Source organism: Aeromonas popoffii (genome assembly GCF_000820025.1).
GTDB lineage: Bacteria > Pseudomonadota > Gammaproteobacteria > Enterobacterales > Aeromonadaceae > Aeromonas > Aeromonas popoffii.
In genome coordinates this window covers 17,464-74,925 of record NZ_CDBI01000059.1, presented here as the reverse complement: position 1 = coordinate 74,925, position 57,462 = coordinate 17,464, and the positions used below count along the sequence as shown (strand labels likewise).

Sequence of the window (57,462 nt, the reverse complement as noted above, 5' to 3'; positions counted from 1 at the left end):
GATCTGCCCAATATGGCGCTGGTGGACACGACGCTGCCGGTGAGTGAGGACTTCACCGTGCCGGTCGACGGGCTGGAGGCGCCCTGGGGCATAGGCCAGCTCAACCTCATGGTCAATCGGGACGAGGTGGCCACCCCGCCCACCTCGGCAACCGCCCTGCTCACCTGGGTCAAGGAACATCCCGGTCGCTTCACCTATCCCAAGCCACCCCAGTTTCATGGCGCAAGCTTTCTCAAGCAGATCCTGCTGGAGTTGACAGCGGATCCCGCCCCCCTCTATCGGGAGGCGACCGACGCCGACTTTGACCGGCTCACTGCCCCGCTCTGGGCCTGGCTCGATGCACTGCATCCGGCGCTCTGGCGCAAGGGCAAGTTGTTCCCCGCCAGCGCCGCCGAGACCCGCCAGTTGCTCGATGATGGTGAGCTCGCCATGGCCATCAGCTTCAACCCCCAAGAGGCCCAGAGCGCGGTGCAAAACGGCACCCTGCCCCCCAATGTGGTGGCCGTCGCCATGGAGAAAGGGGCGCTGACCAACAGCCACTTCCTCGCCATCCCCTTCAACGCCAGCGCCCGGGCCGGCGCCAAGGTGGTGGCCAACTTCCTGCTGAGCCCGGTGGCCCAGGTACGCAAGGCCGAGCCCGCTTTCTGGGGCGATCCCAGCGTGCTGCAAGCCAGCGCCCTGCCGGTCTCGGCCAAACAGGCGTCTGCGCTGCGCTTCAAGGCAGTGGGCGAGCCCCATCCCAGCTGGCAGCTGCGACTCGAAGCGACCTGGGCCGAGCGCTACGCTCACTGATGATCCTGGCCGGTCCCATCCTATCCAACTGGCGCCCGTTTTTTGGCGCTGGCTGCGCCGCCCTGCTGGCCGTCCCTGTGCTGGGGGGAATCGGGCTGTTGCTGGCCGAAGGGATGGCCCCCCCGCACCTTCAGCTGCTGCTGGCCCAGCCCGGCCTCTGGCACTCGGCTGCCCTGAGCCTCTGGATTGGCGCCGCCTCGACCCTGGGCAGCCTGCTGCTGACGGCACTGCTGCTGGCACACAGCGGCCAGCAGGGCGCACAGAGCCGGGCCTTTTCGCTGCTGCAGCGCTTGCTCTCTCCCCTGCTGGCACTGCCCCACGTCGCCTTTGCCATCGGTTTGGCCTTTCTGCTCGCTCCCTCCGGCTGGCTGCTGCGCCTCATCTCGCCAGCACTCACTGGCGTTGAGTTTCCCCCCGACTGGCAGACCATTAAAGATCCGCTGGGCCTTGGGCTGATCCTCGCCCTGATCCTGAAAGAAACGCCCTTTCTGCTGCTGATGGCGCTGGCCGCACTGGATCCCGCCAAGCTGGCTCGCCAGCAGTGGCTCGGTGCCAGCATGGGGTTCAGCGCGCCGCAGATCTGGTGGCGCTTGCGGCTGCCAGCGCTCTGGCCCGCCCTGCGCCTGCCCCTCTATGCGGTGGCCGCCTACGGGGTGGCCGTGGTGGATCTGGCCCAGCTGCTGGGGCCCGATGCCCCCGCCCCGCTGGCGGTCAGATTGTGGCTCTGGTATCAGGATCCGGATCTCGTCTGGCGTGGCGCCACCGCCAGCGGAGCCCTCTTGCTGCTCGCCCTCAGCCTGCTGCTGCTCGCCGGTGTGCGGCTGCTGGAGTGGTGCCACACGACTATCGGCAAGCACATCTGGCTCGATGGCCGCCGGACCGAGCCTGGCCTGCTGGCCGCCAACCTGGCCAGCGGCAGCGTATTTGTCCTGATCGCGGTCAATCTGGCGGTGCTGGGGGCGCTGCTGCTCTGGTCGCTGGCGCGCCGTTGGTCCTTCCCCGACCTGTTGCCAAGCCAGTGGAGCGGCCAGCATTGGCAAGATCTGCTGCCGGGCCTGATACCGCTGCTCACCCACAGTGCCCTGCTGGCACTGGCAAGCGGGCTGCTGGCACTGGTGATGGCAGTGCTGAGCCTGGAGGCGCAACAGGGTCGCCGCCCCTGGCCGCTCTGGCTCATCTGTCTGCCACTCTTGCTGCCCCAGGCCAGCCTGCTGTTTGGCGTCCGCCTGGGGCTCGACTGGCTAAGCCTTCACTGGACAGCCCATGGCATCGGCTGGGGCTGGGTGCTCTGGAGCCAGCTGCTGTTTGTCTTCCCCTACGTCTACCTTTGCCTGCACGGTCCCTACCGCCAGTTCGACCCGCGCCTTGTGCAAGCCGCGCTGACGCTGGGTGCCCGCCCCTGGCGTGTCTGGTGGCAGGTGAAGGGGCCCCTGCTGGCCCGCCCGCTGCTGTTTGCCCTGGCGGTGGGGGCGGCGGTGAGTCTGGCCCAGTATCTGCCGACCCTGCTGTTTGGCGCGGGCCGGGTGGTCACCATCACGACTGAGGCGGTGGCCATCGGCAGCGGCCTCAATCGGCGGCTGGCGGGCCTCTACGGCCTGCTGCAACTGCTGCTGCCGCTCGTTATCTATCTGCTGGCGCTCTGGCTGCCGGCCCGGCTCAATCCGGCGCTCAAGGGCGCCCGCTGAACACGAGAACTTGCCGATGCTAAACACCACGCCTCTTCGCCTCTATCTCGATGAAAACCTGCTGCTGTCGCTGCCTGCACTGCAGGTGGCGCCGGGCGAGGTGCTGACTCTGATGGGACCAAGCGGTTGCGGTAAAAGCTCGCTGCTGGCGGCGCTGGCGGGGGTCTTGCCCCCCAGGGGACCCATCCGGCTGGAGGGGGAAATATGGCTCGACGAGCGACTGCTTACCCCCTTGCCCCCCCAGGCGCGGCACATTGGCATGCTGTTTCAGGATGACCTGCTGTTTGACCATCTGACAGTGGCAGAGAACCTGATGTTTGGCATGCCTGCCGCCATCAAGGGAAGAAGTGCACGACGGGAAAAGGCGGTAACGACATTGGCACAGGTCGCGCTGGCGGATCAGGCTGACAAGCTGCCGCAGCAGCTCTCCGGCGGTCAGCGGGCGCGGGTCAGCTTGCTGCGGGCGCTGCTGGCCGAACCGCAAGCCCTGCTGCTGGACGAGCCCTTCTCCCGCCTCGACAAACCGCTGCGCGCCGCGTTCAGAACCCTGGTGTTCGAGCGGCTCAAGGCCAAAGGCATCCCAGCCATCCTGGTGACCCATGACGAGGAGGATGCCCCCGGCACCATACTCGATCTCACACCGTCTCTTTGTTTGCTAACCGAGGACCCCGACCTTGTTTGATCGCCACCTTATTCCCATGATCCGCCGCCCCCTCACCCAGCTGGCCAAGCCGCTGTGCCGGGCCGGCATAAGCGCCAACCAGATAAGCCTCACCGGCTTTGCCGTCGGCATGCTGGCGCTGCCGCTGCTGGCCTTTGGTTGCTATCAGTGGGCGCTCGCGGCCATCCTGTGCAACCGGCTGCTGGACGGGCTCGACGGCGCTGTGGCACGGGAAACCAGCATCACCGACTGCGGCGGCTTTCTCGACATCACCCTCGATTTCATCTTCTACGCCGCCGTGGTGCTGGGTTTTGCCCTGAGCGCCCCCGCCAACGCCCTGCCCGCCGCCACCTTGCTGTTCACCTTCATGGGGACGGGCTCGAGCTTTCTGGCCTTCGCCATCATGGCGGGCAGGCGGGGGATAGAAAACCCCGTCTACCACCACAAGTCCCTCTACTATCTCGGTGGGCTCACCGAGGGGAGCGAGACCATCGCGCTGTTCGTGCTGATGTGCCTCTGGCCCGCGGCTTTTGCAACCCTCGCCTATGGCTTTGCCCTGCTCTGCCTCATCACCACCCTGACCCGGCTCTGGAGCGGTTATCACACCCTGCGCTGAGTCGCCCCGGCCCCCAAGGGGTAATCCATCGCACGATGCTTTGGCGACGTGTCAGGCGCACGGAACACTTGCGCGCGGATGACAATGTTTTACCATGTCGGCACTCTTTGTCAGGCTCATGAGAACCTTATGCGTCGCCTTGTCTCCGTACTCACACTTTCCCTGTTTCCCCTGCTCTATGGCTGCAGCAGCACACCGGCTGCCAAGCCCGTGGTCACACCCCAGCCCAAGAGCGCTTTCATCAATCAGACGCCGCCGAGCCGCCCCGTCTACGGACAGGGGGATGTTGCCAATCGCAGCAGCGTAGATCAGTTCGTGCAACACATGGTGCAAAAGCACGGTTTCGACAGTGCCGAGCTGCACAGGGTACTGGCACAGGCGGAGCGTTCTGACTGGATCATCCGGCTGATGGATGCCCAGGCCCCGACGACCGCCAAGCCAACAGGCCCGACAGGCGCCTGGAATCGCTACCGCGCCAAGTTCATCACCCCCGACAACGTGCAAAACGGCGTCAATTTCTGGCGCGAATACGAAAGCGAACTAAACCGAGCCTACCAGCTCTATGGCGTACCACCCGAGATCATCGTCGGCATTATCGGGGTAGAGACCCGCTGGGGCCGGGTGATGGGCAAGACCCGCATTCTGGATGCGCTGGTGACCCTGGCATTTGACTACCCGCGCCGGGCCGAGTTCTTCACCAGCGAGCTGGAGTCCTTCCTGGTGATGACCCGGGATGAGGGGATGGATCCCACCGAACCCAAGGGTTCCTACGCCGGTGCCATGGGCTATGGCCAGTTCATGCCGTCGAGCTTCCAACGCTATGCGGTGGACTTCAACGGCAACGGCCACACCAACCTGTGGGATCCTGTGGATGCCATCGGCAGCGTGGCCAACTACTTCAAAGCCCATGGCTGGGAGAAGGGACAGCCGGTGGCGGTACGTGGTCAGGGCCAACTGCCCGGCTATGAGCACGGCTTCCAGACCCGCTACCCGGTCGCCACCCTGCGCCGCTCAGGGCTTACCCCCACCAGCAGCCTGGGCAACCACAGCGAATCGAGCCTGCTGCGCCTCGACGTAGGCAGTGGTTATCAATACTGGTACGGCCTGCCCAACTTCTACACCATCACCCGCTACAACCACAGCACCCACTACGCCATGGCGGTGTGGCAGCTGGGGCTGGCGGTGAAGGATGCCAGAGGCGGTGACTGAATCGGGCACCAGATTGCCAACCAAAACGGGCCCGCGGGCCCGTTTCATCATTCGTTTTCCAACAGCCAGCGCTTGAGCAGGGCCGCCAGCTGCACCTGCTCGGCCTCGGTCAGTGGCGCCAGCAGACGGCGCTCGTTGGCCACGTGCAACTCGACCGCCCGGTCGATAAGCACCCTGCCCGCCTCGGTCAGGCAGACCAGCAGGCTGCGCCTGTCGCTGGGTGCCGCCTGCCGCTCTATCAGCCCCCGCTCGGCCAACTTGTCGAGCCGGGCCGTCATGGCCCCCGAGCTCAACATGGCCGATTGATAGAGCACGGTCGGCGTCAGCGGCTCGCCGGCCCGGCGCAGGGTTGCCAGAATATCGAAGTCACTGCCGAGCAGGCCGCACTCCTTGAGCTCTTCGCTCACCTCGCGGCCGGCGATCGCCGCCATACGCGCCACCCGACCCAGCACCCCCATGGGCGAGCAGTCGAGATCCGGTCTCTGCCGTGCCCACTGGGCCAGCAGCAGGTCTACATGATCACTGTCCATCTCAGGTCACTTATCTTTTCATCGAGATACTTGATACTAAACCAATTTGGGACTAAATTATCTTCATTTAAAGATACTTCACAAAGAGATAAATGATGCCTCTGCTGATCGCCCTGCTGGCTCCCCTGCTGTGGGGCAGCACCTATGCCGTCGTCAGCCTCTATCTGACCGACTACTCCCCCTACTGGGTGGCGGTGTGGCGCGCCTTGCCCGCCGGGCTGCTACTGCTGTTGCTGCACCCGCGCCTACCCCCCCTGCCCTGGGGCAAGCAGTTTCTGCTGGCGTTTTGCAACATCACCGCCTTCTTCGCTTTGTTGTTCGTGGCCGCCTTCCGGCTGCCGGGGGCCGTAGCGGGCACGCTCGGCGCCACACTGCCGCTGGTGCTCATGCTGCTGGCCTGGCTGCAGGATGGCACACGACCCAGCCTGAAGTGGCTGCTGCTGGGGTTGATGGGACTTGTCGGGGTCTTGCTGCTGCTCAACCCCTCCGCCAATCTGGATCCTGTCGGCGTGACGTGCGCCCTGTTGGCCACCCTGCTCATCGGCCAATCCAGCCGCTGGATGCGACGCTGGCCGGTAAACGATCTGCTGGCGCTGACTGCCTGGCAACTGCTGCTGGGGGGCTTAATGCTGATCCCGCTTGCCTGGTGGCTGGCTGGCCCAATGCCGCTACCCCGTCCGGCGAGTGCGCCGGGGTTGCTCTGGCTTATCCTGCTTAACACCGCACTGGGCTACTGGGCCTGGCTGTGGGGGTTAAAGCACCACGGCCCCGAGGTAATGGGCATGCTGGCCCTCACCAATCCCATGATGGCGGTGTCACTTGGGGTACTGATGGTGGGAGAGACCCTGGATGGCCGCCAGTGGCTCGGCATAGGGGTGATCCTGCTCTCCCTCTTCCTGATGAAGCTGCCGGCGCGGCCCTTCTTCAAACGCTGGCAGGCCCGCAGGGCGAGCACAGTCCAGTTAGACAAGGCATGAGCGCAGACAACCTCGGCCAAGAGGAATAAAAAAGAGGAGTCATTGCGGCTCCTCTTTTGGTTTTAAATCAGTTTTTATTTAGCTTTCAGTGGCTGGACGCAGGCTTAGACGCCAGCCTTGGCCAAGGCCGCAGAGACGATCTGCTGAGCCTCTTGCTGGATCAGATCCAGATGTGCTTCGCCCTTGAAGCTCTCCATGTAGATCTTGTAGATGGACTCGGTGCCGGAGGGGCGCGCCGCGAACCAGCCGTTCTCGGTCACCACCTTGAGGCCGCCGATGGCGGCATCGTTGCCCGGTGCTCGGGTCAGCTTGGCGATGATGGGCTCACCGGCGAGCGTTGAGGCTTCCACCAGTGCCGGATCCAGCTTGGAGAGCACCGCTTTCTGGGCACTGTTGGCCGGGGCGTCGATGCGGCGGTAGCAGGAGCAGCCAAACTTGGCTTCCAGCGCGTCGTAATGGGCTTGGGGATCCTTGCCGGTCACCGCCAGAATTTCAGCCGCCAGCAGCGCCAGAATGAAACCATCCTTGTCGGTGGTCCAGACGGTGCCATCTTTGCGCAGGAAGGAGGCGCCAGCGCTCTCCTCGCCACCAAAGCCGAACTCGCCGCTGTAGAGGCCATCCACGAACCACTTGAAGCCAACCGGCACCTCTTTCAGGGTGCGGCCAATCTCGCCGGCAACCCGGTCAATCATCGAAGAAGAGACCAGCGTCTTGCCGACGGCAGCATCGGCAGACCAGCCGGTGCGATGGGTAAACAGATACTGGATCGCCACCGCCAGATAGTGGTTCGGGTTCATCAAGCCGGATTTGGTGACGATGCCGTGACGGTCGTAGTCCGGGTCGTTGCCAAGGGCGATGTCGAACTTGTCTTTCAGGGCAATCAGGCTCGCCATGGCGAACGGGCTGGAGCAGTCCATCCGGATCTTGCCGTCTTTATCCAGGGTCATGAAGGAGAAGGTGGGGTCTACCTTGTAGTTCACCACCTCGATATTCAGACCATAGGTCTTGGCGATGACGTCCCAGTAGGCGACGCCGGAGCCACCCAGCGGATCGACACCGATCTTGATGCCCGCGTTCTTGATGGCATCCATATCCAGCACGTTCTTCAGATCATCCACATAAGGGGTGACATAGTCGTGCTCCACCACGAACGGGCTTTTGAGGGCTTCGGCGAACGGCATCCGTTTCACGCCGGCCAGACCCGCTTCCAGAATGGCGTTGGCACGGTCTTCCACCCACTTGGTGATCTCCCCTTCCGCGGGGCCACCGTGGGGCGGGTTGTACTTGAAGCCACCATCTTCCGGCGGGTTGTGAGACGGGGTGATCACCACACCGTCAGCACGGGCAGCAGACTTGCTGGCCCCTTCTTTGCCAGAGTTGTAGCGCAAGATGGCGTGAGAGATGACCGGGGTCGGGGTAAAGCCGAGGCCAGCCTGAATGCGGGTTTCGACGCCGTTGGCCGCCAGCACTTCGACTGCGCTGGCAAAGGCGGATTCTGACAGGGCATGGGTATCCATGCCGACAAACAGCGGGCCAGTGATACCGGCCTGCTGGCGATACTCCACCAGCGCCTGAGTCACCGCCAGAATGTGGGATTCGGTAAAGGCGTTGTGCAGGGCGCTGCCACGGTGGCCGGAAGTGCCGAAGGCCACCCGCTGCTCGGGGCGGCTCATGTCCGGCTTGTTGAGGTAGTAGGCGCTGACCAGACGGGGGATGTTGGTCAGGTCACTTAAACGGGCCGGCTGACCGGCGTGGGAATGCTGTGCCATGGCGTTGTCCTTGCTTGATGGCGGCCTTGGCGGGCAAGGCCTGAGTCTTGATAAACCGTTAAATTGCGCTGCACACCTGCGCGATCACCTCTTCGCCATAGCCCATGCTGGCCATCAGCTGGGCCACCATATTCTGCTTGCGGCTGGTATTGGTGTTAGTGATCACCCAGAACGGGGTTTCCGGTACCGGCTTGGGCTTGGTGGTGCTGCCACTGGCGCGCAGAGCCTCAGGATCCCGCGAAAAATAGACTCGCTTGCGACCCTTGATTTCGGTGCCCTGGGTAAACCCGACCGGATCATCCCGATAGAGGGTACTGAGCACCAGCATGAAGCGGTTGATGGACCTCTCTTCTTTTTGCAGCTCGCCGGAATCGAGCAGGGCCTGCAACCCCATGGCATCGGCGACAACACGCGGCTGGGCAACGGCGGCTGGCTCGGCCAGCGGCACTTCGATGTGCGTGGGGTGTTCCAGCAGACGGCGCAGGATATCGGAGGCACTCTCACCAATGTGCCGGGTCTGGCTGGCGATATAGAAGTAGAGATCGTCATCAAGCTCGATGGTTTTCATAGGGATGCGCTGGACTCGTCGAAATTCGGATGCGGCGATTATACATAGGCAAACCCGGCAGCCCAAGCCAAGGGCTGGCAGATGTGCATGAATCTCATCGAGAATACGGCATAATGGCGGGCCAAGTGTGTGATCCTCCGCACTGATAGCGCGTACGGGGCCATTTTTTTGAAAAAAAACCACAAAAAATGCCTCACAAGGAATGAAATCCTTTTCTTTCAGTGTGTTAAAAAACAGGCGAAAAAGCCCACGACCGACAAGGTGTCATTTTGCAACAAAACCCATTATTGAACTTCAAGGAGCAGGGCCAGGGCCCGGCCGTCGTGCTGATCCACGGTCTGTTCGGCAGTCTGGACAACCTGGGGCTGCTGGCGCGCGCCCTCGGCGAACAGTGCCGGGTCATCAGCGTGGATCTGCGCAACCATGGCACCTCGTTCCACAGCGATGAGATGAGCTATCCCCAGCAGGCTGCCGATGTGCTCGCCCTGCTCGACGCCCTAGCGCTGGATCAGGTATCCCTGGTTGGTCACTCCATGGGCGGCAAGGTCGCCATGCAGCTGGCCAAGCAAGCGCCCACCCGGATCGGCAAGCTGGTGGTGGCCGACATAGCGCCGGTCGCCTATCCCCATGCCCGCCATCAGAATGTGTTTGCCGGTCTCAACGCCACCCTGCGCCAGCCGATGCAGAGCCGCAGCGAGGCGGAAGCCCTGCTGGCCCAATATGTCGAGATACCCGGCGTGCGCCAGTTCCTGCTCAAGTCTTTCGCCAAAGGGGAGTCGGGTTGGGGCTGGCGTTTCAACGTGCCAGCGCTGGAGCGCAACTACGCCAACATCATGGGTTGGCCCGACGACCAGACCCGCTTCGAGGGACCTGCGCTCTTCATCAAGGGGGGGGATTCTGACTACATGCAGCCTCCGCACACCGAGACAGTGATGGCGCAATTCCCGGCGGCAAAGGCGCGCGTTATCGCAGGAACCGGCCACTGGCTGCACGCAGAAAAGCCGGTTTTGTTCAACAAATTGGTTGTGGATTTCCTGTCGACAGGCGGTTAACAGTTTCAAATCCTTTGTGATATAGTGCGCCCGTCATAAGGAGTGTGCGCAATCCATGCTAAGTGAACATATCGATCTTATTGAGAGTCTGGGCCTGAAGTTGTTCTTTCTGGCCATTTTCATATTGATTGGCTTGGCCATTCACGACGTGCTCAAACGCGGTAATGTGCCCCGTTTCGGCCGACTCATCGTCTGGTTGGTTCTCTTTCTCGGTTGCGCGGGTTTTGTCGCCAAGGGGCTGATCGAATTGGGCTGGGAAGGCTCAGGGATCGGCTAACTTATTTTCATCTGTGATGTATGGCCAAACAGCAAACTGATCGAACAACACTGGATCTGTTCGCAAATGAGAAGCGCCCCGGCAGGCCAAAGACCAATCCACTCCCCCGTGAGACCCAACTCAAGATCAACAAGCGCAACCAGCTTAAGCGCGATCGAGAGAATGGCCTGAAACGGGTTGAGTTAAAGGTGGAGGCCGAGTTGCTGGAGCGCCTGAACCAACTTGCGTTACAACAGAACGTCAGCCGAGCCGAGCTGATCCAATCTATCCTGAAGCAACAGATTGAGTCTGCGAATCCAGCAGGCATTGCAATCTGACCGTTAAGTATTAACACCAGATACGGGTAACTAAACACTATGGCTAGTGTAGGTCTGTTTTTCGGCAGCGATACCGGTAATACCGAAGCTGTCGCCAAGATGATCCAGAAAGAACTGGGCAAACAACTGATTGAAGTCCGTGACATTGCCAAGAGCAGCAAAGCCGACATCGACAGCTTCGATCTGCTGATGTTCGGTATCCCGACTTGGTACTACGGCGAAGCCCAAGCCGATTGGGATGACTTCTTCCCCGAGCTGGAAGAGATCGACTTCACCAACAAGCTGGTCGCCATCTTCGGATGTGGCGATCAGGAAGACTATGCCGAGTACTTCCTCGACGCCATGGGCACCCTGCGTGACATAGTCGAAGCCAAAGGCGCCATCATCATCGGCAACTGGCCAACCGCCGGTTACGAGTTTGAAGCCTCCAAGGCTGTGGTGGATGACAAGCACTTCGTCGGTCTGGGTATCGACGAAGATCGCCAGCCAGAGCTGACCGCCGAGCGCGTCAAGGGCTGGTGCAAGCAGCTGCATGAAGAGATGTGCCTGGCCGAACTGGAGTGATCCGGCAAGCCAGTCACCTCTGACAACAAGGGCCCCGCCGGGGCCCTTGTTGTTTCTGCGATATGCCCTTGCTAGCCGCCCCTGTGCTCAGGTTTGGCGCGCACATAGAGGGTACGCTTGACCTGGGCCACCAGCTCGCCGCCCTTGTCCTGTACCGTCACCTCAAACTCGGGGAAGTGCTTGTTACCCCCCTCGGTGGCCGCCGCTATCTCGGCCAGCTTGCCGTCGGTCAGGTTGAATTCGGCCACCAGCTTGCCTTTGCCCGGCTTGATGTAGTTGATGCAGCCCGCCTTGTCCCAGACGTAATAGCGATTCTTGAAATAGCCCATCAGCATCAGCGGATAGATGGGATCCGTCATAGCAAACATGCTGCCGCCAAACTGGGTACGGTTGGCGTTCTTGTTCCACCAACGAGACTTGAGCGTCACACGGCAGTAGCGAAAATCATCGCTCAGGGTCTCTATCTTGATACCGGCGCCCCAGAAGGGGGGCCAGGCGTTGAGGGCGCGGCGCACCCAGGCCGCATTGTCAAAAAGCCAATCCATGGTTCTCATCCGACCAGACAATGAAGAAGGTTACATCTTATCAACATTCGATGGGCGAGCAAGCTGAGGCCGCGATTGAACCAGTTCGGCAAAATGGCGGACTTTGCGCTAAAGCCCTTGAATTACTGGGTTTATTTTTAGGTGAGCTACGACCTATAATGACAGGCCAAGCGAGTTCGTGGTTGCCATTCCAGCGGCAGTCAATCAGAATGACCACACCTTCGAGAATGCGAATAAGTAGAATATGGCAGACAACAACCAAGCGTTAAAAAAGGCCGGGCTCAAGATCACCTTGCCCCGCGTCAAAATTCTGGAAATCCTGCAACAGCCGGATTGCCAGCACACCAGTGCGGAAGATCTGTACAAACGACTGATCGACCAGGGTGAAGAGATTGGTCTCGCTACCGTATATCGCGTTCTCAACCAGTTCGATGATGCCGGTATTGTTACCCGTCACCACTTTGAAGGGGGCAAGTCGGTGTTCGAGCTGGCTACCCAGGAACACCACGATCACCTGGTCTGCCTCGATTGTGGCAAGGTTATCGAGTTCTCCGACGAAGTGATCGAGCAGCGCCAGCGCGACATCGCCAAGCTGCACAACATTCGCCTGACCAATCACAGCCTCTATCTGTATGGCCACTGCGCCAACGGCGATTGCAAGCACGACGATTGATAGCGGCTTGCACCGGCCAATAAAAAAGCCAGCATAGCGCTGGCTTTTTTTGTGTCCGTAATCCGGACAAGAAGAGGCAGGGTCTCCCCTGCCCTCTGCTTGTCAGGCTGTGGCCATCAGGCCTCGGCCTTGCCCCATACGTCGCGCAGGGCCACGGTGCGGTTGAACACCAGGTGATCGGCGCTGGAGAGCTTGTTGTCGGCGCAGAAGTAGCCTTCACGCTCGAACTGGTAGGCAAACTCCGGCTTGGCGTTCTGCAGGGAAGCTTCCACACGGGCGCCTTTGATGATCACCAGGGAATCCGGGTTGAGCGCCGCCTCGAAGTCAGCCTCGGCACCCGGGTTCGGCATCTTGAACAGACGATCGTAGAGGCGGATCTCGGCCGGCAGGGAGTGAGTGGCGCTGACCCAGTGGATCACGCCCTTCACCTTGCGGCCATCGGCCGGATCCTTGCCCAGGGTCTCGGGATCGTAGGTGCAGTAGATGCAAGTCACCTTGCCATCCGCATCCTTCTCGACTCGCTCGGCCTTGATCACATAGGCGTTGCGCAGGCGCACTTCCTTGCCCAGCACCAGCCGCTTGAACTGCTTGTTCGCCTCTTCTTTGAAGTCCGCTTCGTCGATGAAGATTTCGCGGGTGAAGGGAAGCGTGCGGGTGCCCATCTCGGCGTTGTTCGGGTGCGCCGGTGCGGTCAGCACCTCGTCGGCCGCCAGGTTCTCGATGACCACCTTCACCGGATGCAGCACGGCCATGGCACGCGGTGCGTTCTCGTTGAGATCGTCACGGATGCAGGCTTCCAGCATGCTCATCTCGACGATGTTGTCCTGCTTGGTGACGCCGATGCGCTTGCAGAACTCGCGGATGGAGGCAGAGGTGTAGCCACGACGACGCAGACCGGAGACGGTCAACATGCGCGGATCGTCCCAGCCATCCACGTGCTTCTCGGTCACCAACAGGTTCAGCTTGCGCTTGGACATGACGGTGTATTCGAGGTTCAGGCGAGAGAACTCGTACTGACGGGGGTGGCAGTCGATGGTGATGTTGTCCAGCACCCAGTCATACAGACGGCGGTTGTCCTGGAACTCCAGGGTACAGATGGAGTGGGTGATCCCTTCCAGCGCGTCCGAAATGCAGTGGGTGAAGTCATACATGGGGTAGATGCACCACTTGTCACCGGTCTGGTGGTGGTGGGCAAACTTGATGCGATAGATAACCGGATCGCGCATCACCATGAAGGGGGACCCCATGTCGATCTTGGCGCGCAGGCAGGCACTGCCTTCGGCGAACTCGCCGTTCTTCATCTTGGCAAACAGCGTCAGGTTCTCTTCCACGCTGCGATCGCGGAACGGGCTGTTCTTGCCAGCTTCGGTTAGGGTGCCGCGGTATTCGCGCATCTGCTCGGCAGACAACTCGTCCACATAGGCCAGACCCTTTTCAATCAGCTCGATGGCGTAGCCGTGCAGCTTGTCGAAATAGTCGGAGGAGTAGCAGATCTCGCCATTCCACTGGAAGCCGAGCCACTGCACGTCCTGCTTGATGGACTCCACGTATTCGATGTCTTCTTTCACCGGGTTGGTATCATCGAAACGCAGGTTGCACTGGCCCTGATAGTCACGGGCAATGCCGAAGTTCAGGCAGATGGACTTGGCGTGGCCGATATGGAGATAACCGTTCGGCTCGGGCGGAAAACGGGTATGCACGCTGTTGTGCTTACCGCTGGCCAGATCTTCATCAATGATCTGACGAATAAAGTTAGTTGGGCTGTTCGCCTGACTCATGGCTCACCTCAAAAATGCGTCACTGGCGGAAGTTGTGCCGGCTGGCACCCTCAACCCCCCGCCATCAAGCCGGTTATGATCCCTCATTACGCGCCCTGTCTCAACCTGAATTTACCCGATTCGGGGCGCGGGCAGGTCAAAACGACACGCGCCCACTCGCTGAATGTCATGGCGGATAAAAAAGACCCCGCACAGGGCGGGGTTCAAGGTGATGAAAAAACACAAATAGACAATACACACACACAACAAAGGCTCACACGCACAGTCAACCTTTCCCAAGGCCGATACACCATCGTCCTGGGGAAAGGCGGGTCTTGCGACCCACCTTGAGTTAACGGTTGACAGCTATCCGTTCAGTTCGGTAACGCGGCTGGTGCGCTTGCCATCGAAGCTGGTGGTACGCAGGTAGACCTTGCCACTCACGCTTGGCTTGGCCGCGGCGTCATAGGCACTCCAGGTGGTGCCGTCCAGGCTGTACTGGATGGGCAGACCCGGCAGATCCACGTTCGCTTCCAGCACACCGTTCACCACTTTGGCACCCGGTACGGAGAGGCGGTATTCAACACCGGCCTGATCCAGTTTCGGCAACACGCGCTGACCCAATACGTTGGCAAACTGGTTCCACTCTTGGTCGAGGGCGGCCTTGTTGACATGCGTGGTCTCGCCGGAGAACTCGCGACCCTTCACATAGTTCAGCTCGAAGCCACCTTTGTGCCAGGCACGCTCGGCCACAGAGAAGATACGCGGGTAGACCATGTACTCGTACTGAGCATCGGTCCGCACGGTTTCACTCCACTGCTGACCGGAGATCCCCTTGAACTTGACCGGATCCTGGTCACCCTTGGCCACGAAGGCGTTACCGTCGCGGTCAACCGAGGTCTCGGCGTTCTGCGGCAGGTTTTCCGGGGCGAAGGCGAACACCTTGCGGGTGTCGTTGAAACGGGTTGCCCAGTAGTAGCCACGCTCAGCCGGGTGTACTTCGTTCGGGAAGTCGAAGTAGAGGTAATCCGGGTTGGAGAGCACGACGTCATACCCTTTGTGCGCCCACTTCATCGCTTCGTTGAAGCCACCCCAGTAGAGGGTTTCCCAGAAGTTGACCACTGTCTTGTCGGTGGCGAAATCCTTGGCGCTGCTCGCGTACTTCAGCCCATCTTCCCACGCCTGCAGAGTGGAGAAGCCACGCTCTTTCGCCAGCGCGCTCACTTCCTTGGCAAAATAGACCGGCAGCTCGGCCACGTCCTTGATCTTGCCATCGGCGATCATCTTCTGGCAGACCGGCGACTTGCCAAACGGCTTGTCCTGCTTGCTGGAATCGACATTGCCCTTCCAGGCGACCAGATCGGCTTTCTGGGTAACGGCCGGATCCTGATAACCACCGCCCTGCATGATGTTCTTCGCCTCGTCACCACCGTAGTGCCAGGCGGTCAACGGCTGACCGGCGGCCTGGTGCATCTGGGCCACTTCATCCATCACCTTGGCCACGAAGGTCGCCGCCCCCGGCTGGCAAGGGTTGATGAAGGACATCTTGTCGTAAAACTGGACCGAGGTGACGTTGGAGGTATCCGCCGGATCAGTCAGACGAAACTGGTTGGCTTCCGCCTCTTTGCCTTCTGCCATCAGACGCTGGTAGCGCGCTTCCATGGAGACCACAGCCGCACGGGCGTGCGCTGGCATGTTGATCTCGGGGATCACGGTCACGCCACGCGCCTTGGCATAACGCACCAGGTCGATGTAGTCGGACTTGCTGTAGAAACCGGAGCCCTGATTGTCGCTGGTCGGGCCGGAGCCCAGCTGCGGCATCAGGCACTTGGTTTCGGACTCGTCGTGGCAACGCTGGCTACCGACGTCAGTCAGCTCCGGCAGACCCGGGATCTCCAGACGCCAGCCCTCATCGTTGGTCAGCCCCAGGTGCAGCGTGTTGAGCTTCATGGCAGACATCTGGTCAACCAGTTTCTTCATGGTATCGAGGCTTCTGAAGTGGCGGGCCACATCGGTCTGCATACCGCGGTATTCAAAGCGCGGCGCATCCTCGACGCTCATCAGGCTGACCCGCTTGTCGTCAACACCCAGCAGGGAGATCAGGGATTGCGCCCCCCAGAAAGCCCCCTCGATATCATGGCCCTGGATCACAGTGCCCTGCGGGCCTATGGTCATGTCATAACCTTCCGCCTGCTTGAGCTTGCTGCCGAGTTTGATGGTCACTGGGTAGCCGGTGTCGGAGAGGGTAACACCCAGCTTGGTCAGTTGAGCCTTCAGGGCCTCGGCGCGATCGCTTGGCAGGTCCAGCGCATTGAGCTTGATGCTGGAGAAGTCAACCTGCGGGCCCGCCTTGATCACTTGCTTGAGCGGGGTCGGCACTATCTGGTCATCGATCTTGCTGGCCGGCAGCAGGCTGCTGGTCTGGTTGGCAGCGAAACGGGTTTCGCTGTTCATCAGGATGTTGTGGTCATCCTTGGTGCGCTTCCAGCCATCGGCCGGCATCGGCTTCTGATAGGTGCTGGCATCATCGATGTTGCTCATGCTGGCCAGTACTTTCGGCTCGGCACCTTCGCTGGCGACATACCAGTTCGGCATGATGTCGGATTCGAACAATACCCAATATTCCACCACCAGCGGCACTTCGACCGTGGCATCCTTGGCAAAGCCCTTAAACTGCCCGGTGGGCGTCAAACGATAAAGGTCGCCAGTCATGTGAGTGATGGTGAACTGGTCGTTATCCACACGCTGGATACGACGGATGGAGGAGATATAGATGTTCCAATCTTTGGAGGTCACCTCAGCACCTGTGTTGGTCAGGTGCAGCTTGGCAACGCCACAGCTCGCCCACTCGGAACCCAGCGCCTGGCAATCGAGGCCTGCGCCGGCACCGTCGTTGGTGACCACTTCGTACCTGACCACCAAATTATTGGCGAGAGAGTCCACCACGGCTTGCTTGGCAGCATCGGCGGCCTGGACCTGGCTGATGAAAACGGTAGACATGGCAATGGCTAACAGAGAATGTTTCAAGTTCATAACTGCTGCTCTCATTTGAAGTAAAGGTTGGATTTTCTTGGCTTTTTTTATATTGGGCCCCATGGCGGGGCCCTAGTTATGTCAACAATGGACTTAGACTTGAGGCGAGCTTGGCGCCCGATTAACGCAGGGCCTTCAGCTCACCGGCCATGATCTCGGCCAAGGGGCCCAGAATCACCTGCAGGTTCTGTTCACCGAGCTTGACCACACCGGCCGCGCCCAGGGCTTTCAGCTTGCGCTCATCGACGATGCTACGGTCTTTCAGGGTCAGACGCAGACGGGTGATACAGGCATCGATGGTGACCAGGTTCGCTTGACCACCCAGCACTTCCAGGTATTGCTTGGCCAACTCGGTACGGTTGGTAGATTGAACAGCAGCCGGTACGGCTTCATCATCTTCACGACCCGGGGTTTTCAGGTTTAACTTGACGATGACGGCACGGAAGATGGCGTAGTAAAGACCGAAGAATACCAAACCCTGGACCAGCAACATGTACCACTGAGTGGCCAGCGGGTTGCGTGATTGAATAACCATATCGACGAAGCCTGCACTGAAACCAAAACCGGAGATCCAGTGCATGCTGGCGGCGATGAACACGGACAGACCGGTCAGCAGTGCATGGATGACATACAGCACCGGCGCCACAAACATGAAGGAGAACTCGAGCGGCTCGGTTACACCGGTGAAGAAAGCGGCGAAGGCGGCTGCGATCATGATGGATGCAACCTTGTCCTTGTTCTCTTTCTTGGCAGAGTGATAAATGGCCAGCGCGGCGCCCGGCAGACCGAACATCATGATAGGGAAGAAGCCGGCCTGGTACATACCAGTGACACCCACAACCGCTTTACCCGCGTCAATGGAGGACTGACCACCCAGGAAGTTCGGGATGTCGTTGATGCCAGCCACGTCGAACCAGAATACGGAGTTCAGGGCATGGTGCAGGCCCACCGGGATCAGCAGACGGTTGAAGAAGCCGTAGATACCGGCGCCGGTAGCGCCCAGGTTGACGATGGATTCACCAAAGCTCACCAGACCACCGTAAATGACCGGCCAAATGGCCATCAGGATGAAGGCGACGACGATCATCACCACTGAGGTCACGATCGGAACCAGACGACGGCCAGAGAAGAAGGCCAGCGCCTTGTGCAGTTCGACGGTGCTGAAGCGGTTGTAGAGCTCGGCGGCGATCACACCGGTCAAGATACCGATGAACTGGTTCTCGATCTTGCCGAAGGCGGCAGGCACTTGATCCAGCGGGATCTGCTGAATTTGCGAGACAGCCCCGGGGCTCAACAATGTGGTCACGACCAGGAAACCGACCAGACCGGCCAGTGCGGCAGAACCGTCTTTATCCTTGGACATGCCGTAGGCAACACCGACAGCAAACAAGATGGCCATCTTGTCGATGATGGCGGCACCGGCCTTGATCAGGAAGGCAGCCAGCGCACTGTCGCCACCCCAACCGTTCGGGTCAATCCAGTAGCCAACCCCCATCAGGATCGCAGCGGCAGGCAATACCGCTACCGGCACCATCAAGGCCCGGCCGATCTTTTGCATATAACCGAGAATGTTCACGGTTCCTCTCCTTAGTTAAGGTTTTTCTAGAAATTAAGTGCTTATCACGTTTGACGCATAAGCCATCAAGGCTTGATCGGCAGTCTATGTCTTTTATTTCGCTGCGCAAATTAATAAACCTATAATCGTGATCATTATCACCCAAACGAGGAAAGTTGGCGGATACATGTGGCTTATTTTGCAATCTTTATTTACGCTATAAAACAACTTAAATTCGTCTCAGCCTATTTGCCGCCGACACCCCGGCAGCAACCCGTACAGAGGTATCTACAATGCGCCTGATCCCGTTGAAATCTGCCAGCCAAGTGGGCCTGTGGTCTGCCCGTTACATCGTTGACCGTATCAATGCGTTCAAACCCACTGCCGATCGCCCCTTCGTACTGGGCCTGCCCACCGGTGGCACCCCGCTCAACACTTACCAGCGTCTGATCGAACTGCATAAAGCCGGTGAAGTGAGCTTCGAGCACGTGGTCAGCTTCAACATGGACGAATATGTTGGCCTGCCGGAAGATCACCCCGAGAGCTACCACAGCTTCATGCACAACAACTTTTTCTGTCACATCGACATTCGCCCGGAAAACATCAACATCCTCAACGGCAATGCCGAGGATCTGGTGGCCGAGTGCAAGCGCTATGAGGACAAGATCAAGTCCTACGGCAAGATCCACCTGTTCATGGGGGGCATCGGCAATGACGGTCACATCGCGTTCAACGAACCGGCCTCTTCCCTCTCCTCCCGTACTCGGGTCAAGACCCTGACCGAAGATACCCGCATCGCCAACTCCCGCTTCTTCGGTGGCGACATGGAGCAAGTGCCCAAGCTGGCACTGACCGTGGGTGTCGGCACCCTGATGGACGCCGAAGAGATCATGATCCTGGTCACCGGCCACGCCAAAGCCCAGGCTCTGCAAGCCGCGGTGGAAGGCAGCGTCAACCACATGTGGACCATCTCCACCCTGCAACTGCATCCGAAGGGGATGATGGTGTGCGACGAGCCCTCCACCATGGAGCTCAAGGTCAAGACGGTGCGTTACTTCCAGCAGCTGGAAGCCGCCAACATCGGCCGTCTGTAAGGAGCCACCATGTTCGCATTGACCAACTGCACCCTTTACACCGGCAGCTGTGTGCTGACCGGTTACGGGGTGGTGATCGAGGGCGACAAGATTGTCGCCATTCAGCGTCGGGCCGATTTGCCCGCCGGCATAGCACAACATGATCTACACGGCGCCAACCTGAGCGCCGGTTTCATCGACGTGCAGCTCAACGGCTGCGGCGGCGTCATGTTCAACGGCCACATCACCATCGAGACCCTGGCGACCATGCAGGCCGCCAACCTCAGATCCGGTACCACCAGCTTCCTGCCGACCCTGATCACCAGCCCGGATGCGGACATGAAGCAGGCCGTCGCCGTGACCCGCGACTACATAGCCGCCCACCCCTTTGAGGTGCTGGGCGTGCATCTGGAAGGGCCTTACACCAACCTCAAGCGCAAAGGCATACACCCGGCCGCCCAGATCCGTCAGCCCACCGACGAGATGATCGACTTCTTCTGCGCCAATGCAGATACCATCGCCAAAATCACCCTGGCGCCGGAGCGCAACAAACCGGAACACATCCGCCAGCTGGTGGAAGCGGGCATCCTGGTCTCTGCCGGCCATACTGCCGCCAGTTACGATCAGGCCATGGCCGGGTTTGACAACGGCATCCGCTTTGCCACCCACCTCTACAACGCCATGAGCCCGACCGTGAATGGCCGCGAACCGGGCATGGTGGGCGCCATCTACGATCGCAAGGATGTCTATGCCGGCGTCATCGTCGATGGGCATCACGTGCACTGGGCCAACGTGCGCCTAGCCCACACTATGCTGGGGGAGCGGCTGGTGCTGGTCACCGACGCCACCGCCGCTGCCGGGGCGCCGGAAGGCTTTGAGAAGTTTGATTTTTGTGGCGCAACCGTCTATTTCCGCGATGGTCAGTGCGTCGACGAGAATGGTACACTCGGCGGTTCTGCCCTCACCATGATTGAGGGGGTGGAGAATCTGGTCAAACAGGTCGGATTACCGCTCGATGAAGCACTGAGAATGGCCACCCTTTATCCCGCTCGCGCCATTGGATGGGACTCATGTCTCGGTAGTATCCAGGTCGGAAAAATAGCCAACCTGACTGTCTTTGATCAGACCTTCACGGTCTGCGGGACCGTGGTTAACGGACACTACACAACACAGTGACACTATGACTGGCGGACAAATAGCAAACGTAGATCTTATCAAGCAGGTCAACAGTGCGGCCGTATATCGGCTCATCGACCTGCAAGGCCCTATCTCGCGGGTCAAAATTGCCGAGTTGAGTCAGCTGGCCCCGGCCAGCGTGACCAAAATAACCCGGCAACTGATCGAGCATGGCCTGATCAAGGAGACCTCACCGCAAGCCTCTACCGGCGGACGGCGCGCCATCTCCTTGACCACCATCAAGCATCGCTTTCAGTTTGTGTCCGCCAAGCTCGGTCGCGGCTATCTGCAGCTGAGCCTGTACGATCTCGACGGCAAGGAGCTCGATCAGCACATCACCCAGGTGACCGAGATTGACCAGCAACCCGTGGTCGACATGCTGCTGCGCGAAATTGGTGCCTTCATCGACGCCCAGCAGGAGCGCAGCCGCAACCTCATCAGCATAGCGCTGACCATGCCGGGTCTGGTCAATCCGGAATCGGGCATGGTCATCTATACCCCCAAGTACCAGATCCGAAATCTGGCGCTGGCCAAGCTGCTGGAAAACCACTTCAACCTGCCCTGCTACGTGGGCAACGACACCCGCTCCCTGGCGCTGGCCGAGCACTTCTTCGGTGAATCCCGCGACTGCATGGACTCCATCCTGGTGAGCGTGCACCAGGGGGCAGGCTCCGGCATCATCACCAAGGGCAAGGTGTTCCTCGGTCAGAACCGCAACGTCGGCGAGATTGGCCACATCCAGGTCGAGCCGCTCGGCAAGCGCTGCCACTGCGGCAACTTTGGCTGCCTGGAGACCATCGCCTCCAACGAGGCCATCATCGACAAGGTGAAGGAGCTCATCAGCCGCGGCCACCGCAGCTCGCTGCAGGAGAAGCACATCACCATCCAGGAGGTATGCAAGGCCGCCATGGCCGGTGATGAACTGGCCCGCAGCGTGATCGAGAACGTGGGCGAGCATCTGGGACGAGCGGTCGCCATCACGGTCAACCTGTTCAACCCGCAGAAGGTGCTGATCGCCGGCGAAATCACCGCCGCCGAAGAGATCCTGTTCCCGGCCATCCGCCGCTGTGTCGAGCACCAATCCCTGCCGAGCTTCCACCGTGGCCTGCCCATCGTGAAGGCGCGCTTCCAGAACCAGCCCACCATAGGCGGCTTCGCGCTGGTGAAGCGGGCCCTGCTGGAGGGTGATCTGTTGCAGATCATCATGGAGCAGAAGTAAGGCGAAGGCCTTGCGAGACAAAAAACGGCAGCCAATGGCTGCCGTTTTTTGTCTGGTGTGCTTTTCGCCGGCTCACCCCGCTCTACACGGCTTGAACAGGTCCAGCGCACCATCGTAGACGCTGGTTTGTACATCCATGATCCCCAACATGGAGTGAAACAGGTTGTCGTGGGAGAAACGCTGGCTACCCGCCTCCACCGCCAGACAGCCCATATCCAGCTGGCGATCGGCCTGCAACTGGGGCGAGAACCAGGTCAGCAACGGCACCCGGGTCTGATCATCCGGCGCGAATTTGTAGGGGGTGCCATGCAGGTAGAGCCCCATGGCACCAAGGGATTCGCCGTGATCGGAGAGATAGACCAGCCCCACGTTGTAGTCATTCTGCAGCGTTTTGAGCTTGTCTATTAGCTGTGCCACCACCTTGTCGGTGTAACGTATGGTGTTGTCATAACTGTTGACCAGCTCTTCATTACTGCAGTTCTCTATGTCGCTGCGCGGGCAATCCGGCACGAAGAAGCGCTCGGAGGCGGGGTAGCGCCGATAATAGGTCGGGCCGTGGCTGCCCATCAGGTGGAAGGCCACCAGCTTGTTGCCCTTCATCTGCGCTATCTGCTGATCCAGCCCCTCCAGCATCACCTCGTCGTAGCATGAACCCTGCTGGCAATACTGCGGGAACGCCTTGGCTTTTATCTCTATGGTGGGCACGTTCTTGCACACCCCCTTGCAGCCGCCGTCGTTCTCTTTCCACAGCACAGAGATACCTGCGTGTTGCAGCACATCCAGCATGCCATCCCGTGACTGGGCCAGGGTGTCGTCATATTCCCGGCGCGTGAGATTGGAGAACATGCAGGGCACCGAGACAGCCGTGGCGGTGCCGCAGGAGCGTACGTTGCGAAACGAGACCATGCCCGCCTCCTGCTCGGTGAAGCTGTTGGTCTGCTTCCCGTAGCCGTTGAGGGAGTAGTTCTGGCTGCGGGCCGTCTCCCCCACCACCAGGAACATCAGGGTCGGCTTGCCGCCCTGCCCCACCACTTTGGCATCCGTCCCCAGCGGCTGATAGGGGATGGGGGTGGCAAACAGGATATCCGTGGCATAGCGATAGAGACCGTGCACATAGTTGGCGGGCACTATCTCCTTGCCGAGGGACTTGTTGTTGCGCCCGACCGAGGCGTAATCCTGGTAATAGAGGGCGGCCACTCCCACCAGAAACAGCAGCGACAGGGTAATGGAGCCAAGGCGCAACCCCACTCCCTTATACCAGGGGCTGGGATAGGTTATGTTCACCCACAACAAGGCCAGCGCTGGCAGCACACCGGTCAGCAGGAACCAGAGCGCGACCGAGCCATTGAGGTAGGCCGCCGCCTCCCCGCTGTTGGTCTGGGCTATGTTCTGCACCATGCTCACGTCGAAGATGACGCCGTACTTGAGCATGGCGTAGCTGACCACAGAGCCCATCAGGATCAGCAGCACGAAGAAGGGCTTGAGCAGATAGCGGAAGGTAAAGGGCAGAAACACCGCATTGAGCGCGGCCAGCAGCACCAGGGGGATAGAGAGGACAAAGCCCGCCTTGACGTGCTCCAGCTGGGTGAGAGTGTGGTAAAAGTGCAGGAAGATGGGCCAGTTGAACACCAGTGCAAACAGCAGCACCAGCAACAGATTCACCTTCATCACTCCCAGGGTGATGCGCATAACGATACTCCGACAAACCAGGCAGGACTGGGGCCCCTGCATGGGGGCACCGGTTGTGAGTGCTCGCTTGCCGCGCCTCCTGAAGGCAAGCGCGGCAAGGGGCTGGGGCGCCCGGACACTGCAGGCAGCTTAAGTTGCCAAACTTAAGGGAAAATTAAGGCAGGGAAATACCACGGCCAGTGCGGCCTGCGGGTGCAAAACCGGCATAAAAAAACGGCAGCCCGTGGGCTGCCGTTTGCTGTCTGTGTGCGAGCGTTCTGAGCGTCGCGGCCACTTCATCGGAGCAAGGTGGCGCTGTTGTGATACCACCTCCTCGCGTGTGTACCCTGACGATCAGAGTGTCGCGGCGACGTCGTCGGAGAAAGGTGGTGCCGTTGTGATACCACCTCCTCGCGTGTGTACCCTGACGATCAGAGTGTCGCGGCGACTTCGTCGGAGATGGAGCCGTTGTGGTACACCTCCTGCACGTCGTCCAAATCTTCCAGCATGTCGATCAGACGCATCAGCTTGGGCGCGGTTTCCGCATCCAGCTCGGCTTCGGTAGAAGGGATCATGGTCACTTCGGCGTTCTGTGCCTTGAAGCCGGCGGCTTCCAGCGCATCCAGCACGGTACCGAAATCGTTCGGGGTGGTGTACACCTCGATGGAACCATCCTCTTCGGTCACCACGTCGTCGGCGCCCGCTTCCAGTGCCGCATCCATCAGGGCATCTTCATCGACACCGACGAAGGTCAGCAGCCCTTTCTTGCTGAACAGGTAGGCGACCGAGCCATCGGTCCCCAGGTTACCGCCGCTCTTGCTGAAGGCATGACGCACTTCCGCCACGGTACGGTTACGGTTGTCGGTCAGACACTCCACCATCACGGCGGAGCCTGCCGGGCCGTAACCTTCGTAGACGATGGTCTCAAGCTGCTCGCCGTCGCCACCACCGGCCCCACGTGCGATGGCGCGGTTGATGGTTTCGCGGGTCATGTTGCTGGTCAGGGCTGCCGTCACCGCCGCACGCAGACGCGGGTTGTTGGCGGGATCCGGATCGCCGATACGGGCAGAGGTGGTGATTTCACGGATCAGCTTGGTGAAGATCTTGCCGCGCTTGGCATCCTGAGCTGCCTTGCGGTGTTTGATGTTGGCCCATTTACTGTGACCTGCCATAGAGACTCTCCGTTATATTTTTTAGATTTCAATAACACAAAGTGACCGGGTAGGCCGCGCTGGGCGCGGCCGGGACTGTGCCGGATGCCGGCTTATTCATCACCCTTGACGGTCGTCGCAATCGCCAGTTCGCTCATCTGCGCCTGGTTGGCAAAGCTGGGGGCGTCAGTCATCAGACAGGCGGCCGCCGTGGTTTTCGGGAAGGCAATCACGTCCCGGATGTTGTCGGTACCGGTCAGCAGCATGCTCAGGCGATCCAGGCCGAAGGCCAGACCGGCGTGCGGCGGGGTACCGTACTTCAGCGCATCCAGCAGGAAGCCGAACTTGAGGCGCTGCTCGGCCGGGGTGATACCCAGGATGTCGAATACAGTGGCCTGCATCTCGCTGTTGTGGATACGCACAGAGCCGCCACCCACTTCGTAGCCATTGATGACCATGTCGTAGGCGTTGGCATAGGCGCTGAGCGGGTTGGCTTTCAGCTCGCTCGGGCCCAGGTTGCTCGGGGCGGTGAAGGGGTGGTGCATGGCCGCCAGGCCGCCTTCGCTGTCTTCCTCGAACATGGGGAAGTCGATGACCCACAGCGGCTTCCAGCTGTTTTCCATCAGACCCAGATCGCGGCCCACTTTCAGACGCAGGGCACCGATGGCATCGGCCACCACTTTCTTGCTGTCTGCGCCGAAGAAGATGATGTCGCCGTCGGCCGCGCCGGTACGGGTCAGGATCTCACGCACTATCTCATCGGAGAGGAACTTGGCAACCGGAGACTGTACGCCTTCGAGGCCGCTTCCAGCATGATTGACCTTCATCCAGGCCAGGCCCTTGGCACCGTAGATGCCGACGAACTTGGTGTACTCGTCGATCTGCTTGCGGGACAGCTCGGCGCCGCCCGGCACTTTCAGGGCTGCCACACGGCCTTTCGGGTCGTTGGCGGGGCCGGCAAACACGGCAAACTCGACATTAGTCAGCAGGTCTGCCACATCGACCAGCTCCATCGGCAGACGCAGGTCCGGCTTGTCGGAGCCAAAACGACGCATGGCTTCGTCGAAGGTCATCACCGGGAAGTCGCCCAGATCCACGGCCAGCACGTGTTGCCACAGGTTGCGGATCATCTCTTCCATCAGCTCGCGCACTTGCGGCGCTGTCATGAAGGAGGTCTCCACGTCGATCTGGGTGAATTCCGGCTGGCGGTCGGCACGCAGGTCTTCGTCACGGAAGCACTTGACGATCTGGTAGTAGCGGTCGAAGCCGGACATCATCAGCAACTGCTTGAACAGCTGCGGGGACTGCGGCAGGGCGTAGAACTTGCCCTTGTGCACCCGGCTCGGCACCAGATAGTCACGGGCACCTTCCGGGGTGGCCTTGGTCAGCATGGGGGTTTCGATGTCGAGGAAGCCGTGCTCGTCCATGAAGCGGCGCACGAAGGCGCTGGCCTTGGCACGGGTCTTCAGGTACTTGGCCATCTCGGGGCGACGCAAGTCCAGATAACGGAACTTGAGGCGCTGCTCTTCGCTGTTGACCTGGTTGAAGTCCAGCGGCAACGGCTCGGCGCGGTTGATGATGGTGAGCTCGTGGGCGAACACTTCGATGGCGCCGGTGGCCATGTCGCTGTTGCGCTGGGAGTCGGGACGGGTACGTACCACACCGGAGACCTGAATGCAGAACTCGCCGCGCAGTTCGGAGGCCAGGGCGAAGGCGTCCGGCTTGTCCGGATCGAAGAACACCTGCACGATCCCTTCCCGGTCACGCATGTCGATAAAGATGAGGCCGCCCAGGTCGCGACGACGATGGACCCAACCGCACAATGTAATGGTCTGCCCAGCATGGGCCTCATTGACCTGTCCGCAATAGATAGAGCGCATGGACTTCTTCCTTCGAAATTGTAGAGAGACGGTGAACCTGGGTCGCCGGGCACGACTGGCAAGCACCGTCTGTCTCACAGCTGGCCAGAGTCTTGTTCTTGCCCGGTTTGAAATCTGTCTCATACCGTCCGACCCCCGGGATCGGACACCTGCCACCGATATCGGCTCGACCAGAGGCGGCTGGCAAGCGGCCGGAGTCGGTCAGAGGGCATCGGAAAGCGTCGTTGTTTGGCCAATTCATGGCCGCTACCGTCGCCACAATATGCGCACAGCGGCGTGAGTCACAACCATTGGCAAACAAAAGGGCTGGCATTATAGAGGAAAACCCCCATTTGGGTAAAATGGCCAGCAGCCCCCTTTGCCCTGTTTTTTACATCTCAAGACAAAAAATGGGCGCAAAACGAGATAAACCCGCAGACAGGATCCGCCATGAGCCTCTTTTTGGGCCTGCCACAATGGTCACACCCGGCCTGGCCCGGTCAATTATTGGGCGTGGGCGCCAAACCCGCCGAGCACCTCGCCCACTACGCCCGGGTGTTCAACACGGTAGAAGGCAACACCACCTTCTACGCTTCGCCGACCCCGGAAACAGTGAGACGCTGGGCCGATGCGGTGCCCGCTCACTTTCGCTTCAGCTTCAAGTTTCCGAAAGAGATCAGCCACCAGAGCGATCTGGTGGGCGCCGACAAACAGGTGACCGACTTTATCCGGCTGCTCACCCCGCTGCACGACAAGCTGGGGTTGCTCAAGCTGCAACTACCTGCCCGCTTCGGCCCGAGCGGCCTTCCCCGTCTCGCTGAATTCTTCAACCGGCTGCCGACACAGTTTCGCTATGCCCTCGAGGTGCGCCACCCCGATTTCTTCGCCAAAGGCGAGGCGGAGCGCAGCCTGAATCGGATGCTGATGGAAAAAGGCATCAACCGCATCATGCTCGACAGCCGGCCGCTGTTCTCTGTGCCAGCCACCACGGCAGCCATGATAGATGCCCAGGGCAAGAAGCCCAGACTGCCGGTGCATCTGTTGGCTACCGCCAGTGCCCCCGTGGTACGGCTCATCGGTCTGCCGGATCCGGCCGCCAATCGCCCCTTCCTGCCAGGCTGGCTACCCCACTGGCGTCAGTGGCTGGCGGAGGGAAAGGATCTCTACCTCTTTATACATACCGCTGACAATGCCCAGTCACCCGAGCTGGCCCGTCAGATAACCCGCCTGTTGGGTCAGGAGATGGCCCCCTGGCCGGGGGAAAACGATCGCGCGCGCCAGGGCGTGCTGCGCTTTTAGTCAGCCATGTCACCGGCCATCGGGCGGGCGTAAAAAAAGCCGCTTTTTTGTGGCTGGACGGGGCTCGGCGTCAAGACAAACGCCCATCAATCCTCTACACTAGCGCCCCAAGCAAGGGGCCTGCCGTTGACCATTGCAATTCATTGCAACAAACAGCGCGGCTCCACAAAAAGGGGCCTGCCGTTGACCACTGCAATTCATTGCAACAAACAGCGCGGCTCCGGATCAAGGGCCCGGATAATGGCCCATTGCGAACAGGACAGGCCCGAAGGATCTCACGGCCAGCCACCCCGTTCGTAAACCGGTGATAAAACAACCCTGAAGGGTGTCACCCAACGACTCAATTGAACAAACAGTCGGTTCATATACCGACTGTCAGGTTGCGCCAGCATGCATACCAAAGACCAGATTTTTGCCGCCCCTATCGCCCGATTGGGGGACTTTTGCTTTGACGAACAGGTCGTCGATGTCTTCCCCGACATGATCCAGCGGTCGGTGCCGGGCTACAGCAACATCATCTCCGCCATCGGCATGATGGCTGCCCGCTACGCCCAGCCGGGAAGCCATTTATACGATCTCGGCTGTTCGCTGGGCGCCGCCACCCAGGCCATGCGCCGCCACGTGACCCAACCGGGTTGTCACATCACGGCGGTCGATCTCTCCCATCCCATGATCGAACGCGCCCGCGCCCACCTCTCTGGATTCAAATCCGAGGTGCCGGTGGAGCTGGTCGAAGCGGACATCTGCGACGTTGCTATCGAGAACGCCTCCGTGGTGGTGCTCAACTTCACCCTGCAGTTCGTGGACCCCGAAAAGCGGATGACCTTGATCCAGCGCATCTTTGATGGGCTGCGCCCGGGCGGCATCCTGATCCTGAGCGAGAAGTTCCGCTTCGACGATGAGCCGGTCAACGAGCTGCTCATCGATCTGCACCTGGATTTCAAGCGGGCCAATGGCTACAGCGAGCTGGAGATAAGCCAGAAGCGCAACGCCCTCGAAAACGTGATGCGCACCGACAGCCTGGCGATACACAGAGCCCGCCTGCGAGACGCAGGTTTCGTTCACCAGGATCTCTGGTTCCAGTGCTTCAACTTCGGTTCCATGATTGCCATCAAATCCAGCGACACCAACTAAGCCATGATCGACTTTGCCCATTTTTATCAACTGATCGCCAAAAACCGGCTGAGCCACTGGCTGCATACCCTGCCCGCCCAGCTGCACGCCTGGCAACATGACAACCAGCACGGGGACCTGCCGCGCTGGAACCGTGCCCTAAACAAGCTGCCGGTGGTATCCCCCGGACACATAGAGCTGCAAAGCCGGGTCGAGATAGGCGGGGCCGAAAGCCTCGGCGAGGGGGAGCGCAAGAAGGTCGAGAGCCTGCTGCGCCACTTCATGCCCTGGCGCAAGGGCCCATTTACTGTGCACGGCATCCACATCGACACCGAATGGCGCTCCGACTGGAAGTGGGATCGGGTATTGCCCCATATCAGTCCGCTGGCCGGTCGCTATGTACTGGATGTGGGCTGCGGCAGCGGTTATCACCTCTGGCGCATGGTGGGGGAAGGGGCCAAACTCGCGGTCGGCATAGATCCGAGCCCCCTGTTTCTCTGCCAGTTCGAGGCCATCCGCCACTTTCTCGGCGGCGACCAGCGCGCCCACCTGCTGCCGCTGGGCATTCAGGAGCTGCCGGCGCTGCGCGCCTTTGACACCGTCTTCTCCATGGGGGTGCTCTATCACCGCAAATCCCCCATCGAGCACATAGAGCAGTTGCGCAATCAGCTGAAAGACGATGGCGAGCTGATACTGGAAACCCTGGTGATCGATGGCGGCGTCAACGATGTATTGGTGCCCACTGATCGCTACGGCAAGATGCGTAACGTCTGGTTCATCCCCTCAAGCACCGCGCTCAAGCTCTGGGTCGAGCGCTGCGGATTTACCGATGTGCGTATCGTGGACGAGAATATGACCAGCACCGACGAACAGCGTCGTACCGACTGGATGATAAATGAATCACTGAGCGATTACCTGGACCCTCAAGACCCAGCGCTCACGGTGGAAGGACACCCGGCGCCGAAACGTGCCGTACTGATTGCCAGAAAGGCCAAAGACTAGCCGATGGCGCCTGTGGAAGTTACACTGACCCAATTCCAGGAAGCACAGTTAAATGAATGACATGAAAAGCAAATTTAAAGGAATGACCCTGCTCTCCCTGCTCAGTCTCGGCGGGTGTGTCAGTATGGAGAAAGCGCCCCCGGTACCTACCTTGACGCTGGCCGAGCTTCGCACCGAGATCACTCTGAGCGAGCAACGTCTGCAAACATCCATGGAACAGCAACAGAAGCAGTACGTGCAGCAACAGCACCTGCTGGTTCAGCTCAACACTGATGTCAACAACATGAAAGAGTCCGTGAAAAAAGTCGATAGCAAGCTCGAATCCTTGCCGCCCGAGCCACCCAAGCCCATGGCGATCCCGACCGAGAAGTGCCAGGCGCCAAGCCAGGGCCACACGGTCGATGGCAAACTGCTGGTCGGTGAAGCCGAGTGGATCTGGGTAGACGCCGCCAATGACGCCTTCCAGGCGCGGGTCGATACCGGTGCCACCACCTCCTCCATCAGCGCCCAGGACATCACCATCTTCGAGCGCAACGGCAAAAACTGGGTGCGCTTCTTCCTGAGCCACCAGGAGATGGATGACAAGATCCAGATCGAAGCGCCGCTGGTGCGTCACGTGCGGGTGCGTCAGGCTTCCGCCGACGACCTCGACCGTCGTCCGGTGGTCCGTCTGGCCGTGCGCATTGGCGACATGACCGAGAAAGCCGAATTTACCCTCAAAGATCGCAGCGACATGACCTTCCCCGTGCTGCTGGGTCGTGAGTTCTTGAAAGACATCGCCGTCGTTGATGTGGCCCGCGAGTATATCCAACCCAAACCCAAGCTCAAGGATGTGAAATAATCCATGGTTTCCCGTAAGCCGTTCTATTTGCTGGTCGCCCTGCTGTACATTGTCGGCTTGGGGATGACGTTTTATCACCACATAGCGTTGGATGTGCCGCTCACGCCCGGTGAAAAGCGCCAGATCTGGTCCATCGAAGCCAAACTGGAATTTGAAGCCACCGGCGAACCTGTGATCGCCTCCCTGGCCATTCCGGGCACTCAGCCCGGTTTCACCCTGATGAACGAGAACGCCGCGAGCCCGGGCTATGGCCTGTCGTTTGTCGAGAAAGACGGTGATGCCCGCGCCGAGTGGTCGATCCGTACCGCCTCCGGCCGTCAGGAGCTCTACTACCGCGTCGACATGATGGCAGATGCCCATGCCAAACCGGCCGCCAACCCGCAGCCGCCGGCTATAGAGAAGCAGATCGAGAGCGAGCCCTACGCCACCGCCATGAAGCAGATCCTGGAGCGTGCCCAGGAGCGCTCTGCCGATGGCTATACCCTGACCCGCGAGATCATCAAGGAGATCGAGAAGCAAGAGCAGAACGCCGAGCTGCTGAAAAAGCACAAGACCCGCGCCAACCTGATCGCCGAGCTGCTCAACAATGCCAATGTACCGGCCCGCGTGGTGCAGGCCCTGAGCCTGGAAGATGGTCGCCGTCGTCAGGAGCTGGTGGATTATCTGCAGGTGTTCAACAACCCGACCGACTACAAGCTGTTCAATCCGCAGACCGGTGAACAGGGCCGCCCTGCCAACCTGCTGCTGTGGGAGTACAACTCCGGCGCCCTGCTGGACGTGACCGGTGGCCACAACTCCCGTGTCACCTTCTCGATGATCGAGCAGGAGCAACCGGTCAACGTGGCGCTGGCCCAGAAATTCGAGAAGTCCGATATTCTCAACTTCTCCATCCACGGCCTGCCGCTGGAAGAGCAGACCCTGTTCAAGGGCTTGCTGCTGATCCCCATCGGTGTGCTGATGGTGGTATTCCTGCGGGTTATCGTCGGGATCAAGACCTCCGGCACCTTCATGCCTGTGCTGATCGCGGTCGCCTTTATCCAGACCCAGCTGATTACCGGTCTGGTGGGTTTCCTGCTTATCGTCGGGACCGGCCTCATCATCCGTTCGTACTTGTCGCGGCTCAACCTGCTGCTGGTGGCGCGGATATCGGCCATCATCATCATGGTGATTTCGATGATCGGCATCTTCTCCGCGTTCGCCTTCAAGCTGGGGCTGACCGACGGCATGAAGATCACCTTCTTCCCGATGATCATCCTCTCCTGGACCATCGAACGTATGTCCATCCTGTGGGAAGAAGAGGGCTCGAAAGAGGTGTTCCGCCAGGGTGGCGGCTCCCTGCTGGTGGCCGTCATCGCCTACCTGGCGATGGACAACGAACTGATCCGCCACCTCACCTTCAACTTCCTCGGCCTGCAGTTGGTGCTGATGGCGACCGTGCTGCTGCTGGGTAACTACACCGGCTACAAGCTGAGCGAGCTCAAGCGTTTCAAACCGCTGGTGAACGAGATCAAGTCTGGCGCCACCCCAGGTAAGGACAAGTAACAGATGTGGTTCTGGGAAAAATACACCACCCCGTGGAGCCTGTCCCAGGCAGGCATCCTCGGCATGAACAAGCGTAACCACTCCTACATCAGCCGCTACAACCCGCGCAGCCTCTATCCCCTGGTGGATGACAAGCTGCAGACCAAGCGCATCGCACTGGATGCGGGGGTGACTGTGCCGGAACTGATCGGGACCATCCGCGCCCAGCACGACGTGACCCGCATCACCACGCTGGTCAAGGATTGGCCGGGTTTCTGCATCAAGCCGGCTCGCGGTTCGGGCGGTAAAGGGATCCTGGTGATCCTGCGTCAGCAAGATGGTCTCTTCTACAAACCCAACGGTAGCGCCAGCAACGGTCAGGATCTGGAGCGCCATGTTTCCAACATACTGGCTGGTCTCTATTCGTTGGGCGGCAAGCCCGACGTGGCGCTGGTGGAGGGCCTCATCAACTTCGACGATGTCTTCGATGGCTACTCATTCGAAGGGGTGCCCGATGCGCGGGTGATCATCTTCAAGGGCTTCCCCGTGATGGCCATGATGCGCCTCTCCACCGCCGCCTCCGACGGCAAGGCGAACCTGCACCAGGGCGCCGTGGGCGTGGGCCTGTGCCTGCGCACTGGCCGGGCACTGCGGGCGGTGCAGTTTGGCAATCCGCTGCGTCATCACCCGGATACTGGCCTCGATCTGTATGAACTCAAGGTGCCCCACTGGGACACACTGCTAACCCTGGCGGCCTCCTGTTACGAAATGTCGGGCCTTGGCTACATAGGCACCGACATGGTGCTGGACAAGTTCCGTGGCCCCATGCTGCTGGAGCTCAACGCCCGACCGGGCCTCGCCATCCAGATCGCCAACGGTCGCGGCCTGGTGCCCAATCTCAAGACCATAGAGAAGCTGGGCCAGGTCAAGATGAACGTGGAGCAGCGGGTCAACTTCGCCAAGGATCACTTCGGTATCTTCGACGAATAGCCTGACGGCCTGACTCGCAACAGCGCGCCTGTGGGCGCGCTTTTTTATGGCTGACATTCGGCCAGGTAACGAGCACCGACGCAAAAAAAAGAGATAAAAAAACCGATGCCTTGGCATCGGTTTTTCAGTATCCAGTACGCAGGCGTTATTACAGGGACGCTGCGTTCTCGGACAGATACTTGGCAACGCCATCCGGAGAGGCGGTCATGCCTTTTTTGCCTTTTTCCCACTGAGCCGGGCAGACTTCGCCGTGCTCTTCGTGGAATTGCAGGGCATCGACCATGCGCAGCATCTCGTCGATATTGCGGCCCAGCGGCAGATCGTTGACGACCTGATGACGCACAACACCGTTCTTGTCGATCAGGAAGGAACCACGGAAAGCAACGCCGGCTTCCGGATGCTCAACGTCATAGGCTTTGCAGATGTCGTGTTTCACGTCGGCGATCAGCGGGTACTTGACCTGACCGATACCACCCTCTTCCACTTTGGTGTTGCGCCATGCGTTGTGGGAGAACTGGGAATCGATAGAAACACCGATCACTTCCACGCCACGCTTCTGGAACTCTTCATAACGGTGATCGAAGGCAATCAGCTCGGACGGGCAGACGAAGGTGAAATCGAGCGGATAGAAAAACAGGACGGCTGCCTTGCCTTTGATGTGGGATGACAGGGTGAAAGTGTCAACAATCTCACCATTACCCAGAACAGCTGCAGCGGTAAAATCAGGTGCGGGACGGCCTACCAATACCATATTCAATTCCTCTTTATGTGAAGTGAACAATCCTGTCAGGATTGGGCTACCTAGAGCCAAGTCCGTCTAATTGAAGCGACAAACTATAGACCCGGTGGTAGATTAGTTAAATCAAATTAAATAGATAGCATTAATCGGGTTTTCCTATGCAACGTTGGCCCAGCCTGAAACAGCTGCAATATCTGGTCGCTCTCGACGAGCACAAGAACTTCAACCGTGCCGCCAAGGCCTGTCACGTCAGCCAGTCCACCCTCAGTACCGGGATCCAGACGCTGGAAGATATGATGGACCTGCAACTGGTGGAGCGGGACCACAAGAGCTTCATTATGACCCCGGTCGGCATGGAAATCGTCGAGCGCGCTCGCAATTTGCTCTCAGATGCACGGGATCTGATGGAGCTAGGCCAGCATCAGGGCGGGGTCATGCATGGCACGGTGCGGCTCGGCTGCATCCCCACCATAGCGCCCTTCCTGCTCAGCAAGCTGCTGCAGGTATGTGGCAAGAGCTATCCTGAGCTGGAATTGTTGCTGCGTGAAGACACCACCACCAACCTGCTCAAGCAGCTGGAGCAGGGGCAACTCGACTTGCTGATCCTGGCGCTGCCGGTTGAGATCGGTGGCTTCCACTGCAAGACGGTCGGCCAGGATCCCTTCCACATGGTGATGCCCGCCAGCATGGCGGCCGCTCTGCACACCCCGTTCGATTACAAGGAGCTGCCCAACCAGAGCATCTTCCTGCTGGAGCGGGAGCACTGCCTCACCGAGCATGCGGTGAGCGCCTGCCGGTTGCAGGACAAGAGCAAGATCAACCCGTTCGCCGCCACCAGCCTGCACACCCTGGTGCAAATGGTCGGCGCCGGGCTCGGCACCACCTTCCTGCCGCAGATGGCCATCGATGCCGGTATCCTCGACAACACGGATTTGGTGGCCATTCCCCTGCCGGGCGAGACGCCGTACCGAGAGATAGGCCTGGTGTGGCGTCCCAGCACCACCCGGGTACAGACCTTCTACAAGCTGGCCGAGCTGCTCACCCCGCTGATCGAACCCAAGGCCTGACTCTCGGCTGACCCCCATGAAAACGCCGGCAAGTTGCCGGCGCTTTTATTGGTCAAGATACGAACACTCAATCACTTGCCGGTTTACTTTTCGAAGGAAAAGACCCGGGTGTAGTTGGTCAGGGTACGCAGGCTGACGTCACCAGGCAGGCCATTCTCGTCATAGAGCGCCAGCGCCCCCGTCTGCTTGTTGTGACCCAGCAGCTTATTGGCGTACTCGTTGCTCAGCAGATCGCTCCCCGACTTCCACGTCCAGCGTTGTCCCTGGCTCAGGCTGCAGGACTGCAACACACGGAGGTTGTTGGCATCCAGGCAGTAGCCGGTATCCCGCGCACTGACATAACGACCGTACTGGTCATAGATGAAAGACTGGTCGGTCGAGGTCTCGTTACACATCACGGCGCTCACGCCTTGCTGGGCATTGGCGCTCAGGCAACGGTTATCAACGCCCCCCAGCTGCAGATTGACCGGGCGACCGCCGGTAAACACCGGGTGGTTCCAGTCCACCGTGAAACGTTCGGATGCAGTCACCCGTCTGCGCTTGTCGGTTTCCTCAAAGCCCTGGTAGTCGATACGAACCGGGATCCACATGACCGTGGTCTGAACGGCACCGGTGTAGATGGGACGGATGTTGACCGAGGAGTCAATGTTAAACACGGTGGTGCCCGTCTCGTCCGGTTTCGCCTTGTAGATGACGTCCAGATTCGGCACGAACCCCTTGTAGCTGAGCGGCTTGATACGGCGGTGATCCACGTAGTACTTGAGGTCAGTGGGGAGGCTCTGCTTGGTGACGAGCAGGGAGTCCGCGCTCGCGTACTGCTCCCGCACCCAGCTGAAACTCACCTTCTGGGCGTTTGGCGCCGAGCGCTCGACCCGGTAGTCCTGGGTGTTATAGGCGAGCTGGCGCTGCTGGCTGAACTTGGCCGAGGCATCCAGCTTGACCTTGGGCCCATCCTTGTTCACCTCGCCCCCGCCGGTCACCCCCACCTCGAAGCCGGAGATCTCACGATTATCATAATTGGTGTTGAGGTTGTTGGGCAGGCTCTTGAGCACAGACGCCTTGGTGTTGGAGGCTGCGATGGTGAAATTGTAGTCCTGGGCGATGGCATCGGTGGCCCAGTCCATCACCCAGCCCCACAGCGGGAACCCCGAGTTACCTGACCAGGAGAGCTCGTTGTTGAGCTGAATGCCAGCACCGGCCGACTCCTCATCCAGCGAGATCCGCACCAACTTGGCGTCCGGCGTGGCGGCACCCGTGGTGCCAAATTGCAGGGAGCGCATCAGATTGACCCGGTAGACCAGCGAGATGTTAGCCGAATCGCAGAACACCTTGTTACCCTTGTCCCACTTGATCGAGCGCGGGAAGGTGCACTCGGCGTTGCTGATCGGGCGGTTGACGTTGAGATAGAAGGCCACGTGAGGCAAGCTGGCGTCAGCGGCGGCTGGCTGGATCAGGGAGCGTTTGCCTCGCTTGGCAAGACTCTCGACCCGCTCCATCACCTGATAGAAGGCCGGATCATCGACTCCCCCCAACGGGGTAAACAGCAGCGCTCCCTTGTAAGCTGAGACCAGCACCCAGTCGGCATCGAACGAAATACCGGTCAGCCGCTCCATGGCTTTTTTGGCCTGTTGCCGCTCGTCCTTATCCGTGATGGCGCTGAAATCGATGAAGACGCGCTCACCCTGCACCAGCACGCGTTCGTGCAGCTGCTCAGGGGTCAGCCCCTTGGTGGCTTGCTGCTCATCCAGCCAGATGCTGGCATTGAAGTAGACAAGTCCCTGCTCCGATTGCAGGCTGGCCAGCATGGTGATGCCCTGATCGGTACGCTCGCCTATGTCTTCGGCCTGTACGCTGCCTGCCAGCAAAGCCAGGGTGAGCAAACTGAGAGTGGGAACCCGAGTAATGAATTTGCGTGGTTTTTTATTTTTCATTGTTAACTCCATGTCGAAGCACGCCAGACTATTTCCATCATGAGGCGAAACAGCACAGCCCTATTGTTGATGGCTATATTTCGGCGTTATTCTGCTTGCTTGCCGATCAATGCCAACCATTTTTATCGCCGTGAATTAGCAGATGTTCATGGTAGGTCTTTCATATGGCAAAACAAGGACTACGATACAGTCTAGGGTGGAATATTCGGCGATCGCCGATACTATTACACGGTTGTCGCGCTGTCATAGCGCTGCCCCTTTTTGATGTGGGCGACACCTGTTTTTAGCCTCGCGTCTCTGTTCATCGGCCTGAACGATGAAGCGGGAGCCTGATGCCTTGCGCATTCTGCCGCGAGGAAACACTCAGGGCTATGAGATCAATATCATGGGGCGACCCTCCTCTGTCTGGCGATATTATATTGTCAGCCAACGCCCGCCACAGACTGAATATTCTCAGTGAACCGATGACGGAAATAAACGAAAATATATTTCGTTTTCTGCCATCATATGGATGACGGGCGTGACATGTCTCGCTACTAGCTGTAATACCATTTTATCATAACAAACCATCTTGATACTCAAACGTGACACAGATCACACTGTGGCATCGGCAATGTTAATTATAAAAACATTTATATTTAAATGGAATAATTACGTTAATATTGAAATGCTCATTCCAGATAATCGCCAGATATTATTAAATATGAATACTATCGATAATATAACCTCACTCGGTCTATGTCCTTGCTGGATCCTTAAGTGCTGTTGATTGCCAGCAAGGCTATGTTCGAGCCCCAAACCCCGCTTATGATGAGCGGATCACCTGGTCAAAAGAGCCCCCATGCATAGCAAGTTACTGCTGTTGGTCGGTGCCGGGCTCGGCACCACCCGGGTAGAGACCTTCTACAAGCTGGCCGAGCTGCTCACCCCGCTGATCGAACCCAAGGCCTGCCTCTCGGCTGACCTCCATGAAAACGCCGGTAAGTTGCCGGCATTTTTATTGGTCAAGACACCAACACTCAATCAGTTTCCGATTGGCGACCCGAAGATCCGGGTGTAGGCGGTCAGGGTACGCAGGCTGACGTCACCAGGCTGGCCATTCTCGTCATAGAGCGCCAGCTCCCCCGTCTGCTTGTTGTGCCCCAGCAGCTGATGGGCGCGCAGGTTGCTCAGCTGATCACTCCCCGGTTTCCACTCCCAGCGTTGTCCCAGACTCAGGCTGCAGCGCTGCAACTGGTCCAGGTTGTTAGCATCCAGGCAGTAGTCGGTATCCCGCGCACTGACATAGCGGCCGTACTGGTCATAGATGAAGGACTGGTCGGTCGAGGTCTCGCTACACGTTACGGCGCTCACGCCTTGCTGGGCATTGGTGCTCAGGCAACTGTTGTCAACGCCCCCCAGCTGCAGGTTGACCGGGCGACCGCCGGTAAACACCGGGTGGTTCCAATCCACCGTGAAGCGGGTGGAGTCAGCCACCCGTCTACGCTTGTCCTCATCTTCGAAGCCGTGAAAGGAGGCATGCGCTCCCACCACGTAGTAATGCTGGTAGATGCCGGTGTAGATGGGGCGGATGTTGACCGAAGAATCAATCGTGAACGTGGTGCTACCCTGCTCGTTGGGTCCCGCCATGTAGATGACGTCCAGATTCGGCACGAAGCCCTTGTAGCTGAGCGGCTTGATGCGGCTGTGATCCACAGGGTACTTCATATCCCAGACGCCGGCCGTCTGGGAAGAGAGCAGAGACTCCGCGGTGGCATATTGCTCCCGCACCCAGCTGAAACTCACCTTCTGGGCGCTGGGGGCCGAACGTTCGACCCGATAGTCCTGGGTGTTGTAGGCGAGATGGCGCTGCTGGCTGAACTTGGCCGAGGCATCCAGCTTGACCTTGGGCCCATCCTTGTTCACCTCGCCACCGCCGCTGACCCCCACCTCGAAGCCGGAGATCTCGCGATGCTCATACTTGCTGTTGAGGTTGGTGGGCAAGCTCTTGAGCACGGCCGCCTTGCGGTTGGAGGCTTCGATGGTGAAACGGTAGTCCTGGGCGATGGCATCGGTGGCATAGTCCCACAGCCAGCCGTCGAGCACGGCGTAATCGACAACGTTCTCGCTCCAAGTCAGCTCTTCGTTGAGCTGGATGCCGGCACCGGCCGACTGCTCATCCAGCGAGATCCGCACTATCTTGGCATCCGGCGTGGCAGAGCCCGTGTTGCCAAATTGCAGGGAACGCTCCAGATTCACCCGATAAACCAGCGAGATGTTCGGCGAGTCACAGAACAATCGATCCCCCCGACCCCAGGTGCGCGAACGCGGGAAGGTACACTCGGCAGCGGTGATCTTGCGATTGACGTTGAGGTAGAAGGCCACATGTGGCAAGCCGGCATCGGCGGCGGCCGGCTTGATCAGGGAGCGTTGGTCCCGCCTGGCAAGACTCTCGACCCGCTCCATCACCTGATAGAAGGCCGGGTCATCGACGCCCCCCAACGGGGTAAACAGCAGCGCCCCCTTGTAGGCGGAAACCAGCACCCAGTCCGCATCGAACGAGATACCGGTCAGCCGAGCCATGGCCTTTCTGGCCTGTTGCCGCTCGTCCTTATCCGTGATGGCACTGAAATCGATAAAGACGCGATCCCCCTGCACCAGCACGCGTTCGCGCAGCTGCTCAGGGGTCAGCCCCCTGGTGGCTTGCTGCTCATCCAGCCAGATGCTGGCGTTGAAGTAGACAAGTCCCTGCTCCGATTGCAGGCTGGCCAGCATGGTGGTGCCCTGATCGGTACGCTCGCCTATGTCTTCGGCCTGCACGCTGCCTGCCAGCAAAGCCAGGGCGAGCAAACTGAGAGTGGGAACCCGGGTAATGAATGTGCGTGGTTTTTTATTTTTCATTGTGAACTCCATGTCGAATCACGCCAGACTATTTCCATCATGAGGCGAAACAACACAACCCTATTGTTGATGGTTATATTACGGCGTAATTCTGCTTGCTTGCCGATCAGTGCCAACCATTTTATCACCGTGAATGAACAACGTGTTTATGGTGGGTCTTTCATATGACAAAACAAGGACTACGATACGCTCTAAGATAGAATATTCGGCGCTCGCCGATGCTATTACCCGGTTGTCGCGCTATCATAGCGCTGCCCATTTTTGATACGGGCGACACCTGTTTTCCCTTTTCATCGGCCTGAACGATGAAGCGAGAGCCTGATGCCTTGGGCATTCTGCCGCGAGGAAACACTCAGGGCTATGAGATAAATATCATAGGGAGCCCCTCCTCTGTCTGGTGATATTGTCAGCCAACGCCCGCCACAGGTTGCATATTGCCCAGTGAACCGACGGCGGAAATAAACTCAGATATATTTCGTTTTCTGCCATCATATGGATGACGGGCGTGACATGTCTCGCTACCAGCTGTAATACCATTTTATCATAACAAATCACTCTGATACTCAAACGTAACACATGTCACACTGTAACATCAACAATATTAACCATAAAACCACTTATATTTAAATGGAATAATTACTTTAATATTGAAATGCTCATTCCAGATAATCGCCAGATATTATTAAATATGAATACTATCGATAACATAACCTCACTCGGTCTATGTCCTTGCTGGATGCTCAGGTGCTGTTGATTGCCAGCAAGGCTATGTTCGAGCCCCAAACCCCGTTTATGATGAGCGGGTCACCTGATCGAAGGAGCCCCCATGCATTGCAAGTTACTGCTGCCCCTGCTGGCCCTGTTGCTGGCCGCCTGTTCCAGCACGCCCGAACCACCACCTCCACCTCCACCACCACGTCAGAGCAGTGCCTTCGACGGCTTCTACCAGCAATGGCGCGGCGTGCCCTATCGCATGGGCGGATCCAGCAGGGCCGGGCTCGACTGCTCCGCCTTCACCCAGCTTGCCTATCAGCAGGTGCTCGGCTTCAACCTGCCCAGAACCACTGAATCCCAGGCTAGCCTGGGCACGCCGGTCGATCGCTACCGGTTGCAGCACGGGGATTTGGTCTTTTTCAAGACCGGCTGGCAGCAATACCATGTCGGCGTCTATACAGGGGCCGGGGAGTTTATCCACGCCTCCACCAGCAAGGGGGTGATCCGCTCGCGCCTCGATAATGTCTACTGGAACAGCCGCTACTGGCAGGCTCGCCGCCTGACGCAATGAGCCACGCCGCCACAAGCATTGAGAAGGGCCCGTCACGGGCCCTTCTCAATGCTTGTTTCTGTGCTCAGCGCTTGCGATGCCAGCGCGGCGAGGTGGCTTTATCGCCCCAGGGGGTGACGCACGGCAACAAGGCCCCCTCGATCACCACATCGCTACTGGCAAGCGCCTCGGCAATCTTCTGATGCAGCACCTGTAGCAGGCGCCCCTCCTGCTCGGCCAGGGAGTGACCTGCGGCAAAGAACTCGCGCTGGTGTTGCAATGCCAGCTTCTGGGCAAATTCATAGGTGTTGAAACAATCCGGCATCCGCTCAACCACATCATCAAGCCGGGCCAACAAGCTGTTCAGTTCCTTGGTCATGTCGCTCATTCCTTGTAGGTTGATGGCCAAAAACTACCCCTAATTGGATAAGTCACCAACCACCAAATCTCGAAACTGTGGTGGGTCGCACAGTTCACAGGTGAGTCATCCGCGACCCTATGCTAAGCCAGATGGCAAAACTTTACAGCCGATTAATAAGCCGCTAGATTTAGACCGACCAATCAGTCGGTCAATTAACGCACGAGGTATGCCATGGAAGCGGTTCAGTTGCAGGAGAACACCACAGACAAGCTGTCGCTACCAGGCAAGCTGGACAGGCTCAGACAAGCTTGCCAGGCCAATCCCATGCCAGGTCTGAGCGAGCGCAGAGCCCATTTGAGCCAGCTCAAACGCGCCCTGCTGGCCCACAAGCAGCCGCTGTGTGACGCCCTGGCCCTGGATTATGGCCAGCGTAGCGACTACGACAGCTTGATCGCCGACATACTCCCCTGCGTCATGCAGATCAACTACACCCAGCGGCGGATCAAGCGCTGGATGCGCCCGCACCGCCGCCACACGGGACTGCTGCTGGCCCCGGCCAGGGTCGAGGTGTTCTATCAACCACTCGGGGTAGTCGGCATCATAGTGCCGTGGAACTTCCCCGTGATGCTGAGCCTGGGCCCCCTCATCAGCGCCATCGCCGCCGGCAACCGGGCCATGCTCAAACTCTCCGAATTCACCCCTCACACCAACGCCGTGCTGCGCACCTTGCTGGACCAGGTGTTTGATGAGAATGAGGTCACCGTGGTCGAGGGTGATGCCCAGATGGCCGCCGCGTTCAGTGCACTCCCGTTCGATCACCTACTGTTCACCGGTTCGACCGCGGTGGGCAAGCTGGTAATGGCTGCCGCGGCGCCCCAGCTCACCCCGATCACCCTGGAGCTCGGTGGCAAGAGTCCCTGCCTCATCGCCCCTGACATGCCCATAACGCTCGCGGTGGAGCGGATGATCTTCGGCAAGAGCCTCAACGCCGGCCAGATCTGCGTGGCCCCCGACTATGTGCTGCTGCCACGGGGCCAGGAACACGCCTTTATCGAGGCCTACCGCAACCACTTCGCTCGCCTCTATCCCCAAGGGCTGGGAAGCCCGGATTACGGCTCCATCATCAATGCGCGCCAGTATGAACGACTCGCCGGCTGGCTGGCCGAGGCCGAACAGGCAGGTGCGCAAGTGCACCCCTGCGGTAACCCGGCCCGGGACGACGTCGCTCACCGGCTGATACCCCACTTGCTGACCGAGGTGCCCAACCACTGCCAGCTGATGCAGCAGGAGATCTTCGGCCCCCTGTTACCCTTGGTGCCCTACGACAGCCTGGACGAGGCGCTCGCCTACATAGCCGCCCGCCCGCGCCCCCTCGCCTTCTATCTGATGAGCCTGGATCCGGCACTGCAGGCCAGGGTGACCCGGGAGACCCACTCAGGCGGCATGGCCATCAACGAGAGTCTGTTCCAGGTGGCAGCCGATGACGTGCCATTTGGCGGCATCGGCGCCTCCGGCATGGGCCACTACCACGGCCACGAAGGCTTTCTCACCTTCTCCAAGGCGAAAACCGTGTTGAGCCGTGGCAGGTTCAGCACAGGCTCCCTGGTTCATCCCCCTTATCGGCGCTGGCACCAGCGGCTGATGATGGCGCTGTTTTTGCGCTGACGTGCGCCGGAGCCCTGCATGCAAAAAACCATGACCGACAAGCGCCGCCAGATCCTGGATGCCGCCCTCGCCCTGTGCGCCGAGGACGGTTTGCAGGGGGCCGCCACCGCCCGCATCGCCAAGGCGGCAGGGGTGGCCAACGGCACCTTGTTTCACCATTTTCCGAGTAAGGAGGCGCTGATCCTCCAGCTCTATCAGGACATCAAGCAGCGGATGGGGGCAGCCATCAGCGAAGCCGACCCCGCTCTTCCCCTGCGCGAGCAGACCCACCACTACTGGCAGCTGGCGATGGGGTGGATGCAGGCACACCCCAACGAACTCAAATTCGTACTGGGCTTCTTTCACTCCCCCCTGCTGGCCAGACCGGCCCGTAGCCAGATCTTGAACGATGCCCTGCGCTTTCTGCCCGCCCTGCTGGCAAAGGGGCAGGCAAGCGGCGAGCTGATGCAGGCTCCCGCCCCACTGTTGCTGGAGGTGTGTCAGGGCCAGTTTCTCGCCTGCGCATCACTGTTTGTCGATCAGCCGGCGCTGGGACAGGACGACTACTGGCAAGCCAGTGCCTTCGCCCTCTTCTGGTCAGCCATCTCAGGAGCCAATCCCCATGCAAACACGGATGTTTGAATCTGCGGCCGCCCTTGGCCGCCGCCTCTGGATAGCCACTCTGCTCTGGGTCATAGGGCGTACCCTCTGCCGCGCCGCCCGGGTCGATGAGGCGGTGCGACAAGAGCTCGCCCCTCTGCCCGACGGCCTCACCATACGACTGGAGGTGGCGGGCCTCACCCAGGCGCTGATCATCCATAAGGCAGCGGGCAACTGGCAGTGCGGCACACAGCCCCATGCCAGCGGCGATTTTCACCCCCTGCGAGTGCGTTTCAAGCATCAGGGCATCGCCTTTCGCGCCCTCAGCTTTCGGCTCGGGGTCAATCAGGCGTTCAGCGAAAACCGCTTGCTGGTGGAGGGGGACCTGACCGTCGCCATGCATCTGGTGCGGGGGCTTGAGCAGTTGCAGTCCCTGATCCTGCCCGCCTTTATCGCGCGGCCCCTGCTGCGCCACTATCCTGCCCCGACCAACAAACTTGGCCGGGCCTGCAACATCTATCTGGGTCTGGTGACCGGCTAATGCGCAAGGAGCCTTGAAATGAGCCGCTATTACGATTTTTTCTGCCCGGTCAAACTGATGGCGGGTGAACAGGCACTGGAGCAGCTCGCCAGCGAGCTGGCCGGATTGGGCGCGCGCCGTCCACTACTGCTCACCGACAAGGGGGTCAGCGCCACCGGACTCGCCACCCTGCTGGCCAATGTGCTGGCCGAGGGAGAGTTGCCGGTCGCTGACATCTGGGACGAGATCCCGGCCGACTCCTCCACCGCCGTGGTGGAACGGATCGCAGCCCGTTATCGGGAGCTCAAATGTGACAGCCTGGTAGCGCTGGGGGGCGGCTCCGTCATCGACACCGCCAAAGCAGTCAATATCCTCGCCTCCATGGGCGGGGATCGGCTGCTGGATTACGCTGGCGCAGGCTGCCTGACTCGCCCCCTGCAGCCGCTGGCAGTGGTGCCGACCACGGCGGGCACAGGATCCGAGGTGACGCTGGTGGCGGTGATCAAGGATGAGGCGAGCGGGCGCAAGGTGCCCTTTACCTCCCCCTTCCTGCTGCCCCAGCTGGCGGTGCTGGATCCGCGCCTCACCCAGGGCTTGCCCCTCAACATCACAGCAGCCACCGCCATGGATGCCATGACCCACGCCATCGAGGCCTTCATCGGCAACGCCAAGAACCCGGTCAGCGACGCCCTTGCCCTGATGGCGGTGGAGAAAATCGCCAGCGCCCTGCCCCAGGTGCTGCAACATCCGCAGGACAAGCGCCTGCGGCTGCAACTGGCGGAAGGATCCACCCTGGCTGGCATGGCCTTTTCCAACTCCATGGTGGGGCTGGTGCACGCCCTCGGTCATAGTCTGGGGGCCCGCTGCCACCTGCCCCACGGTCTGTGCATGAATCTCTTCTTGCCTACCGTGCTCAACTACAACCGGCCGGGCATAGATGAGGAACTGGCTCGCCTGCTGCTGCCCCTGGTCGGCGCCGAGCGCTTTGCAGCAACCCCGGTTGCAGAGCGGGCACAGGCCAGCATCCAGGCCCTGTGCAGCTTGCGCGATACCCTGTGGCAAGCGGTGAAGCTGCCGCGCACCCTGCGCGAAGCCGGCGTCACCGACAAGGCCCTGCTGTCCGAGATCCGGGATCTCGCCATCAACGACGGTGCCCTGCTCTACAACCGCAAGGATGCCGACCGGACTCAGCTGCTCGGCCTGCTGGAGCTGGCCTGGGAATAACCCGGCTGGCTTGGCCCCGCCAGGCGGGGCCGCTGGCTACGCACCGATGGTGGCACCGGCACCATGGTTGTCCTTTCCCTCCGCCGTCTTCTCGCGCCAGATGGACTCCTTATTGCGGCGGATGGCCTCTTACCGCTCCTGGTGGCATCGGTGACGAGGGGGCGCCGGGTAGCAGACAGCAGACAGCAGACAGCAGACAGCAGACAAAGGGATTCAACCTTGTAAAGGTGTTGATTGTGACAAAGGGCAGATCGAATAGTTCGCCAGCAAGCCTCTGATAAATATCACGTTACTGGCTGGCGTACTCAGCGCATCTCTGCCGGATCCGGCGTAAAGACCCCGGTGGAGAGGTAACGGTCCCCCCGATCACAGAGGATGACCACCACCACCCCCCGCTTGATCTCTGCCGCCACCCGCAGGGCACCGGCCACGGCGCCGCCCGAGCTGACCCCGCAGCAGATCCCCTCCTCCCGCGCCAACCGGCGCATCATGACCAGCGCCTCCTCTTGCGTCACGTCCAGCACCCGATCGACCCTTTGTGGCTCGAAAATGGCGGGCTGATAGGCGGCGGGCCAGCGGCGGATCCCCGGGATCTGGCTCCCCTGTGCCGGTTGCAGGCCAATCACCTGTACCGCCGGGTTCTGCTCCTTCAAATAACGGGAAACACCCATTATGGTGCCAGTGGTGCCCATGGCCGAGACGAAGTGAGTGACTGCCCCCTCGCTCTGGCGCCAGATCTCGGGGCCGGTCGATTGATAGTGGGCATCCGGGTTGGCCGGGTTGTTGAACTGATCGAGCACCAGCCCCTCACCCCGTGCCTGCATGGCCAGCGCCAGATCCCGCGCGGCTTCCATGCCGTCCTCCACCAGCACCAGCTCGGCCCCATAGGCCTGCATGGCATCGCGTCGCTCCTGGCTCATGGTGCGCGGCATGATGAGCCGCATCCGGTAGCCCCGCGCCGCCGCCACCATGGCCAAGGCGATACCTGTGTTGCCGGAAGTCGCCTCGATGAGCCGGGCCCCCGGCTGCAAGCGACCGCTCGCTTCGGCGCTCTTGATGAGGTTCAGCGCCGGCCTGTCCTTGACCGAACCGGCGGGATTGTTGCCCTCCAGCTTCACCAGCAGGGTGACATCGGGCCAGGGATTGATGCGGCGCAGCGCCAGCAGGGGGGTATTGCCAATCAGATCTTCCAGTGTGGCGAAGGCCATAACGGGATCCATCCTCTGTTAACTGTTCTATACCTTGGCTAGCGGGTATGCACCCGGTCGGGCTCGCAGTGTAAGCGAGCCCGCGCAGTTGGCAAAGGGCTGCCAACGTGGTCAGATAACCCCATTCCCCGTATCGAGGAGCAAGCATGAGCGAGATCATTCATCAGGCCAACCAGCAACAATTCATCTGCGTGGTGGACGGCAAGGAGTCCAGGCTGCGTTACCGGCGGCTCGATGCCAAGACCATTGATGCCTACAGCACCTTCGTCCCGCCTGAGCTCAGGGTACAGGGCATCGCCGATCAGCTGGCACGCACCTTCTATCGTTGGACCCAGGCGGAGGGGCTCACCATAGTGCCCAGTTGCAGCTACATAGATGTCTGGCTGCGCCGCAATGCAGGTTGACACCCAGACGCGTCAGGGTACGCAAGACGCGCAAGATCGCCAAAGCGCGCAAGAGGCCCACCTGCAAGCGCAGACCGAAACCCTGCTGCGGGCCGATGACCAGCGCATGGCCTGCCTGCACGCCGCCGCCGAGCTGGCGCTGCCCGACTGGGCGCTGGGGGCCGGCTTTATCCGCAATCTCATCTGGGATCATCTGCACTGTAAATCGGTGCCTACCCCGCTCAACGATATCGATCTTATCTATCTGGATCGCGGTGATCCGCAAGGGCTGAACGAAGCAGATCATGAGGCCTGGCTGGCCACCAGAGTGCCGGGCCAACGCTGGGAAGTCCGCAATCAGGCCCGTATGCACCAACGCCAGCGGGTTCCCCCCTTTACCAGTAGCCTGGAGGCCCTCAGCCACTGGGTGGAGGTGCCCACCTGCATCGGGGTCAGATTGCTGCCAGACGGCGCGTTCGAGTGGCTAGCCCCCTATGGCTTTGCCCACCACTGGTCGTTGCAGGTAAGCCCCAACCCGAGGTGCAAGCAGGATAGTCAGGTGTTTGTGCAACGCATCCAGGAAAAACAGTGGCAGACCCTCTGGCCTGACTTGGTGGTGAACTGGCCATAACCTGATTGCAATGTTTCGACAAGCTTGGGCACACTAGGGAAAAGCAGTTTGTAACTCAATGGGTTAAATAATGCGCGACTTCTTCTCACTCGAACGCTGGCTACCGGGCCTCGCCACCCTGCTGCAATACCAGCGGGCCTGGCTGATACCGGATGTGCGCGCTGGCCTGTCGGTCGCAGCCGTGGCGCTGCCCGTGGCCATCGCCTATGCCGAACTCGCCGGTGTGGGCCCCCTGGTCGGCCTCTACTCCTGCATCTTACCCATGCTGGTCTACGCCCTGTTTGGCACTTCCCGCCAGCTTATCGTCGGACCGGATGCCGCCACCTGCGCCGTGATCGCCGCTGTGGTCACCCCGCTCGCCGCCGGTGATGCCACCCGCCACTGGCAACTGGTGATGACAATGACCGCCATGACAGGTTTATGGTGTCTCATCGCCAGCCGCTTCAAGCTGGGGGTGCTGGCGGACTTTCTCTCCCGCCCCATCCTGATGGGGCTGCTCAACGGCGTGGCCATCACCATCATAGTGGGTCAGTTCTCCAAGATCTTCGGCTTCACCTTCAGCGATCGCAACCTCATAGAGCAGATCGCGGGCGGTGCCAGCTATATTACCCAGACCCATCTGCCGACCATGGCCATGAGCCTGACCACCTTACTCACCCTGCTGTTGGCCAAGCGCTACAAACCGGCCTGGCCCTCCTCCATGGTGGCCATGGTGGTAACGGCAGCCCTGGTGTGGGGGCTCAATCTAGACCAGTTCGGCATCGCTACTCTCGGTGCCATCGGCTCGGGTATGCCCATCTTCCAGTTGCCGGACTTTCCCCCGGGCCTGATGCGCGAGCTGGTGCTGCCGGCGCTCAACCTTGCCATGGTGAGCTTCGTCTCCATGATGCTCACCGCCCGCAGTTTTGCCGCCAAGAACGGCTACGAGATTGATGCGGACAAGGAATTTCGGGCTCTCGGCCTGGCCAACCTGGCGGCGGCCGCCTCCCAGGGCTTTGCCATCAGCGGGGCGGGTTCGCGCACCGCGGTCAACGACGCTAACGGCGGCAAGAGTCAGCTGGTCTCCATCATCGCCGCCGCCGCCATCGCGCTGGTCACCTTCTACCTGACGGCGCCACTGCAATACATACCCACGGCCGCCCTCGGTGTTGTGCTGGTGATGGCGTCGCTCTCGCTCACCGATTTTCGCGGCCTGTGGGCCCTGCGCTACTCCGACAGGGCCGCCTTCTGGCTGGCGCTGATCTCCTTTGTCAGCGTGCTGGCCATGGGGGTGATCCCGGGGATCACCCTCGCCGTGCTGCTGGGTCTGTTCCAGTTCCTACGTAACGTGATGCGCCCCACCGACCAGTTGCTCGGCATGGATGACAAGGGGGTGGTACGCACCCTGAGGGACAACGAGCAGGTCAAGGCCATTCCCGGCATCCTGGTCTATCGCTTCAACTCGCCGCTCACCTACTTCAACGCCCCCTACTTCAAGCGGCGGGTGCTGGCGCTGCTGGTGCAGGATCCCCACAACCCCAAATGCCTGGTGGTGGATGCGGTGGCCTCTTTCACCCATCAGGACATCAGCGTGATGAGCATGATCGGGGAGCTGCACAAGGACCTGAAACGGCGCGGCATCAAGATGGTAATGGCCGGTCGTCACGGCCAGATGAGCCAGTGGCTCAAACAGGCCGGGATCCGCGTGGGCGACGAGGGCGTCATCCTCTGCCCCGACATCTATCAGGCGCTGCGCATGACCCGCTGCTACCGGGAGCCTGTGTTCAAGGATGATGCCGTGGTGGAGAGCACCACGGACGCCATTCTCTCCCACTGGCCCCAGGATGATGCGCTGCCGGACTCGGCGCGGCTCACCCTCCCCTCTGAGCAGGAAGCAGGCGCCACCCCGGCCTGATCGGTCGCCAGACTCTCCCCGGGAGGGTCTGGCGCACGCTCCTCTCAGGGCAGGATTGCACCCTGCGGACTCTTGGTGTTAAATGCCCGTCCAGATGGCGCTGACGAGGGCCATCACCCGTATTTGGACACCCCATGCAAACTCAATCCCACGCGGGCCCGGGCACTCTCTTCTCCCTGACCTGGCCGCTGTTTATCGATCTCGCCCTGCACTTTCTGACCGGGGCCCTCAACACCTTCATGGTGGGCCACGTCTCCTATCAGGGCGTGGCGGCACTGGCGGTCGGCAACCAGGTGTTCGATCTGGCCATCACCTTGTTCAGCTTCGTCAGCATAGGCACCAGTGTGGTGATCACCCAGTATCTGGGAGCTGGCGATCGGGAAAAGGCGCGCATCGTCATCCACACCGCCATCGGCTTCAACCTGCTGGTGGGGCTGGTGGCTGCGGTCGGCGTGCTCGCTGGCGCCAGCACCATGCTCTCCCTGATGAACCTGCCCGCCCACCTGATGGGCGATGCCACTCTTTATCTGCAGATCATCGGCCTGTGCCTGCTGCCGGAGGCGGCGGCCCTCTGTCTGGCCGCCACCCTGCGCGCCCACGGCCATACCCGTCAGGCCATGTACGTGACCCTGATCGTCAACCTCATCACCTTCGTCGGCAACCTGCTGCTGCTCTACGGCTGGTTTGGCCTGCCCCAGCTGGGAGTGGCCGGGGTCGCCATCAGCACAGTGGCAGGTCGCATCGTCGGCGTGGTACTGCTGGTGTGGCTGGTGGCGCGCAAGACCGGCATCCGCTTGCGTCTACCCGAGATTGTCCGCCCCAGCAAGGTCATGCTGGACAAGGTACTGCACATAGGCCTGCCAGCCGCGGGGGAGAACCTCTCCTGGATGCTGCAGTTCATGGTGGTCACCGCCTTCGTCGGCCTGCTCGGCGACAAGGCGCTGGCGACCCAGTCCTACTTCTTCCAGATCTGCCTGTTCATCCTGCTGTTCGGCCTCTCCATCGGCCTGGGTAACGAGATCATCATCGGCCATCTGGCGGGGGCACGCCGCTTCGAACAGGCCTATAACCAGCTGATGAAGAGCCTCAAACTCGGCCTCATCGTCACGACCCTGATCGCCATCGCCGCCGCCCTCAATGGCCGCGCCATCATCAGCCTGTTCACCGATGATCCGGACATCATCACCCAGGTGGCCCAGCTGTTTCTCATCAGCCTCATCCTCGAACCGGGCCGCACCTTCAATCTGGTGGTGATCAACGCCCTGCGTGCCACCGGGGATGCCCGTTTCCCGCTCTACATGGCGCTCGTCTCCATGTGGGGGATTGCCGTTCCGCTCGCCTATTTCCTTGGTATCATGCAGGGTTATGGACTGGTCGGCATCTGGTTGGCGCTCGCCTGCGATGAGTGGGTGCGCGGTCTGGCCATGTTCTGGCGCTGGCGCAGTCGTCGCTGGCAAAACAAAATTCTTGTTGAAACAAAAGCGGAATCACAATGAAGAAAATCGGACTCTTGTTGGCAGCCATCCTGCTCAGCCCGTTGGCCATGGCACAAACCGCGCCCGCAGCCCCCAAGGCGCAGGCCTCCAAAATCTGGTATGTGGCGCCCATTGCCATCGACGAGACGAGCGAAGCCCAGAAGGCGCTAACCAAAGATTTTACAGCCCAGATGATCAAGACCATCAAGATCAACGAATACCAGACCGGCAAAGCGCTCGGCAAGACCAAGGATCCCAAGTGGCTGATCCGCACCAAGTTGATGCCTGTCAGCACAGAGCCGCTGGTCGGCAAAAAGCACCCGCAGGGTCTCTCCTACGGCCAAGGCATCCCTACCCAGGAAATCGTTGGCGAGCTCATCATGAACGGCACCCTGGTGGCGCATGTCGGCCAGGGCTGGCGTGAGCCCATAGTGCCGGGCACCCCTGTGGCCGAGAAGATCACCATAGCCAACTATCAGTACGCCATCGGCGATGAAGCCAAGGCGCCGGATCTGGAAGAGCTGGCGGCGCAGATAGGCTTTGAAGTGGGCAAGGTGATCGCCCGCGATGGCAAGCCGCTGCCCGAGAAGAAAAAGAAAAAAGAGTAAACGCCACACCTGTTCGCAAGAAGGGGCCCCGCGCCCCTTCTTGCTGCCCGCTTGCCAGCCCGCCGCCGTCATCAAACCGTCACAACTGTGATCGAGATTCCAGTTTTAAGCTCAGAGCCTTACTTACAAATCGCTTATCAGCTTGCGATTCAATGAGTTAAAAAACACCCTCCCCATGCAGCAAATCATTGGTCCCGAATTCGATCCGGATCACATTTATCTGTGGGGGGAAGGGGTACTTTTGTTTTGAAGGCACAATCAAACGAAACCAAGGAGGCTTCATTACATGTTCCCAGAGTACAGAGATCTCATCTCGAAACTGAAGAGCAGTGATGTCCATTTCCAGAAGAAGTTTGACTTGCACAACGACCTGGATGCGGAGATTAGAAAGTTGGAAAAGCATCACGCCAGCGACTACAGCTCCGAGGTGAAGGATCTGAAAAAACAGAAACTCAAACTGAAAGAGGAGATATACGACATCCTCAAACAACATCCACACTAGACGCCTTGACGAATACCCGGATAAGCAATTTATCCCTCCAGCCCGGCTCAAAGCCGGGCTTTTTATCGCCCGCTCACGACGGCGCGGCGCAGGCCATATCAGGCCGCCACCGCCTGCGGATCATCGTTAGTCTTGCTGGGCAGCACGCAGATCACCAGACCCTCGCAGGGGATGGGTCACTGCTCATTTTTATCAACAGCGGGCATCTCAGCAGAAATCGTCAGCGGATAGGCGTTGATCCCCTCCCACTGCTTGACGCTATTTGCCCCGCAGCTTACCTGCCGTGACACAAAAAGAAAGCTTTGGCTTGCAGATAGACAAATGCCGCCAAGGTGGCGGCATTTTTTTATTCATCGTTATCCCATACTGCTTTCCCGTCACAATGGCTACATCCCGCCCAATAACTATTTCCCATGTCTCCCGTATTGGGTTCATTGCACCATTGGCAATACTCAACCTGCTCTTGCGTCAGGAAACAACTAGTGCAGATATACTCGTCTGATTCTGTTCTCACCACTGTATGGTAACCATCACAGTTACTACAATTACCTAAATCCCACGATGAATCACCATCTTTAATCGCTACATATGCAGCACCCTCATCCATCAGTATTTCAGCCAAGTTATCTGGTTCAAAACTTTCACCACAACAACTACAATTACCAAATCCTTCATTTATAAAAATCACTTCACTGTAACAAGAAGGGCATGAAATCTTTAGAGCATTCTCAGTCAGACTACATACCAAACAGCTTGCCTCATATATTTCATCCAGTTCCACCTGATGATTTTGAGCTTCAAAACCACAAGATGGACAAACTGAATACAGTTCACCATTTTGTTTTCTTTTTTCTATATCAGGCTTAATTTGATCATAAACAATCTGTAGAAATGTATGTAACGAACGTAGTTTTTTATCTACTTCTAATAGAGGTTCGCTCCATTTACAAAAAACATCATTCCAGCGGTCAGTTAATATGTTGTGGAGGTAATACCACGCAGTCAGCTGTTGTTTAACAATGTTTCTTATTTGTTCACTATTTTCCGCAGCCGAGTGGGCTTCATGGTAAAAATGTACAACTTTGTTTCTGTGCTTTGTTATTTCTTTAAATGATTTAAATTCTGACTTCGTCAGTCCACTCCCCACAATTTTTTCAAGTCTATCGACTGCATCATCAAGTGATACTGATTGAAAGTTGCCAGATATAAATTTATTCCAGTTAGGCTCTTGTCTATGAGAGACAACCAAGGACCAATCTTCTTTCATTAATCGAGCTTTCAGGAACAACTCAACAGCTGCATGGAAATTAATAACTGAAAATTTAGGATAATCGTTTAATTCCACGACAGCTTTATTTAGAAAGTCGAAAGCATTATCTACTAACCTTCCTAACATTTCATCATTTTCCATTTATCATCCTATCGCTAAATTTCACTTCAGGTTGCTCTAGAACTCTCATCATCACCAACATCGAAGAATAATCTACCACTATATAATGAGCAATGACATCAGGAACCATAAATAATTCTATTATTTCACACTAATATTTTCTTTCGATGTGATTTTTTTCAAAAAACAGGTCATACTTTAAACGGATGGAATAATTACTTTTCTCTTTAAATAATCAGAGTTTTTCTCATGAAAAAGCGGGCCATTGGCCCGCTTGGTTATATTTCACCCACCCCATCCTCACACCGGCGGATGGAAATGGCTGGCCTCGCGGGTGGCCATCTCCTCGTAGGTGGCCCACTTCTGCCAGGCCACTTTTTGCGCCACCTGCATCAGCCGCTCGGCCTCCTCCGGGTGGCTCTGGGCAAGTACCCGGTAGCGGTTCTCCTCTGCCCTGTACTCGGCGAGCGGAATGGAGGGGCGCAGGCTGTCGAGGCTAAAGGGGTTCTGCCCCAAACTGCGCAGTACCGGGTTGTAGCGCAGCAGCGGCCAGTGGCCCGAGTCCACCGCCCGTTTCTGCTGGGTGAGCCCCAGCTCCATATCGATGCCGTGGGCGATGCAGTGACTGTAGGCGATGATAAGCGACGGGCCAGGATAGGCCTCCGCTTCGCGCAGCGCTTGCAGCGTCTGCTGCGGGTTGGCACCAAAAGCGATGCGGGCCACATAGACGTTGCCATAGGAGATGGCCTGCAACGCCACATCCTTTTTGGCCAGCGTCTTGCCCCCCGCCGCGAACTTGGCGACAGCACCGAGCGGCGTCGATTTCGACATCTGGCCGCCGGTGTTGGAGTAGACCTCGGTATCCATCACCAGCACGTTCACATCCCGCCCGGAGGCGAGCACGTGATCGAGCCCCGCCGAGCCGATGTCATAGGCCCAGCCGTCGCCGCCGACGATCCAGACCGAGCGGCGTACCAGCTGATCAATCAAGGAGAGCAGCTCGCGGGCTTGCCCCGAGTTCACCTCCTCCAGCCGTTCACGCACCTGCGCCACCCTGCCCCGCTGGGCGCGGATCTCCGACTCCAGCCGCTGCGGGGCGCTGATCAGCGACTCGACCAGCGCCTCCCCCAGCTCCCCCTTCATCGCCTTGAGGGCGGCCACCGCCTGACCGTGATGCTGATCAGCGGTGAGACGAAAACCAAAGCCAAACTCGGCGTTGTCCTCAAACAGGGAGTTCGACCAGGCAGGCCCCTTCCCTTCCGCGTTCTTGGCCCACGGCGTGGTCGGCAGGTTACCGCCGTAGATGGAGGAGCAGCCGGTGGCGTTGGCCACCAGCATGCGATCGCCAAACAGCTGGGTCAGCAACTTGAGATACGGAGTCTCGCCACAACCCGCGCAGGCGCCGGAGAACTCGAACAGGGGTTCGAGGAACTGGGCACCGCGCACCGTGGAGAAGTCCACCCGCTCGCGGGCAGGCCACGGCAGGCTCTCGAACCAGCGCAGCGCCTGTTTCTGGCCCGCCAGGTGCGGCGCCTTGTCCAGCATGGTAATGGCGCGCGTGCCTTCATGTTCCTCATCAGCCCCGGCTCGCACCGGACAGGCCTGCACGCACTGGCCGCAGCCGGTGCAATCCTCCGGATAGAGCTGCAAGGTGTAGCGGCTGTCGGGGAAGCCCTTGGCGGTGACGGGCACCGACTGCGCCGCTTCGGGGGCGGTCGCCAGCCAGTCCTGATGGTAGAACTTGGCCCGCAGCGCCGCGTGGGGGCAGACAAAGACACAGTTGCCGCACTGGATGCAGATATCGGAGTGCCAGATAGGGATCTCGCGGGCGATATCCCGCTTCTCGAAGCGGCTGGTCGCAGTGGGGTAAGTGCCATCCACCGGCAGCATGGAGACGGGAATGAGATCGCCGCGCCCCGCCAGCATCTCACCAGTGACCCGCTGGACAAACTCGCTGCCACCCGGTGCCAGTGGCAAGGGGTAGTCGCTGATCAGCTCGTCACCGGCCGGGATCGCCACCTTGCAGAGGTGAGCCAGGGTATCGTCCACCGCGGCGAAGTTGCGCGCCACCACCTCGGGCCCCTTGCGGGCATAGCTCTTCTCGATGCTCTCCTTGATAAGGGCAATGGCCTCATCCCGTGGCAACACCCCGGACAGCGCGAAGAAGCAGGTCTGCATAATGGTGTTGATGCGATTGCCCATGCCGTTTTGCTCGGCCACCCGATCGCCATCGATGCAGTAGAGCTGGATATTGAGGGCGCGAATGCGAGCGCGCAGCCGCTCGGGCAGCTGGCCCCACACCTTGTCAGCCTCATAGGGGGCATTGAGCAGCAGGGTCGCCCCTTCGGCGGCATGCTCCAGCAAGTCCACCGATTCGGTGAAGCTCCACTGGTGGCAGCCGATAAAGCCCGCCTGCTCGATAAGCCAGGGGGCGTCGATGGGCTCGGGGCCAAAACGCAGGTGGGAGACGGTGCGCGAGCCCGACTTTTTGGAGTCGTAAACGAAGTAGCCCTGCGCGTGGAAGCCCTCCAGCTCGCCGATGATCTTGATGCTGTTCTTGTTGGCACCGACCGTGCCGTCGGCGCCGAGGCCAAAAAACAGGGCCCGCACCCGGCTGGCGGGCTCCAGATCGCCGATGGGGTGCCAGGCCAGACTGAGGCCCGACACGTCATCGACAATCCCCACGGTAAAGCGCGGGCGCGGCGCATCACAGGCCAGCTCCTCAAACACAGCCGCGCACATGGCGGGGGTGAACTCTTTGGAAGAGAGGCCATAACGGCCGCCGCTGAGCCACGGCAGCCGCTTGATAAGCCCCCGTTGCAAACCGTCGATCAGCGCGCTCTGCACATCCAGCAGCAGCGGCTCGCCCCCTGCGCCCGGCTCCTTGGTGCGATCCAGCACAGCGATGCGGCGCACGCTCACGGGCAGGGCATCGAGCAGCGCCTGTACCGGGAAGGGGCGATAGAGGCGCACAACCAAGACCCCGGTCTTGCGATCCTGCCGGTTGAGCCAATCCACAGTGGTGCGGGCGGTGGCCGCCCCCGAGCCCATCAGCACTATGACGTCGGTGGCATCGGTTGCGCCGTGGTACTCCACCAGCCGGTAGTGGCGGCCCGTCAGCTCGCCGAGCTTGTCCATGCACTGCTGCACCCGCGCTGGCACCGCTTCGTAGAAGGGGTTGACGCTCTCGCGGGACTGGAAATAGGTGTCCGGGTTCTGGGCCGTGCCGCGCATCACCGGATGATCCGGGTTGAGCGCCCGGGCCCTGTGGGCCCGTACCCAGTCGTTGTCGATCAGCGCCCGGATCTCATCCCGATGCAGGGCAGTGATCTTGTTCACCTCGTGGGAGGTACGAAAGCCGTCGAAGAAGTGGATGAAGGGCACCCGGCACTGCAGGGTGACACTGTGGGCAACCAGCGCCAGATCCTGCGCCTCCTGCACCGAGCCGGAAGCGAGCATGGCAAAGCCGGTACTGCGCGCCGCCATCACATCCTGATGGTCGCCAAAAATCGACAGCCCCTGCGCCGCCAGTGAGCGGGCCGCCACATGGAACACAGCCGCGGTCAACTCCCCGGCGATCTTGTACATGTTGGGCAGCATCAGCATCAGCCCCTGACTGGCGGTGAAGGTGGTGGCGAGCGCCCCCGCC

General features: G+C 59.8%; 50 protein-coding genes (1 of these 50 only partly in view). 33 read left to right on the top strand and 17 right to left on the bottom strand.

What is annotated here, in order from left to right:
* The 5 genes from BN1129_RS12395 to mltB all read left to right on the top strand — a co-directional run.
* Positions 1-792, top strand: the 3' portion of a protein-coding gene (locus tag BN1129_RS12395) for an ABC transporter substrate-binding protein (RefSeq protein ID WP_042036921.1). The gene continues 381 nt to the left of window position 1, outside the view; 792 of the gene's 1,173 nt are visible here — the last part of the coding sequence; the start codon falls outside the window, past its left edge; it ends in the stop codon at positions 790-792.
* Complete coding sequence (locus tag BN1129_RS12390) at positions 792-2,477, top strand: ABC transporter permease family protein (protein WP_042036920.1); 1,686 nt, start codon at positions 792-794, stop codon at positions 2,475-2,477. Before BN1129_RS12395 ends, BN1129_RS12390 begins: the two co-directional genes overlap by 1 nt.
* A gap of 16 nt (positions 2,478-2,493) precedes the next feature.
* Positions 2,494-3,159 (top strand): ATP-binding cassette domain-containing protein, encoded by a 666-nt coding sequence (locus tag BN1129_RS12385; protein WP_042036919.1) that lies wholly within the window; start codon positions 2,494-2,496, stop codon positions 3,157-3,159.
* Positions 3,152-3,754 carry a CDP-alcohol phosphatidyltransferase family protein gene (locus tag BN1129_RS12380; protein ID WP_042036917.1) on the top strand — a complete coding sequence of 201 codons (603 nt, stop codon included), beginning with the start codon at positions 3,152-3,154 and terminating at the stop codon, positions 3,752-3,754. The genes BN1129_RS12385 and BN1129_RS12380 overlap by 8 nt, the downstream gene beginning before the upstream one ends.
* 129 nt (positions 3,755-3,883) lie before the next feature.
* Positions 3,884-4,963 (top strand): lytic murein transglycosylase B, encoded by a 1,080-nt coding sequence (gene mltB / locus BN1129_RS12375; RefSeq protein ID WP_042036915.1) that lies wholly within the window; start codon positions 3,884-3,886, stop codon positions 4,961-4,963.
* A gap of 47 nt (positions 4,964-5,010) precedes the next feature.
* On the opposite strand, the gene BN1129_RS12370 is transcribed toward mltB, so the two are convergent.
* Positions 5,011-5,493: a MarR family winged helix-turn-helix transcriptional regulator gene (locus tag BN1129_RS12370; RefSeq protein WP_042036914.1), complete on the bottom strand. Its 483-nt coding sequence runs from the start codon at positions 5,491-5,493 to the stop codon at positions 5,011-5,013.
* Positions 5,494-5,588: 95 nt separating this feature from the next.
* Between BN1129_RS12370 and BN1129_RS12365 the strand changes: the two genes are divergently transcribed.
* The gene (locus tag BN1129_RS12365) at positions 5,589-6,470 is read left to right on the top strand and encodes a DMT family transporter (RefSeq protein WP_042036913.1); all 882 of its coding nucleotides are present in this window, start codon (positions 5,589-5,591) and stop codon (positions 6,468-6,470) included.
* Between the two features lie 104 nt (positions 6,471-6,574).
* Here BN1129_RS12365 and pgm read toward each other — a convergent pair whose 3' ends face one another.
* Complete coding sequence (gene pgm / locus BN1129_RS12360; protein WP_042036912.1) at positions 6,575-8,239, bottom strand: phosphoglucomutase (alpha-D-glucose-1,6-bisphosphate-dependent); 1,665 nt, start codon at positions 8,237-8,239, stop codon at positions 6,575-6,577.
* A gap of 58 nt (positions 8,240-8,297) precedes the next feature.
* Positions 8,298-8,807, bottom strand: coding sequence for a replication initiation negative regulator SeqA (gene seqA / locus BN1129_RS12355; protein ID WP_042036910.1), 510 nt, complete (start codon positions 8,805-8,807; stop codon positions 8,298-8,300).
* Between the two features lie 287 nt (positions 8,808-9,094).
* Here seqA and BN1129_RS12350 point away from each other — a divergent pair, with 287 nt between their 5' ends.
* The 4 genes from BN1129_RS12350 to fldA are packed head-to-tail and all read left to right on the top strand — an operon-like array spanning position 9,095 to position 11,017.
* Positions 9,095-9,859: an alpha/beta fold hydrolase gene (locus tag BN1129_RS12350; RefSeq protein WP_042036908.1), complete on the top strand. Its 765-nt coding sequence runs from the start codon at positions 9,095-9,097 to the stop codon at positions 9,857-9,859.
* 55 nt (positions 9,860-9,914) lie between these two features.
* Positions 9,915-10,136 (top strand): DUF2788 domain-containing protein, encoded by a 222-nt coding sequence (locus tag BN1129_RS12345; RefSeq protein WP_042036907.1) that lies wholly within the window; start codon positions 9,915-9,917, stop codon positions 10,134-10,136.
* A 20-nt stretch (positions 10,137-10,156) separates the two neighbouring features.
* On the top strand, positions 10,157-10,453 hold the full coding sequence (gene ybfE / locus BN1129_RS12340; RefSeq protein ID WP_042036906.1) for a LexA regulated protein: 297 nt from the start codon (positions 10,157-10,159) through the stop codon (positions 10,451-10,453).
* Positions 10,454-10,492: 39 nt separating this feature from the next.
* On the top strand, positions 10,493-11,017 hold the full coding sequence (gene fldA, locus BN1129_RS12335; RefSeq protein WP_017412672.1) for a flavodoxin FldA: 525 nt from the start codon (positions 10,493-10,495) through the stop codon (positions 11,015-11,017).
* 71 nt (positions 11,018-11,088) lie between these two features.
* On the opposite strand, the gene BN1129_RS12330 is transcribed toward fldA, so the two are convergent.
* Positions 11,089-11,562 (bottom strand): DUF4442 domain-containing protein, encoded by a 474-nt coding sequence (locus tag BN1129_RS12330; protein WP_042036905.1) that lies wholly within the window; start codon positions 11,560-11,562, stop codon positions 11,089-11,091.
* A gap of 244 nt (positions 11,563-11,806) precedes the next feature.
* On the opposite strand from BN1129_RS12330, the gene fur reads away from it, so the two are divergent.
* Positions 11,807-12,235 carry a ferric iron uptake transcriptional regulator gene (gene fur, locus BN1129_RS12325; RefSeq protein ID WP_042036904.1) on the top strand — a complete coding sequence of 143 codons (429 nt, stop codon included), beginning with the start codon at positions 11,807-11,809 and terminating at the stop codon, positions 12,233-12,235.
* 116 nt (positions 12,236-12,351) lie between these two features.
* On the opposite strand, the gene glnS is transcribed toward fur, so the two are convergent.
* The 3 genes from glnS to nagE all read right to left on the bottom strand — a co-directional run bounded on the left by glnS (position 12,352) and on the right by nagE (position 18,601).
* Positions 12,352-14,013, bottom strand: coding sequence for a glutamine--tRNA ligase (gene glnS / locus BN1129_RS12320; RefSeq protein ID WP_042036902.1), 1,662 nt, complete (start codon positions 14,011-14,013; stop codon positions 12,352-12,354).
* Between the two features lie 345 nt (positions 14,014-14,358).
* On the bottom strand, positions 14,359-17,025 hold the full coding sequence (locus tag BN1129_RS12315) for a beta-N-acetylhexosaminidase (protein WP_042036900.1): 2,667 nt from the start codon (positions 17,023-17,025) through the stop codon (positions 14,359-14,361).
* Positions 17,026-17,146: 121 nt separating this feature from the next.
* The gene (gene nagE / locus BN1129_RS12310; RefSeq protein WP_042036897.1) at positions 17,147-18,601 is read right to left on the bottom strand and encodes an N-acetylglucosamine-specific PTS transporter subunit IIBC; all 1,455 of its coding nucleotides are present in this window, start codon (positions 18,599-18,601) and stop codon (positions 17,147-17,149) included.
* 272 nt (positions 18,602-18,873) lie between these two features.
* Between nagE and nagB the strand changes: the two genes are divergently transcribed.
* From nagB to nagC, 3 genes are read left to right on the top strand one after another with little or no spacing between them, the layout of a single operon-like run.
* Positions 18,874-19,674: a glucosamine-6-phosphate deaminase gene (nagB, locus tag BN1129_RS12305; RefSeq protein ID WP_042036895.1), complete on the top strand. Its 801-nt coding sequence runs from the start codon at positions 18,874-18,876 to the stop codon at positions 19,672-19,674.
* 9 nt (positions 19,675-19,683) lie between these two features.
* Complete coding sequence (gene nagA, locus BN1129_RS12300) at positions 19,684-20,829, top strand: N-acetylglucosamine-6-phosphate deacetylase (RefSeq protein ID WP_042036893.1); 1,146 nt, start codon at positions 19,684-19,686, stop codon at positions 20,827-20,829.
* A 4-nt stretch (positions 20,830-20,833) separates the two neighbouring features.
* Positions 20,834-22,048: a DNA-binding transcriptional regulator NagC gene (gene nagC / locus BN1129_RS12295; RefSeq protein WP_042036890.1), complete on the top strand. Its 1,215-nt coding sequence runs from the start codon at positions 20,834-20,836 to the stop codon at positions 22,046-22,048.
* A gap of 72 nt (positions 22,049-22,120) precedes the next feature.
* On the opposite strand, the gene BN1129_RS12290 is transcribed toward nagC, so the two are convergent.
* From BN1129_RS12290 to aspS, 3 genes are all read right to left on the bottom strand, one after another.
* Positions 22,121-23,737 (bottom strand): phosphoethanolamine transferase, encoded by a 1,617-nt coding sequence (locus BN1129_RS12290; protein WP_042036888.1) that lies wholly within the window; start codon positions 23,735-23,737, stop codon positions 22,121-22,123.
* 410 nt (positions 23,738-24,147) lie between these two features.
* Positions 24,148-24,888, bottom strand: a complete 741-nt coding sequence (locus BN1129_RS12285) for a YebC/PmpR family DNA-binding transcriptional regulator (RefSeq protein WP_005313105.1) — start codon at positions 24,886-24,888, stop codon at positions 24,148-24,150.
* A gap of 92 nt (positions 24,889-24,980) precedes the next feature.
* On the bottom strand, positions 24,981-26,747 hold the full coding sequence (aspS, locus tag BN1129_RS12280) for an aspartate--tRNA ligase (RefSeq protein WP_042036886.1): 1,767 nt from the start codon (positions 26,745-26,747) through the stop codon (positions 24,981-24,983).
* A 429-nt stretch (positions 26,748-27,176) separates the two neighbouring features.
* Between aspS and BN1129_RS12275 the strand changes: the two genes are divergently transcribed.
* The 6 genes from BN1129_RS12275 to BN1129_RS12250 all read left to right on the top strand — a co-directional run bounded on the left by BN1129_RS12275 (position 27,177) and on the right by BN1129_RS12250 (position 33,492).
* Positions 27,177-28,025 (top strand): DUF72 domain-containing protein, encoded by an 849-nt coding sequence (locus BN1129_RS12275; protein ID WP_042036885.1) that lies wholly within the window; start codon positions 27,177-27,179, stop codon positions 28,023-28,025.
* Between the two features lie 390 nt (positions 28,026-28,415).
* Positions 28,416-29,159 carry a carboxy-S-adenosyl-L-methionine synthase CmoA gene (cmoA, locus tag BN1129_RS12270; protein WP_042036883.1) on the top strand — a complete coding sequence of 248 codons (744 nt, stop codon included), beginning with the start codon at positions 28,416-28,418 and terminating at the stop codon, positions 29,157-29,159.
* 3 nt (positions 29,160-29,162) lie between these two features.
* Positions 29,163-30,140 carry a tRNA 5-methoxyuridine(34)/uridine 5-oxyacetic acid(34) synthase CmoB gene (gene cmoB / locus BN1129_RS12265; RefSeq protein WP_042036881.1) on the top strand — a complete coding sequence of 326 codons (978 nt, stop codon included), beginning with the start codon at positions 29,163-29,165 and terminating at the stop codon, positions 30,138-30,140.
* A 52-nt stretch (positions 30,141-30,192) separates the two neighbouring features.
* Complete coding sequence (locus tag BN1129_RS12260) at positions 30,193-30,981, top strand: ATP-dependent zinc protease family protein (protein WP_042036880.1); 789 nt, start codon at positions 30,193-30,195, stop codon at positions 30,979-30,981.
* A gap of 3 nt (positions 30,982-30,984) precedes the next feature.
* Positions 30,985-32,523, top strand: coding sequence for an inactive transglutaminase family protein (locus BN1129_RS12255; RefSeq protein ID WP_042036879.1), 1,539 nt, complete (start codon positions 30,985-30,987; stop codon positions 32,521-32,523).
* A 3-nt stretch (positions 32,524-32,526) separates the two neighbouring features.
* On the top strand, positions 32,527-33,492 hold the full coding sequence (locus BN1129_RS12250) for an alpha-L-glutamate ligase-like protein (RefSeq protein WP_042036878.1): 966 nt from the start codon (positions 32,527-32,529) through the stop codon (positions 33,490-33,492).
* Positions 33,493-33,640: 148 nt separating this feature from the next.
* On the opposite strand, the gene BN1129_RS12245 is transcribed toward BN1129_RS12250, so the two are convergent.
* Positions 33,641-34,243 (bottom strand): peroxiredoxin C, encoded by a 603-nt coding sequence (locus BN1129_RS12245; RefSeq protein WP_042036877.1) that lies wholly within the window; start codon positions 34,241-34,243, stop codon positions 33,641-33,643.
* A gap of 146 nt (positions 34,244-34,389) precedes the next feature.
* Between BN1129_RS12245 and BN1129_RS12240 the strand changes: the two genes are divergently transcribed.
* Complete coding sequence (locus BN1129_RS12240) at positions 34,390-35,298, top strand: hydrogen peroxide-inducible genes activator (RefSeq protein WP_042036876.1); 909 nt, start codon at positions 34,390-34,392, stop codon at positions 35,296-35,298.
* A gap of 83 nt (positions 35,299-35,381) precedes the next feature.
* Here BN1129_RS12240 and BN1129_RS12235 read toward each other — a convergent pair whose 3' ends face one another.
* Positions 35,382-37,229, bottom strand: coding sequence for a leukocidin family pore-forming toxin (locus BN1129_RS12235; protein ID WP_042036875.1), 1,848 nt, complete (start codon positions 37,227-37,229; stop codon positions 35,382-35,384).
* Between the two features lie 841 nt (positions 37,230-38,070).
* On the opposite strand from BN1129_RS12235, the gene BN1129_RS12230 reads away from it, so the two are divergent.
* Positions 38,071-38,289, top strand: coding sequence for a hypothetical protein (locus tag BN1129_RS12230; RefSeq protein ID WP_042036873.1), 219 nt, complete (start codon positions 38,071-38,073; stop codon positions 38,287-38,289).
* Here BN1129_RS12230 and BN1129_RS12225 read toward each other — a convergent pair.
* On the bottom strand, positions 38,253-40,109 hold the full coding sequence (locus BN1129_RS12225) for a leukocidin family pore-forming toxin (protein WP_042036871.1): 1,857 nt from the start codon (positions 40,107-40,109) through the stop codon (positions 38,253-38,255). The two genes, BN1129_RS12230 and BN1129_RS12225, sit on opposite strands and share 37 nt — an antisense overlap.
* Before the next feature lie 826 nt (positions 40,110-40,935).
* On the opposite strand from BN1129_RS12225, the gene BN1129_RS12220 reads away from it, so the two are divergent.
* A complete protein-coding gene (locus BN1129_RS12220) occupies positions 40,936-41,394 on the top strand; it encodes a C40 family peptidase (protein ID WP_042036870.1) in 459 nt (152 codons plus the stop codon).
* A gap of 64 nt (positions 41,395-41,458) precedes the next feature.
* On the opposite strand, the gene BN1129_RS12215 is transcribed toward BN1129_RS12220, so the two are convergent.
* Positions 41,459-41,752 (bottom strand): hypothetical protein, encoded by a 294-nt coding sequence (locus BN1129_RS12215; RefSeq protein ID WP_042036868.1) that lies wholly within the window; start codon positions 41,750-41,752, stop codon positions 41,459-41,461.
* A gap of 213 nt (positions 41,753-41,965) precedes the next feature.
* On the opposite strand from BN1129_RS12215, the gene BN1129_RS12210 reads away from it, so the two are divergent.
* The 4 genes from BN1129_RS12210 to BN1129_RS12195 are packed head-to-tail and all read left to right on the top strand — an operon-like array spanning position 41,966 to position 45,722.
* Complete coding sequence (locus BN1129_RS12210) at positions 41,966-43,399, top strand: coniferyl aldehyde dehydrogenase (RefSeq protein ID WP_042036866.1); 1,434 nt, start codon at positions 41,966-41,968, stop codon at positions 43,397-43,399.
* Positions 43,400-43,417: 18 nt separating this feature from the next.
* Positions 43,418-44,020 (top strand): TetR/AcrR family transcriptional regulator, encoded by a 603-nt coding sequence (locus BN1129_RS12205; protein WP_042036864.1) that lies wholly within the window; start codon positions 43,418-43,420, stop codon positions 44,018-44,020.
* Positions 44,001-44,519, top strand: coding sequence for a hypothetical protein (locus tag BN1129_RS12200; RefSeq protein WP_042036863.1), 519 nt, complete (start codon positions 44,001-44,003; stop codon positions 44,517-44,519). The genes BN1129_RS12205 and BN1129_RS12200 overlap by 20 nt, the downstream gene beginning before the upstream one ends.
* Before the next feature lie 18 nt (positions 44,520-44,537).
* Positions 44,538-45,722: an iron-containing alcohol dehydrogenase gene (locus BN1129_RS12195; protein ID WP_042036862.1), complete on the top strand. Its 1,185-nt coding sequence runs from the start codon at positions 44,538-44,540 to the stop codon at positions 45,720-45,722.
* Positions 45,723-46,027: 305 nt separating this feature from the next.
* On the opposite strand, the gene cysM is transcribed toward BN1129_RS12195, so the two are convergent.
* The gene (gene cysM, locus BN1129_RS12190; protein WP_042036860.1) at positions 46,028-46,942 is read right to left on the bottom strand and encodes a cysteine synthase CysM; all 915 of its coding nucleotides are present in this window, start codon (positions 46,940-46,942) and stop codon (positions 46,028-46,030) included.
* A 134-nt stretch (positions 46,943-47,076) separates the two neighbouring features.
* Here cysM and BN1129_RS12185 point away from each other — a divergent pair, with 134 nt between their 5' ends.
* From BN1129_RS12185 to BN1129_RS12160, 6 genes are all read left to right on the top strand, one after another.
* Positions 47,077-47,334, top strand: coding sequence for a GNAT family N-acetyltransferase (locus tag BN1129_RS12185; protein WP_042036857.1), 258 nt, complete (start codon positions 47,077-47,079; stop codon positions 47,332-47,334).
* On the top strand, positions 47,324-47,944 hold the full coding sequence (locus tag BN1129_RS12180) for a nucleotidyltransferase family protein (RefSeq protein ID WP_042036855.1): 621 nt from the start codon (positions 47,324-47,326) through the stop codon (positions 47,942-47,944). The genes BN1129_RS12185 and BN1129_RS12180 overlap by 11 nt, the downstream gene beginning before the upstream one ends.
* A gap of 70 nt (positions 47,945-48,014) precedes the next feature.
* On the top strand, positions 48,015-49,838 hold the full coding sequence (locus BN1129_RS12175; protein WP_042036854.1) for a SulP family inorganic anion transporter: 1,824 nt from the start codon (positions 48,015-48,017) through the stop codon (positions 49,836-49,838).
* A 134-nt stretch (positions 49,839-49,972) separates the two neighbouring features.
* A complete protein-coding gene (locus tag BN1129_RS12170; RefSeq protein ID WP_042036853.1) occupies positions 49,973-51,334 on the top strand; it encodes an MATE family efflux transporter in 1,362 nt (453 codons plus the stop codon).
* Entirely contained in the window at positions 51,331-51,921 is a 591-nt protein-coding gene (locus BN1129_RS12165; RefSeq protein ID WP_042036849.1) for a hypothetical protein, read from the top strand. The genes BN1129_RS12170 and BN1129_RS12165 overlap by 4 nt, the downstream gene beginning before the upstream one ends.
* Before the next feature lie 286 nt (positions 51,922-52,207).
* Entirely contained in the window at positions 52,208-52,423 is a 216-nt protein-coding gene (locus BN1129_RS12160) for an HP1242/YdcH family protein (protein ID WP_005313020.1), read from the top strand.
* 346 nt (positions 52,424-52,769) lie between these two features.
* Here BN1129_RS12160 and BN1129_RS23380 read toward each other — a convergent pair whose 3' ends face one another.
* Both BN1129_RS23380 and nifJ read right to left on the bottom strand, forming a co-directional pair.
* On the bottom strand, positions 52,770-53,834 hold the full coding sequence (locus tag BN1129_RS23380; protein ID WP_157013371.1) for a hypothetical protein: 1,065 nt from the start codon (positions 53,832-53,834) through the stop codon (positions 52,770-52,772).
* A gap of 279 nt (positions 53,835-54,113) precedes the next feature.
* On the bottom strand, positions 54,114-57,462 hold a 3,349-nt coding region (gene nifJ / locus BN1129_RS12155; RefSeq protein WP_244463056.1), incomplete at its 5' end, for a pyruvate:ferredoxin (flavodoxin) oxidoreductase.

What these genes read in the sequence shown, in the direction of transcription:
- BN1129_RS12390 (WP_042036920.1), top strand. Translation starts at nt 792, where the DNA reads ATGATCCTGGCCGGTCCCATCCTATCCAACTGGCGCCCGTTTTTTGGC.
- BN1129_RS12385 (WP_042036919.1), top strand. Translation starts at nt 2,494, where the DNA reads ATGCTAAACACCACGCCTCTTCGCCTCTATCTCGATGAAAACCTGCTG.
- mltB (WP_042036915.1), top strand. Translation starts at nt 3,884, where the DNA reads ATGCGTCGCCTTGTCTCCGTACTCACACTTTCCCTGTTTCCCCTGCTC.
- BN1129_RS12370 (WP_042036914.1), bottom strand. Translation starts at nt 5,493, where the DNA reads ATGGACAGTGATCATGTAGACCTGCTGCTGGCCCAGTGGGCACGGCAG.
- BN1129_RS12365 (WP_042036913.1), top strand. Translation starts at nt 5,589, where the DNA reads ATGCCTCTGCTGATCGCCCTGCTGGCTCCCCTGCTGTGGGGCAGCACC.
- pgm (WP_042036912.1), bottom strand. Translation starts at nt 8,239, where the DNA reads ATGGCACAGCATTCCCACGCCGGTCAGCCGGCCCGTTTAAGTGACCTG.
- seqA (WP_042036910.1), bottom strand. Translation starts at nt 8,807, where the DNA reads ATGAAAACCATCGAGCTTGATGACGATCTCTACTTCTATATCGCCAGC.
- BN1129_RS12345 (WP_042036907.1), top strand. Translation starts at nt 9,915, where the DNA reads ATGCTAAGTGAACATATCGATCTTATTGAGAGTCTGGGCCTGAAGTTG.
- ybfE (WP_042036906.1), top strand. Translation starts at nt 10,157, where the DNA reads ATGGCCAAACAGCAAACTGATCGAACAACACTGGATCTGTTCGCAAAT.
- fldA (WP_017412672.1), top strand. Translation starts at nt 10,493, where the DNA reads ATGGCTAGTGTAGGTCTGTTTTTCGGCAGCGATACCGGTAATACCGAA.
- BN1129_RS12330 (WP_042036905.1), bottom strand. Translation starts at nt 11,562, where the DNA reads ATGGATTGGCTTTTTGACAATGCGGCCTGGGTGCGCCGCGCCCTCAAC.
- fur (WP_042036904.1), top strand. Translation starts at nt 11,807, where the DNA reads ATGGCAGACAACAACCAAGCGTTAAAAAAGGCCGGGCTCAAGATCACC.
- glnS (WP_042036902.1), bottom strand. Translation starts at nt 14,013, where the DNA reads ATGAGTCAGGCGAACAGCCCAACTAACTTTATTCGTCAGATCATTGAT.
- BN1129_RS12315 (WP_042036900.1), bottom strand. Translation starts at nt 17,025, where the DNA reads ATGAACTTGAAACATTCTCTGTTAGCCATTGCCATGTCTACCGTTTTC.
- nagB (WP_042036895.1), top strand. Translation starts at nt 18,874, where the DNA reads ATGCGCCTGATCCCGTTGAAATCTGCCAGCCAAGTGGGCCTGTGGTCT.
- nagA (WP_042036893.1), top strand. Translation starts at nt 19,684, where the DNA reads ATGTTCGCATTGACCAACTGCACCCTTTACACCGGCAGCTGTGTGCTG.
- nagC (WP_042036890.1), top strand. Translation starts at nt 20,834, where the DNA reads ATGACTGGCGGACAAATAGCAAACGTAGATCTTATCAAGCAGGTCAAC.
- BN1129_RS12290 (WP_042036888.1), bottom strand. Translation starts at nt 23,737, where the DNA reads ATGCGCATCACCCTGGGAGTGATGAAGGTGAATCTGTTGCTGGTGCTG.
- BN1129_RS12285 (WP_005313105.1), bottom strand. Translation starts at nt 24,888, where the DNA reads ATGGCAGGTCACAGTAAATGGGCCAACATCAAACACCGCAAGGCAGCT.
- aspS (WP_042036886.1), bottom strand. Translation starts at nt 26,747, where the DNA reads ATGCGCTCTATCTATTGCGGACAGGTCAATGAGGCCCATGCTGGGCAG.
- BN1129_RS12275 (WP_042036885.1), top strand. Translation starts at nt 27,177, where the DNA reads ATGAGCCTCTTTTTGGGCCTGCCACAATGGTCACACCCGGCCTGGCCC.
- cmoA (WP_042036883.1), top strand. Translation starts at nt 28,416, where the DNA reads ATGCATACCAAAGACCAGATTTTTGCCGCCCCTATCGCCCGATTGGGG.
- cmoB (WP_042036881.1), top strand. Translation starts at nt 29,163, where the DNA reads ATGATCGACTTTGCCCATTTTTATCAACTGATCGCCAAAAACCGGCTG.
- BN1129_RS12260 (WP_042036880.1), top strand. Translation starts at nt 30,193, where the DNA reads ATGAATGACATGAAAAGCAAATTTAAAGGAATGACCCTGCTCTCCCTG.
- BN1129_RS12255 (WP_042036879.1), top strand. Translation starts at nt 30,985, where the DNA reads ATGGTTTCCCGTAAGCCGTTCTATTTGCTGGTCGCCCTGCTGTACATT.
- BN1129_RS12250 (WP_042036878.1), top strand. Translation starts at nt 32,527, where the DNA reads ATGTGGTTCTGGGAAAAATACACCACCCCGTGGAGCCTGTCCCAGGCA.
- BN1129_RS12245 (WP_042036877.1), bottom strand. Translation starts at nt 34,243, where the DNA reads ATGGTATTGGTAGGCCGTCCCGCACCTGATTTTACCGCTGCAGCTGTT.
- BN1129_RS12240 (WP_042036876.1), top strand. Translation starts at nt 34,390, where the DNA reads ATGCAACGTTGGCCCAGCCTGAAACAGCTGCAATATCTGGTCGCTCTC.
- BN1129_RS12235 (WP_042036875.1), bottom strand. Translation starts at nt 37,229, where the DNA reads ATGAAAAATAAAAAACCACGCAAATTCATTACTCGGGTTCCCACTCTC.
- BN1129_RS12230 (WP_042036873.1), top strand. Translation starts at nt 38,071, where the DNA reads ATGCATAGCAAGTTACTGCTGTTGGTCGGTGCCGGGCTCGGCACCACC.
- BN1129_RS12225 (WP_042036871.1), bottom strand. Translation starts at nt 40,109, where the DNA reads ATGAAAAATAAAAAACCACGCACATTCATTACCCGGGTTCCCACTCTC.
- BN1129_RS12220 (WP_042036870.1), top strand. Translation starts at nt 40,936, where the DNA reads ATGCATTGCAAGTTACTGCTGCCCCTGCTGGCCCTGTTGCTGGCCGCC.
- BN1129_RS12215 (WP_042036868.1), bottom strand. Translation starts at nt 41,752, where the DNA reads ATGACCAAGGAACTGAACAGCTTGTTGGCCCGGCTTGATGATGTGGTT.
- BN1129_RS12210 (WP_042036866.1), top strand. Translation starts at nt 41,966, where the DNA reads ATGGAAGCGGTTCAGTTGCAGGAGAACACCACAGACAAGCTGTCGCTA.
- BN1129_RS12205 (WP_042036864.1), top strand. Translation starts at nt 43,418, where the DNA reads ATGCAAAAAACCATGACCGACAAGCGCCGCCAGATCCTGGATGCCGCC.
- BN1129_RS12200 (WP_042036863.1), top strand. Translation starts at nt 44,001, where the DNA reads ATGCAAACACGGATGTTTGAATCTGCGGCCGCCCTTGGCCGCCGCCTC.
- BN1129_RS12195 (WP_042036862.1), top strand. Translation starts at nt 44,538, where the DNA reads ATGAGCCGCTATTACGATTTTTTCTGCCCGGTCAAACTGATGGCGGGT.
- cysM (WP_042036860.1), bottom strand. Translation starts at nt 46,942, where the DNA reads ATGGATCCCGTTATGGCCTTCGCCACACTGGAAGATCTGATTGGCAAT.
- BN1129_RS12185 (WP_042036857.1), top strand. Translation starts at nt 47,077, where the DNA reads ATGAGCGAGATCATTCATCAGGCCAACCAGCAACAATTCATCTGCGTG.
- BN1129_RS12180 (WP_042036855.1), top strand. Translation starts at nt 47,324, where the DNA reads ATGCAGGTTGACACCCAGACGCGTCAGGGTACGCAAGACGCGCAAGAT.
- BN1129_RS12175 (WP_042036854.1), top strand. Translation starts at nt 48,015, where the DNA reads ATGCGCGACTTCTTCTCACTCGAACGCTGGCTACCGGGCCTCGCCACC.
- BN1129_RS12170 (WP_042036853.1), top strand. Translation starts at nt 49,973, where the DNA reads ATGCAAACTCAATCCCACGCGGGCCCGGGCACTCTCTTCTCCCTGACC.
- BN1129_RS12165 (WP_042036849.1), top strand. Translation starts at nt 51,331, where the DNA reads ATGAAGAAAATCGGACTCTTGTTGGCAGCCATCCTGCTCAGCCCGTTG.
- BN1129_RS12160 (WP_005313020.1), top strand. Translation starts at nt 52,208, where the DNA reads ATGTTCCCAGAGTACAGAGATCTCATCTCGAAACTGAAGAGCAGTGAT.
- BN1129_RS23380 (WP_157013371.1), bottom strand. Translation starts at nt 53,834, where the DNA reads ATGGAAAATGATGAAATGTTAGGAAGGTTAGTAGATAATGCTTTCGAC.